The following is a 57,671-nucleotide window of genomic DNA, read 5'->3' on the forward strand; positions in this document are numbered from 1 at the left end:
TCGGCTTCGGCTTCGGCTTCGGCTTCGGCTTCGGCTTCGGCTTCGGCTTCGGCTTCGGCTTCGGCTTCGGCTTCGGCTTCGGCTTCGGCTTCGGCTTCGGCTTCGGCTTCGGCTTCGGCTTCGGCTTCTTCAGTGTTTTGTGATGGCTCTTCTACGTCAAGGGCTGCATCAATATTTTCGTCGATATTGTCGCGAATTGGCGCTTCATCTACCTCTTGCGACTCTCCACCTTCTGCGTCTTGAGAAGCATCATCTTGGCTTTGATGCTGCTTTTCAGCATCGTCAACTAACGATGACTCGGAGTCGCTTTGCTCATCAACTGTAACGGAGGGATCTTCGTTACTAGCAGGTTCAATGTCTTCTGCTATTGCATCAAAATCCGCATCTTGCTCGTCTCCGTCTAAATCTGCTTCAAGTTCTGCAAGTAATTCATCCGCGAGGGCATCTTCGCTCTCATTACTCGTTTCAGCCTCTAATTCTTCAAGCAATTCGTCTGACAGTTCATCAGCCATTGCATCTGCAATATCCTCTTGCTCGCTTGTTTCACCCTCTAGTTCAGCTAAAAGTTCATCAGCCAAGTCATCGGATGCATCGCCTGAGACATCAGCTAAATCTGCGTCATCTTCTGTTTGCGGTTCACTGTCTTGCTCGTTCTCAAACTCTGGCGCTAATTCTGCGAGTAGCTCGTCTGCCAAATCATCATTTTCATCAAGCGGCGTACCGTCATCTTCAAAGTCATCAGGGAGGTTGTCTAATTCCTGAATCGCATGTTGTTGCTCAGCATCCTGACTGTCGCCTTCTTCATCTTCATCGTCGGGCAGCAAATCTCCCATTTGTTCAAGCTGCTCGATTTCATTAATCAGTTCGTCGGTAATGTTATCGAGTTCTTCATTTTGCGACGTAATTTCTGAATCTAGCTGCTGAAGCATGTCTTCACTCATCGCTTCATCTTCAGAAATATCTATATTTTCAGGCTCTGGAGGCGTGGGCTCTTCTAGCAACTCATCAATGCTGATCTCCGGCTTATCATCCGAATCTAGTTCACTGATATCGACGGGGTCCTCACTGACTTCCTCAGGTGCATCGGTATCTGCGGGCGCTGATTCGTCCTCGCTCACAGTTTCACCCATCTCGTCTACCGCTTCGTCAAGGATACTATCGAGATCATCTTGTTCGAGCGTTTCATCCAATGCACCATCTGTTGTAGCGTCTTCCAATATTGCGTCGGTATCTAAATCTTCTGAATCGGGTAATTCTAAACTGTCGAGTTCATCATCAAGGTCGGCAGCCAGTGCGTCGTCATCCTCGAACAACGAGTCCAAATCACCTTGCTCAAGAACTGCATCAGCCTCCTCAAATGCATCATCGAAGGCTTCGTCCCCACCATCTTTATCGGTTTCTGGCACCAACATTTCATCGCTCAAATCATCGAAGGCCTCTAACTCTTCATCAAGGGCATCATCGAGGGATTCTTCCAACTCTTCAGACAGTACGTCGTCCAGAAGGTCATCTTCTCCAAATAAGTCTTCTTCTGCTTTTTTGGGGGGTTCATTGCTTTGTGCGGCTAACGCATCAGTGAGCTCATCCATTTCGTTGGATTGGGGGGCGGGCGGTGCCTTCGCCTCGGTCAGTGCAGGCTCAGTGGCGTCAGTTTTCTTTCGCTTAAGCAGCCACAACGTTAAGCCTACAAGTAGCGATAGGGTAAAGATAGTCGACGATATAATGATAAATAGTGGATCGGTCAGAAAATCAAAATTCGACTTTTCCATTTCTGCTTTACGACGGGCTTCTTGCTCCTGCGATAACGCCAACAGTTGATTTTGAATATCCAGCACTTGATCAATTTGTACTTTTAATTCATCGTCAACACGAGTGCGCAATGTGTCAATATCCTCATTGACGTCGTCCAAACGGTCGTAAAGCTTTTTATTTTCGTCGAGTAAAGACTGTACGCTGTCAATAGACTGGGCGAATTGATCTCGGATTGATTGGAACTGTTTCTGCTGCTCAGTATCGATGGCCGTCAGCTTTTCTTCCAATTCTTGTTTGGTTTGGGTTAAATCTTCTTTGTTAACTAGCGGCTTGGGTGGATCGATCTTGGCTTTTCCTACCGATGCTTGTTTAGCAGGAAGGAATGTGAGGTCATCACGTTCAGCTCGTTCTTTTGCCGTTTGGGTGTCGACGCGGGCGATATAACGCTCTGAGGGCAGCCTTAGAATTGCCCCATTTCTGAGATAATTGAAGTTATTGTATTCGAAGGCATCAGGATTAAGCTCGTAAATCGCCTGCATGACCTGATAAATAGAAAGGCGATTATTTTGTCTGTATTTGGTCGCGATTCGCCACAAAGTGTCGTCAGAAGTAATAGGGCCATATGTCACGCCCGAGTATTGAGCCGTGGCATCTTTAGGTCCTTTTATCTGGACTTGTTGCGCGTTTGCCAGACTGGTTAAGGCAACACAAGCAATCGTGATCAGCCCAAAAAACACTTGCCGCAAATTCATATTGTTTCTTCGTCGCCCCAAAAGAATATATTGCTCTGCCTGTTCAAGCCACTGACACTAAGCAGCAGCGAAACAGAGCTTATCGTTATACGTTACTTTGGTCCCGTCTGTTTATCATATCGTTCATTCGTTACGGGTGCCAAAAACTTGTCAAACTTAACCCAAGTTAAAAAACAAGCAAAACGCATTCCAAAAATGTGATTATAAACCAAATAGTTAGGATTACTATAAACCACAAGATCTTTGTGGTCTAGGAGAGCAGCAGATATTCCTGTCGATAAGGATAATTCTTAAGCAAGTCAACCAGATAGACGCCGCTTTCCTTCCTCATCGTTCTTTATCGACCAGTTTAGAAAAAGTATGAAAAGAATAAGCGGGTAATGGTCACCTTACCCGCTTGATAGTATTAATAATAATCGCGAATCAGTGTCTCTGCGATTTGAATACTGTTGGTTGCCGCCCCTTTACGCACATTATCAGAAACAACCCACATATTGATGCCGTTAGGATGTGTAATATCTTTTCTAACACGCCCAACGTACACGTCATCTTTGCCGCTGGCGTCTCCAACTTGCGTTGGAAACGCTTCACGTTCGTCTTTAAACGTAATACCTGGTGCATCGCGCAATAGCGCTTTCACGTCTTCTATATCAATAGGCTGGCGAGTCTCGATATGTACTGCTTCACCATGACCGAAAAATACTGGCACACGAACTGCCGTTGCATTTACTAATATAGCGTCGTCTCCCATGATCTTTTGGGTTTCCCATGCCATTTTCATTTCTTCTTTGGTGTAATCGTTATCTAAAAATACGTCTATTTGAGGGATCACATTAAACGCAATCTGACGGCTAAAGTTTTCAGTTTTCACTTCGCGGCCACTTAATAAGTCCGCTGTTTGCTTCGCCAGTTCTTCCATGGCTTCTTTACCTGCTCCAGACACCGACTGGTATGTAGCCACATTAATACGCTCAATCCCGACTGCGTCATGAATTGGCTTAAGCGCCACCAGCATTTGGATGGTTGAGCAGTTCGGGTTTGCAATAATATTGCGGTTTCTGAAATCAGCTAGAGCGTGAGCATTTACTTCTGGCACAACTAGCGGAATATCGGGCTCATAGCGAAAATGAGAGGTATTATCGATAACCACACAGCCTGCTTCTGCGGCAATAGGTGCAAACTTTTCAGACACACTTCCTCCGGCGGAGAAGAACCCAAGCTGCGCTTGACTCCAGTCAAATTCGTCTGCATCAAGCACGGTAATTTCCTGGCCCTTAAACGTCACCTTACCACCTGCAGAACGTGCGCTTGCCAGTGGATATAATTTATTCACTGGGAAATTCCGCTCTTCTAGAATTTCAATCATGTGCTGACCAACCAAACCGGTCGCACCCAGTACGGCAACATCAAACGCTTGGGACATTAACCTATTACTCCTTATTTTCGTATATTGAATTAGTGTAGATCTCTACCGCGAGAAACCAAGCTTGTAGAGTGCCTCTGATTCAGAAAAATTTCCAGCGTTAAGTGACACCGCTGAAAATTCTCTTCGCATAGCATAGTGTTTTCGAATATATCGAAAGCGCTCAGCATCCATGGCATGCGCGGTGAACGCTTGATGATCCTGCTCAACGTTATAAATCTGATGTACGAGTTGAGCAACGCTGTTGTCAGATAGATGATTGTCCAACACGTCTGCCAACGTAAGGCAAGATGGGTTTGCCTCAGGAAGCAGTGCTTCTAAGGTCACGGTTTCAGGTAGAGAAAACTGCTGACACAATTGCTGATAAAGCATAGATGTGCCCCGCGCTTTGCCCTCTAACGTATGCCCAGCAATATGTGCGGTCGCGATTAAACAGTGGGGAATGAGAGAGGTGAGAATAGTGGGCTCATTCTCCCAAACATCTAACACCAAGTTAAGTGGGTGTCCTTGCTCCAAACGTGATAAAGCAGCTTGATTATCTAACACTTCGCCTCGACACGCATTAATCAGCAACTGATCGTCTCGAAGGCTTTCTAGCACCGCTTCATTGACCATATGGTGCGTAGGGTGTGGCCCTTGGGTGACTAGCGGTGTGTGGAGGCTAATAATGTCACAGGCCATTGCCTGCTTAAACGAGACAAACTCTCGCTTATCCCCTTTTGCCGCAAGTGGCGGATCGCACAGCACATAGTTCACACCGAGCGCGTCGAGTTTAGAGGCTAGTGCGGTGCCCACATGCCCTGCCCCAACGATTCCAACGGTGCGCTCTCGCACTGGCGTGGCAAACTTTTTCCGTGTCGCGTAAATCGCACTGATCACATATTCAGCAACCGCAATGGCGTTACATCCAGCCGCGGTAGAAAAAGGAATGCGTTGTTGTTCAAGAAAAGAAACATCAACGTGATTCGCGCCCGCCGTTGCCGTCCCGACAAACTGCAAGCAATTCGCTTTGCTAAGGAGTGCAGGTGTAACCGGTGTCGTCGACCTAACAAGCAGTACATCTACGTCGATAAGATGCTCGGGAGTAATACTTTGATGCGAGAATGCCTTTGCCTCACCCAATTTTGGAAAGAATGCATCAGCGTAAAGCATTGAGTCTTCATACAAAATTTTCATGACTTATCTCACTGAAAATGACACCTAAGTATGCCATACATGAATCAGAGAAACACCGACGATACACTCTGCCTAATCATGAAAATCCGATAAAAACCGTAAATAATGTTCAGCGACATCATCAGCCGCTTCTATTTGTGGGTAATGCCCTACGTTTATTCCCGTATAATCACTGTCAGGCAACAATTCGGCAAAGCGTATCAACATGTGCTTACCTGAAATCGGATCCTGTAATCCGTTAATAAAGCCCTGCTTAACCTCGGTCTGTTGCATGGCATGTACCCACTCATCACGGTATTCAGCGCGCTCATCAATATAACTTAACAGTGAAGGAAGTACATCTTTACCCTTATTCACACACAGCAATTGATACAACGTTGTAATATCCTGTTCATCAGGAGGCGTCGCGTTGCCAAATATTTTGGTAAAACTTCGCGCTAAACTCGCTTTTGTTAGAAAGGGAACTAACCAAACGCCGAACACGCTTTTAAGCACTTTTTGCGTCAGCAGTGGGCGGTGTGACTCACTGAACAAGCCGCCATTAAGATAGCAAACCGATTGTAGCGGCCAATCAAGGTTGCCATGATAATGCTGCGTAAGTAAAACTTGCGCCACTGAGTCACCATAATCATGGGCAAGAATATGATGAGGTTGAACACCGAGACTGCTTACCACCGCAGCTATTCTGCGGGCTTGCTCTGACAATCGATATTGATGCTCAAACGGCTTTTCCGACAGCCCAAAGCCAAGCATATCAACGGCAAGAAGCTGAAAACGTGTCGATAGATACGGCCATATTTTGTGCCAATCCCAAGACGCACTAGGAAAGCCATGAATAAGCAATATGAGCGGCGCAGGGTTATCATGTGCACTTGGCTTTCCGTGATACCAATAAGCCAAGCGATGCCCGTCAACACGAATATAGGAGGCAGAACGACGATACCCGTCAATATCATGGGGTAACACGCGTAAAGATCGCCCCTGAATGTGTTGGGAGGCTTGCAATGTTTGGGCTTGGCACATCATATTACTGGTCGTATCCTGGGTTAATTCGGTTTAGCTTACGGAGAATACCTGGCCACGCAAGCCCGCCTCCCGCAGAGCGTGTCACCTGTTCAGCTTGTGCGCGAATTCCCTCTAAGATAGGCGTAGGAATACTGATTAGCGGTTGCCCTGTTGCTTGTGCTTTCAATTGAATTTCACACGCCCTTTGCATGATAAACATAAATAGGAACGCATCGGGAATATTATCAGCGCAGGTTAATAATCCGTGATTACGTAAAATCATAAACTGCGTGTCACCCAGATCTTTCACCAGTCTCGTTTTTTCATCAGGATTCAAGGCAACGCCTTCGTAAGCATGGTACGACAACGAAGCCAAAGGAAACAATGACTGCTGGCTGTAAGGCATCAAGCCTTCCTCTAACGCAGACACAGCCACACCTTCGTTAGTATGCAAATGAATAACACACTTGGCATCTTCGCGCGCTTCATGCACTGCGCTATGAATCGTAAATCCCGCCGGATTGATATCATAGTCCGATTCGACAACTTTATTGCCGTGTAAATCTACTTTGACCAAACTGGACGCTGTCACTTCATCAAACATCATGCCGTACGGGTTAATCAGAAAGTGATGTTCTGGCCCCGGCACCCTAGCTGAAATGTGCGTAAAAATAAGGTCATCCCAACCATAATGCGCCACCATTCTGTAGCACGCGGCTAAATCGACTCGTGTTTGCCATTCTTGTTCAGACATTGCGCTGTCATGATGTTTTGCCATTTCGTTTCCCTATTTGAATTGATTAACTTGTCATCACTTTACGGTGTCACGCCAGATTAAACTGTCGTATATTTGACATTTAATACAAATAACTCAGAGATAAACGGATGCAGAATGCTTCTCCTAACATCCCACATATTCTGACACTTTTAAAACATAACGCGTGGTTTTCTTCTATCCCAGCCCATCTCGCAAACGCATTGATATCAGCGGGAAAACAACGCGCACTCCCCAAAGGTCAACGACTTCATGGCAAAGGCGAGGAAGCAGAAGGACTCTACTGCTTGTTAAAAGGCAGAATAAGAGTAAGCAATGTCAATCGGGATGGGCGTGAAATGGTACTCACTTGGCTAGAACCTGGTAGCTGGTTTGGAGAAATATCGATGTTTGATAGCTTACCTCGCACCCATAATTCATTTGCTGACGAAACCTGCGATATTTTAGTGATTACCCAAACACGCTTTCATGACCTGCTGGAACAGCACCCTGCGCTGTATCCTTATTTTGCGCAATTGTTGTGCGCGCGCATTCGCGCTACATTTTCTCTCATTGATGAAAGCGGAGGCTTACCACTTAAAGGACGCTTAGCAAAGCGCCTTTTAATGTTGAGCAATGGATTCACGCGCCAGCAAACACCGCAAGCCATCAAACCCATTCACATTTCTCAAGACGATCTCGCGCATATGCTTAATACAAGTAGACAAACCATCAATCAATTATTGGGCGAGTTAGAGCATGACAATGTGCTTTCTCGAGGGTATGGAAAAATAACGATTCTAGCACCAGAAACCCTTGTGAATTTTGCAGCGATGTAATTGGAAACAAGCGTTTGTAAAATAATTACGCCCTCGTTTTGAGAGGGCGTAATTGCTTGGAAGCATGGTATGGAATAATTAACTACAACAAAAACGCGTTTATTCCCGCACGCGTGTTGGAATTACTTGTACTTTTTAAATACCAATGTTGCATTCGTACCACCAAATCCAAAACTGTTTGACATCACGGTGTGAAGTTCAGCTTCACGCATTTCGGTGACAATGTCGAGGCCTTTTGCATCATCATCTAATGTCTCAACATTGATAGACGGTGCGATAAAGTCATTTTCCATCATGAGCAACGTATAAATCGCTTCATTAACTCCCGCAGCGCCTAATGCATGCCCCGTCATTGCTTTGGTCGCACTAATAGGCGGGCTTTCATCACCAAACACTTCACGAATCGCACCTAGCTCTTTTACATCACCTACAGGCGTAGAAGTACCGTGAGAATTCAGGTAATCAATTTTTTCATCGATACCTTGCATTGCTTGCTGCATACATCTGACCGCACCTTCGCCCGACGGCGCCACCATGTCGTAGCCATCAGACGTTGCGCCATAGCCTATAACTTCGCCGTAAATTTTCGCACCACGCGCCAATGCATGCTCAAGTTCTTCAACTACCACGATGCCACCGCCGCCAGAGCACACGAACCCATCACGGTCAGCATCGTAAGTGCGTGATGCCACCTCTGGCGTGTCATTGAATTTGCTCGACAACGCTCCCATGGCATCAAACTGAACGGCCAAACTCCAATGAAGCTCTTCGCCACCTCCAGCAAAAACAACATCTTGCTTACCCAATTGAATTAACTCAAGTGCATTTCCAATACAATGGGCACTGGTGGCACACGCCGATGCGATAGAGTAATTCACACCTTTAATTTTAAACGGCGTAGCTAAACACGCCGATACCGTGCTACTCATTGAGCGTGGCACCATGTAAGGCCCCACGCGCTTAACACCTTTTTCACGCAAAATATCGGCAGAGGCCACCTGATTTTCAGACGACGCACCGCCAGAGCCTGCAATGACGCCTGTTCGAGGGTTAGATACTTGCTCTTCAGACAACCCCGCATCTTCGATGGCTTGTTGCATGGCAACATACGCATAGCCAGCAGCGTCGCCCATAAAACGCATGGCTTTTCTGTCGATAAGTTCTTTGAGGTTAATGTCTATTCCGCCCCAAACCTGACTTCTTAATCCCATTTCGGCAAACTGCTCAGAGCGCGAAATACCTGAACGTCCCGCTTTTAATGACGCCAGCACTTCTTCTTTGTTGTTACCTATACTGGAAACGATACCCATTCCAGTGATCACAGCTCGTCTCATATCGACCTCTTTATATCTTTATTTGCCGCATATACTAATGATTTTCTGCGTAAAACTGGTCTGCTCTTTTGAGAATATACTGCCAGTGAATTACACTACGCTGGTTTTTCTCAATAGGTACTGACGTTTGACCATTTCTAGCGCGAATATTCAATTCAATGAACAAGGCACGCCCGTTGCCGTTGATTTTGACGATGTTTACTTTTCTAATGTCGACGGCTTGGCAGAGACCAATTATGTTTTTCTTAAAAACAATGGCTTACCGGAACGCTGGTTAAATTGTGAATCTCCTCAGTTCGTGATTGCTGAAACTGGATTTGGTACTGGGCTGAATTTTCTCGCCACAGTGGCGGCTTATCGTCACCTAAAAAAAGCGCACCCCAACCATACTCTACCGCAGCTTTATTACATTTCGACGGAAAAATACCCATTAACTAAAAAAAGTTTAGAAGAAGCCCTCGCAAGGTGGTCAGACTTTTCTGATATATCCTTACAACTATTACAACAATACCCTTCGTTTTTGCCTGGCTGTCATCGTATGTCATTTGATGACGATGCCATTGTTCTCGACCTATGGTTGGGAGACGTTCACGATACCCTACCCCAACTTTCAGTAAACCAGCATGGCTTAGTGAATGCGTGGTTTCTGGATGGATTTGCACCCAGTAAGAATCCCCAAATGTGGTCAGACACATTGTTTGAAAATATGGCCAGGCTCACCGCGCCGTTTGGCACATTTGCCACCTTCACCGCTGCGGGCTTTGTAAAACGCGGGCTAGCGGCAGTCGGATTCAACGTAGAAAAGCGTAAAGGGTTTGGCCGTAAGCGAGATATGCTTGCTGGCACCATGCCCGAAGGCCAATCACGAAAAAACATTGAAAAAGCCTTTTATCGTCACGCAGCGAACGGCAATCTTCAGCAGGCGAACATTGCCATTGTCGGCGCAGGTTTAGCGGGGGCTAATGTGGCCTATGCGTTAGCGAGGAAAGGGCTAGCGTCGACCGTATTTGGCAAACAAAACGAAGTCGCAGACGCTGCATCAGGCAACACACAAGGTGGATTTTACCCACAACTTGGCACAACATTTAGCATCGCTAGCGCGCTCCAAGCGCACGGTTTTGTGTACGCTAAACGCTTATACCAGCAGCTGTTACAACAACACGCGCATTTCCCACACCAGTGGTGTGGTGTATTACTGCCCGCTTACACAGAAGACGTTAGGGAAAAATATTCCAAACTCATTGGCAACCACACTTGGCCTATCGATTTAGTGCGTCGCGTTGCCCCCCCAGAGGCTCAGGATATTGCAGGAATAGATATGCCCTACTGTGGATTATTTATAGAACAGGGAGGGTGGTTAAGCCCCAAAGGGCTTGTATCAGTGCTGATGTCAGAAGCTAAGCGCAAAGTAGGAACAGCGTTTAGCGGTAATGCTACGTTGGTCAATTTAGCGCGTGACGGCCAGCAGTGGAAGCTTCAATGGCAACATGGCGAAGAAACTCGCGCAGATATCGTAATTTTGGCCACTGGCGCAGAGTCACTGAATCTGCCTGTATTTAGTGAGCTTCCATTGGGTATTACGCGCGGACAGGTAGAGTTTATTCCTACCTCAGAGACACTCAGTGGTTTGAACACTGTATTATGCCATAAAGGCTATATGACGCCTAAATATGATGAGCGCCATGCGCTGGGAAGTACCTATTTTAAAGGGGACCCCCATTGCCAGTATCGATATGAAGAACAACAACATAACATAGCGACTCATCAAACTGCGATGGCAAAGTGTGACTGGGTTGACGCACTAAAAGGAGACGCCACTGGTCGAGCGGCAACTCGGTGCAATGTGCCTGATCATATCCCACTCATGGGTAGCTTATTTGATGCTGAAGAACAGAGAAATCAATATCAAACGATACACAAGACAGGATTTAAATCACACAACCATTCACGCTTTGGCATGGCGAAGAGTTTAGAAAACCTATACACATTGACTGCACTAGGTTCGCGAGGGTTAACAACGGCGCCGCTATTGGCTGAGGCGTTGGTGAGTCAAATAACCGCGAGCCCGATACCTTTGCCTGTTAATGTGTTAAACGCCTTATCACCGAATCGATTTCTTATTCGCGCACTCAGTAAAAATGAAGCGCAGTAGCCATAGCATCAACCCACTAGGCACATTGGTAAGTTCAGCTCAAGCAGGCGGCACCTTGCTTGAGCGAATGTTTAATTAGCCTTGAATCAACTTCACACCATTGGCCGCATCATCAATACTTGGTAGTAACGCATCCACCACATAAAATGGCACCAACATCTGCGCACTCGCCACAACGGCTTTATTCTTCAGACCTAACACGCGCGCATTAATCAGATAGCCACCTTGGTGCCTCGTCATGGTGCCAGTTAATATGTAATTTATCGGCTCATTGTTGCTCAGCTCTAAAAAGTCACGCGACAGAAAAAAGTCACCCACAGGCGTAACACGAATGTAATCTGTGGCTTTATAATCAATAACAGGAATACGAAATTTATGAAGCTCATGAATAAATGATTCTGCGAGCTGGAAACCCAGAACATTGGTTTTTTGTAAATCACTGTCAATGAGCGCAAAATGCGTTACACCAATCGGCGTATTCTGGCTAACAAACGCCATATTGCCAATCAAATCTTGCGTCATGTTCTGAACATAGTCACCAATGTGTTTGTTCAACATTTCGCCATTGTATACCCCTTTGCCGCCACTGTAATTCGCGCCAGATTGCTTCGTTCCATTGCTATCAAGTTGCGCGCGAACAGGCACGTATTGTTCGTGCCAAGAGGTATCAGATGCCGACACTTGGGTACTCGTGCCACTCACATCCATAATATTTAACGATGGAGCCGAGGCCGATTGACTATGCTTAGGCGCCTCTTTACCCCATAAGTCAGACCACCCCTGCGACGATGAACAGGCAGTTAGCCACGATAGTAGAATGATGAAGGTTGCATGCTTTTTCATATCAATTTTCCTACGAACCTGTTCTGTATATCATACCGTTACGCGTTGTCACCTTTTCCCGCTGCCAGAAAACCGTTGCAGGAAAAAACTTCGTCGCCGCTGCAACTACATCTTTACTTCTTACATGAATGACTCTGGCATTCACCACGGCACCTTCTTGTTGCTCCGTAATTGTACCCGATACAAAGAAATCAACATCTTCGCCGCCTTTAAGATGGTCCAATTGACGAGAAAATACCCGATCAGAATCTGCATTCATGATGATGTCATTCGCCATTTTGTAATCTTGCGCCACCATCCCCCTTCTTGCCGCTTCGGTTATCAGGCCTTGTTCAAGCTGATGCCCAAGTAACATCAGTGGATGTTGATGGTTAAGATCGACTTTCATGGTCGACACTGGCACAAACCCAGCTACGGCAAAGCGATACTGCGACGATACAGGCATGCCTGAAAACAACTCATCGGCTAATTGCGCCGTATAGAATTCGATGTTACCTAATACATTGTCTTGCTGAACAGGCGCAGGCTCGCTTGATGATAGCCAAGTCGAGGAACTTGAACAGCCAGATAATATAATCAGACAAGCTAATGCCCATCCGCCCCACGCAGCCGAATTTACATTTTGATGACGTATACCCATAACACTTTCCCGTCTGAACCGACACGAAACCGACAAACTTTTGTCGCGTAGCGTGACATTGCTTTGTAATTTGCAATACTTTTGCTAAAACTCTGCAAAATCCGCGCCAGAAAGCATGACAGGATGGGGGCATGGTACATAATAATGAGAGAAAGTGAAGCGAGCCGCAGACTAAGATTGAAAGAGCAGACTAGCGGCAATTGAATGCCGCAATTCAGCCTAGTCTGTATAGTGACAACGCTATGATTGCGCCAAACGCTCCCACATAGATAAGGCCAATGCTTGATCGGCTTGTTCCAGTTCTTTTGCATCAAACGCGTTGTGTAAGCTGGCTCGCATACGTGCATCTAAGGCTGACATAGCATATTCCTTTGCTAAAAGCGCTTGGCTCACCACCAACGAAAAATGCCCATGAAGGTAACCGGAAAGGAATAGCTCCTCATCGGTTCCGTGCTCAACATAGCCCTCAAGTTTTCGTTCAATAATATCGACTTGCTGTTCAAATTCCGTCACTGTTTGCATATTACACTTCATCTTCGTCTATATTGGCAATCTGATAAAACACTTCATCTTGATAGCCCGTTACAATTCGAGTTAAACCACTTAGCATTTGGTTCGTTTTTGCATTGCCACTATCGACAACCAAAGGTCGACCATTCAGCGCTTGAAGTTTAGATTTTGTGGCGACAATAATTATGTTGTCTTTGCCAATAGCGTCAATCACTCTGGGGCTTAACTGCTGATTTCCTCGCCCAAGCACATGCCCCTGCCCGCCAATCAGGGTGATCACTAATTTGCATGGATGTTGTGTGACATAGTCATACAATTGGGGTTCTGTCACGTCTTGACACACCCGCTCTTGTTCATGCACCACATCAACACCGAGTAACGTGTTGTCTAGGCCAAGCTGCTCCATGATCGCTTCAACCGTTGAGCCCGACCCCATGATGTAACTCATGTGTTCGTGTTCTTCCATGTCATGGATAACATGATCAGCAATATCTGAAAGCACTAATTCTTCACTTTCTTTGCCGCCATTTTTCACGGCTTGAATGTAACGCACCTCAACTGGAACGAGCATGTCACCGTACAAACGCGCGCGCACCTGCCCTTGTCGAAATGCCTCTTCGTCGATGTCTTTCACCTGCGCTTCATCGACACTGACAATCTCTCCGCGGATCAACATCGCTAATACGCGTCCTGCAGATTTGGGCGTAATGGCGTAAACGCCTGAGTGAATCTTGCACCCTGCGGGGATACCAACCACCGGCAAGGATGCACCAATGGCGTCGCATAGGTTTCTGGCTGTGCCGTCTCCACCAGCGAACAATAAACAATCGATGTCGTATGCTTGTAATGCCTTAGCCGCAAGCTCAGTATCAGACGCTTCCGTTTGGCTTACAGTTGGAGAATACACACAGTGCACGTTAAAGCCCATACGGGTCGCCAAATCAAACCCCATTTCTCCGTGTGCGGTGTATATTTCTATTTGGTCTTTGAGCGGCAATAGTTCGTGTAAAGCAATCGCTGTTTTTTCATTCGCCTTTTTCTCCGCCCCCATTGCCAGGGCTTTTTCACGAATGGCTTTTCCATCGCTGCCTTTAAGTGCCAACGCGCCGCCAATGCCTGCAAAAGGATTAATGATTAGGCCCAGCTTAAATACACTCATCATATGCGTCCAATTGTTGCTTGAGATTAGGAAGATGTTTACCGAGTGGAGGCGTACCATAAAACAGGTGTAACGCCTGAATTAGCTGTTCAGCTCGCGGGGGAAACCCTGTTTCAATATAGTGTATAAGCTGCTCACGCACGTGTTTGGTAAAGGTCTCACGATCGGGCTCTGCGCCATGCAAATTGTCGGTACTTACTCTGAATGTTTTGTTAGCAGCCAGCGACAATCCCCATTCAACAGCTTGAGGCTTGATTTCTACTTTTTCAAACTCTGCCTGTTGCTGTGCGTTACGGCCGTCTGGGCAATACCAGTAACCATAATCTTCCAGCAAGCGCCGGGCTTTACCCGCGATGCACCAGTGAGCAATTTCGTGCAGTGCACTGGCATAGTAACCATGGGCAAAAATAATTCGGTGATAAGATATTCGCTCATCTGCTGGTAAGTAAATAGGTTCATCGTCTCCACGCACCAATCGCGTGTTCTCTGATTCAGAAAACGCGGCGTTAAATATGGATATCAAATCCTGAATTCGATGGCTATCTTGTTTATCTGCTACCATACACTGCACTACAGTTACTAAGATTGATCAAAATGGGTGATTGGATGTCTATCGACATTTACGTTAACCAATCATTACCGAGATTGCCTTTTCAGCCCGTTGATGCGGCCTAAGTTGGGCGCGTATTCTAGCGTTTGCATTTCCATATGTAAAAGCGGGCATGTAAGATTGTATAGAAATTTTGTATGCTGTCATCGCATACTGGCAAAACAACGCTGTGGCTTTCACTTTCATTAATACTGACAAGACGATCATTATGACACGGACTCTTGATAAGATTGTGCATCACCTCCACGAAGCTAACGCGTTGCAAAACGTGATTAACCAATCACCACTGCAAAGCAAGTTAGTGGACGTACAGAAATGGCAATGCCATCGTTTAATAGACACTCACCAACCATTTTGGGAAGACAAGCGATATAGCCCTGCAATGCAATTTTTTGTCAATGAATTGTATGGCCCGCAAGATTTTAGTCAGCGAGACGAAGAGCTTGCGAGAGTCGTTCCCAAAATGTCGACTTTATTGCCAGAAAAAGCGTTAGCGTCTCTTGAAACGGCGCTGCATTTAAATACGATGTCACTGGCACTTGACTGGAAGTTAACCCAACATCTTGGTGAACAAACCATTAATCGTGACACCTACGCCCACGCATACCGAGCTTGCAACAATGAAAAAGACCGGTTGCTACAACTGCAATTTATCGCAGAGTTAGGCTTAGCCTTGCAAGAAGTCATTAAAGTACCGGGCATTTCAACATTGTTAACCTTATCTAAACGGCCAGCAAAGGCAGCGGGTGTGTTAACGCTGCACCGATTCTTACACGAGGGATACCGCTCTTTCAAAAAACTTGGCAACGTTAAAGACTTCATCGGACCTGTTTTAGCGAAAGAGCACGCTATCATGGAACACTTGTTTCATGAAACCACCAACCCACTCCCCGAGGTAGCCTTTTGACTTTGCAGCACCAAACACCGTCTCAATCATTGCGTGAACCACAGGCTTCGATCCCCGATACCAATGAGCTGCAGTGGATATTGCCGCACCCTTTCCTTATGCCATGGACAGTCACCGAACCTGAGATTGATCATTATCAACACGTTAACAATGCGGAATACGTGAAGCAACTAGAGCGCGTGGCTTGGTCCCATTCCAATTCATTAGGTTTAACACTTGAAATGTACCGCGAATGCGATAGGGCGATGGCCATCCGTCGGCACGAGATTGATTATCTTGCCTCTGCGTATTTAGGTGATGAATTGTTATGTGCCACATGGATTGTTACTTGTGACAAAAAACTAAAACTGACCCGACAGTTTCAAATCATACGCAAGACAGATGGCTTGACGATACTCAAGGCGTCAACGCAATTTGTGTGTATTGCTATGAGCACAGGTAAGCCTAAAAAAATGCCAACACTGTTTGCAGACATCTACGGCAAGGCTGTAACGCCAGATTTGGCTCTAACTGAGACTACCTGATGCTAAGAGGCGTGTTCATTCTGCTTTTTGCAGCATCTGTTGGGTTAAACGTGGTGCTTTTAACAGGCGGGCGCCCATTTTCAGAACAACACCCCCTCAACCGTGAATTTGAAAGCCGCGAAGTCGACAACAGCGATGTCACGACACTCGCAAACACAAAAGCCCCAAACGCATTGCTGCCATCATCGACCTTGAATGTTGAACACCAAACACATTCCCTCGCATCGTCGGTTAAGGCTGAAATAGACTCGTGGCTGGCACAGGGAGATGTAGCGGCTGCGTTATTTACTGTACAACAAGCATTACGCATTGAACCTGAGAATGTCGCATTGCGCGTGCTGGAAGTAGAGCTAGAATCTCGAAGTGCGAGTGCTAGAGAAACTCTCCTTGCTTATTACGAATTGTTTGCGTTACCGCTGAATGCTGCGCAAAAAAAAGACATAGAGCGTACTATCGACACCCTGTCTCGCAAGCACATTAAAGCATTGCAGTCGGTGTCTGCATGGGAGGTGTTGTCTACTTTTTTGGAGCCACTGTGGCAAGAGGCGCCTGACAATGATCTGTATACACTCGCACTCGCCGAAGCGTATGCACATCAACACCTTTTTGCCCCAATGGAAAATATTTTGGCATCTCTTGCACCCAATAGCGCTGATGCTCGCCGAATCCGCGCCATGGCGTTACGCGAACAAGGCTTTTCCCACTCGCAGCAAAACACAACCCACACCGATCACCCAAGTGAGATTGAAAGCGAATATACACGTTTACCGCTTCAGCGAATCGGTCGTCATTTTCGAGCGTCGCTACGAGTAAATAACGAACCCGTCGAGCTTTTGTTAGATACTGGCGCATCGACATCGGTTATCAAAGCCTCGGTGTTTTATCAGTCGAATATCGGCCAGTACGCAAAACGCATTGGGTTGTATGACGTGAACACCGCTGGCGGCATGACAAGGGGCGAGCTTTACCATATTAAAACATTAAAGGTGGGTGACTATACATTGCCCGATACTGCCGTGATGGTCATGCCGCTGGAACATTTTGATCAAGCCGACGGCCTATTGGGTATGAATGTTTTGGGGTTATTTGATTTCAAAATTGACCAACAACAAGATGCGCTTTACCTGTCGCGGCTGAATCATTAAACACTTACAGTACTTACGCTATAATTTGCCTAGCTAGCACCCACAGTCTTGCTTTTTGAACGCATCAGACAAATGCCGAAATTGCTCCCATAAATAACTCGCCACAGGGCCATGCTGACGAGAATAGTGACGAAATACCCGAATTTCTGCTTCTATTTTAGATTCAACATCAGACAACACCACTTGTTGTAACAATCCGGTATCTATTTCTTTCATGCATTGTTGCTTACTGATTACCGCCCAGCCTGCACCATCGAGTAGCAAAGATTTAAGCGTGTAGATATCGCCAATTTTTATTTGCTGCATGCCTCGTACAAAAGTCAGTTTATCGCTATCAAAGGGCAAATCGCTTTCTTGTACATTCAAGCTCGGGTAGTGATTGAGTTGGCTGGCAAGGGTAATGTCTTTTGCATCAAACAGCGATGGAGACGCCAAAATAACAATTTCCATTTTGCCAATCGGCATGCTGTCAAAATTGCCTGCGGCGTGAAAAAGGTGAAACCAAGGACCTATCCCCAATTGGGCTTCTTGTTTAATAATATTTTGCAACGCGCTAAATCTTGAGCCTCCTGACACATTGAATCTCGTGCCGGGAAAGCTCCGAAAAGTCGACTTTAAACAGGCATTAATATGTTCATTAGAACAAAGTTGTTCATAAGAAATTGCAAAGGACGCTTCATTGCCACGAGCAAGCTCTTTCCCCAGTTGCGTCAACTGTTCGGCTTCTTGCAACAGCACTTGCGCTTCTTGAAAAAAAAGCTGGCCACGCTGTGTTAATCGAATACGATAATGAGCGCGATCTAAAATATCAAATCCGACTTGCTCTTCCAGCTTTTTTATCGCAATGGATACCGCGGGTTGCGTTTTATGTAATGCCGACGCGGCAGCATTAAGGGTTCCGTTGTCGATAATGGCTTTTAGCGTTCGCAGTTGATCTAATGTCATAAAATTTATTTATTAAGACTAGAATAAAAAATAAATATAATTTTATATGTCTTGAGATTATTCTTGCAAGCGTATTCTAAAATTCCGACGCGCACTATCTAAAAACGCGTTAATTATCTATGGTTTATATATCTTAGCGTTACTGAAATGGAGACTATGCATGCGCATATTCACGTCGACCGGTTTATTTCTTTTGGGTATTTCATTGGTTAGCTTACTGAGCGGTTGTTCTTCTGAAGTGGAAGTTGAGCAAGAAGAGGTGATTCGCCCAGTAAAACTCTATCGAGTTCAAGATGCGCACGACGATATGTTGCGTTCATTTCCTGCGGTAGTAGAAGCAAATCAAGGCTCATTTCTCGCGTTTAGAGTAAGTGGAGAATTGGTTGAATTTCCTGTTCTTGCCGGACAAGAAGTAAAAAAAGGTGCGTTACTTGCCAAACTGGATCCGGAAGATTTCGTGCTTCAAGTTGAAGACCGCAAAGCGCGCTATGAGCTTGCCAGAACTCAGTTAGAACGCATTGAAAGTTTGCGCCAAAAAGGCATTGCCAGCGAGAGCGAGTACGATCAAGCTAAGGCCAATGCGCAGGTAGCAGAAGCGGCCCTTAAAAAGGCACAAACCGACCTCCAATACACCGAACTTCGTGCTCCCTTTGATGGCACAGTGGCACGGGTTTTCGTTAAAAACTTTGAGTCTATTCAAGCCAAGCAAAATATTCTGCGTCTTGAAAACCGCGACTTGATGGACGTCACCATTCAGATTCCAGAAAAACTCGTGGCCCGCGTGAAAAAAGACAGTGGCTACAATCCCACCGTTGTATTTGATGGCTATCCCGATTTAGCCTACGAATTGTCTATCAAAGAATGGGACACCACCGCTGACAAGCGCACACTCACCTACCGTGTCGTATTCACGTTGCCTGTACCAGAAGAATTTAATCTGCTTGCGGGGATGACAGGGTCTGTTTTTATTGATCTTAGCAAAGTCACTACCATTGATACTTCGTTCATACGCGTGCCAGTCGAGGCCGTATTTTCAACACCAACCTCTGGTGAAAGCCGCGTATGGAAATACGACGCCGAGAGTCAGAGCGTTTCATCACAACCGGTTGTTGTGGGCGAACTTTTAGAAGGCATGATTGAAATTAAAGACGGCTTAAAAAGTGATGACGTCGTGGTCGCTGCGGGCGTTCACACCTTAGCAAACGGCATGAAAGTGCGCCCTTATATGCGTGAGAGAGGGCTGTAAGCATGACGGTAGCAGGATATGCGATTAAACATCGCGTGGTAAGCTGGATGGTAGCACTGCTTTTGCTGATTGGCGGAGGCGTGTCGTTTTTAAACCTTGGTCAACTTGAAGACCCCGAATTTACGCTAAAAACAGCTCTGGTGATGACAGCCTATCCGGGCGCATCTCCTCAACAAGTTGAAGAGGAAGTCACCTACCCCATTGAAAATGAAATCCAGCAACTTCCTTATGTTGATTTTGTGTCATCAATATCGTCAGCCGGCATGTCACAAATTACGGTAGAAATGAAAAGCACCTACCGGAAAGAGCAACTTCAACAAATTTGGGATGAGCTAAGGCGTAAAATTAATGATCTCCAGCCAAGTTTACCTACAGGCGTGCATCCGCCCACTATCATGGACGACTTTGGCGATGTATTTGGTGTGTTATTCGCTATCACAGGTGAAGATTATAGTTACGAGGAACTCAAAGACTATGTTGACTTTTTACGCCGCGAATTGGTGCTGGTAGATGGAGTAGGCAAAGTCTCTGTGGCCGGTGAGCAGCAACAGCAAGTGATCGTCGAGCTCTCATCTCAAAAGCTGGCGACTTTGGGCATCCCAGCAAGTCGAATCTACCAATTGTTACAAAGCCAAAATACCGTATCAAACGCGGGACGTATAAAGGTGGGTTCAGAGAGCATTCGGCTTCACCCAACGGGTGAGTTTCAAGACGTTAAAGAACTCGAACAGTTAATTATTTCATCGACCGGCGAAGCAGAGTTAATTTATTTAGGCGACGTGGCGAAAGTATTTCGAGGGTATAAAGAAGTCCCCTCTAACATTACGCGTTTTAATGGCAAGCCTGCGCTTTTACTAGGGATATCCTTTTCCAGTGGTGTTAACGTCGTTGAAGTCGGCGAACGCCTGACTTCTCACATGGCATCATTGGAATACCAACGTCCTGTCGGTATCGATATCAACACCGTGTATCATCAACCCAAAGAAGTTGACTCGTCTGTTCAAGGGTTTTTAATGTCACTGCTTCAGGCTGTCGGCATTGTAATCATTGTGCTATTGATTTTTATGGGCTTTAGAAGCGGCCTGTTGATTGGCTTGGTTTTACTGTTAACCGTATTAGGCACCTTCATTTTTATGGATTTGCTCAATATCGACTTACAGCGTATCTCGCTCGGTGCGTTAATCATTGCGCTGGGAATGTTGGTAGACAACGCCATAGTGGTTACCGAAGGCATACTCATCGGCTTAAAACGCGGACGCTCTACATTGCAAGCCGCTATAGATATTGTTGAGCAAACCAAATGGCCGCTATTGGGTGCTACCGTAATCGGTATTACTGCATTTGCCCCTATCGGACTAAGCTCTGATGCGTCAGGCGAATTTGCTGGTAGTCTGTTTTATGTGTTGTTAATTTCTCTGTTTTTAAGCTGGATTACTGCCATCACGCTTACACCATTTTTTGCCTCTTTACTGTTCAATGAGAAAGACCAAAAAGCGGAGAGTGACGACAATCCTTATCAAGGGATAATCTTTGATGTGTACAACAAACTGTTGTCGATGTCGTTGAAATACAGAAAAACCACCATTGTATTAATGTTTATCGCGCTTGTGGGTGCAATGGCCGACTTTTCAAGTATTAAACAATCGTTCTTCCCCGCATCAAACACGCCTATGTTTTATATTGATTACTGGCGCTTTCAAGGATCAGATATTCGTCAAACCAAAGAAGATGTCGAACGCATTGAAGCATACCTTCTTGACAAGAACGAAGTTGTCGGGGTAACGAGTACAATTGGTCAAGGCGCGCCGCGACTAATGCTGACCTACAGCCCGCAGCGCCGATACGCGTCGTATGCCCAGCTTATTGTGCGTGTTGAAAACCGTGAACAACTCGCGCCTTTGATTGCGCAAGTAAGAACCTTTGCCAACGAAGAGATGTTGCAAGCCGATGTAAAAATCAAGCCGGTTGAAATTGGCCCATCTAACGACGCCAAGATCGAAGCACGTTTTAGCGGCCCAGATCCTGAAGTCTTGCGTCAACTGGCAGAAAAAGCCAAAGATGCCATGCGTCAGGATCCTAAAGCACACAATATTCGCGACAATTGGCGCGAACGTAGTAAGCTGATTCGCCCAGAGTTCAACGAGCACGTGGCTCGCCGCTTAGGAATTACTAAAGAAGATCTTGACCAACGTTTGTTAACGAGCTTGTCTGGGTTACAAGTTGGCTTGTACAGAGATGGTACACAGATGCTGCCCATCCTTGTGCGTTCGCCAGAACAAGAGCGCTTACATGTAGAAAATCTTCAAGACTTACAGATCTTTAGCCCTGTCATGGGCACCTATGTTCCAATCTCGCAGATTGTCGATAGTTTCGATGTGGAATGGGAAGACGGGCTAATTATGCGACGAGACCGTAAGCGCACCATCACCGTAATGGCAGACCATGACATTCTCGGAGATGAAACAGCCGCGAAGTTGTTCCAGCGCATTCGTCCTTCAGTGGAAGCCATTGAACTTCCTCATGGGTATGAGTTTAGTTGGGGCGGCGAATATGAATCATCTACCGATGCTCAAACAGCTATTTTTGGCTCTCTTCCGCTTGGGTATTTGGCCATGTTTATGATCACAATCTTGTTGTTCAACTCCTTAAAACAACCTTTGGTGATATGGGCAACCGTGCCGTTAGCCGTAATTGGCGTATATGCAGGTTTAACGTTAATGAACAGCCCATTTAGTTTTATGGCACTGCTGGGGATGCTAAGCCTATCAGGCATGTTGATAAAAAATGGGATCGTACTGGTGGATCAGATCAATATTGAAATGCGCTCAGACAAAGACCATTATCAAGCAGTCTTTGATTCAGCGGTAAGCCGTGTGAGACCAGTATCAATGGCTGCTATTACCACCATATTAGGCATGATACCGTTACTATTTGATGTGTTTTTCAATCCAATGGCCGTAACGATAATGTTTGGATTAGGGTTTGCGACAGTACTCACCTTAATTGTCGTGCCGGTGCTATACACCATGCTCTATGATATTCCGACACCCGACGGTGCTAAAAGCGAGCCGAAATAGGCTCGCTATAAATCAATTATAATGTCACGCGATTGAGGTGAATAAGCCTCAATCGCATCAAAAACGGCAAAATCCTGAACAATCAAGTCAACGCCTTGGGTATTTCGGTTACCACTTTTGCTGCTCATCGCGCACAATAACATCCAATTGGTTGGGCTTTCTGCCGACCAAATAAAACACTCACGAAAGCCACTTTTTAACAACGCATACCCTTGCTCATCCCGATAAAAACCAGATTGCCTGGTAATGTCTAACCCTTTAAAAAATTGATTCACTCGCTGCTGAGTTTGCCTCATTGGAATCGTCGCGGCGACTGCCTCTCCTACCTTGGATACACTCAACGCACCGAAACGGTTGGGGGCAATAGAAAATCGACGTTGGTATGTATCAAACTTATCGGGTTCACCGTAGCGCTGTACCAGCTTAGTAAAGACACTGTGTTTAATCGGCTCAATAGACAGATAAGCACTGGCAAATGCATAATTCACTTCTGATGACGTAACAAAGCCTTTGTCAGTATCAAAATGAAGGGTCACCCGCTGCACAAGCTGACTGTCTTGATAGGGCTGAAAAAACAATGTTTCAACTTTGCGACTGCGGCTTCCACCTGAGATATATTGCACTTCGCCACCTTGCGCATGTAACGCCATAACTCCCGTCATGACATTGTCACCCACAGCAATCTCTCTAACCTGAAAATGAGAAGTAAAGCCTAGTTGGTTTTCCGTTGAAAAGCGCTTTAGTCCGGGCAGACTTTTCACAGCACTCATGTCGCTCGCCGCCTTTTCGCGCTCAACGTCTTGGGCGTGAACGAATAAGCAAGAGCTCGCAACCCACAGCCCTATCACCCCAGCTAACATTGAAACTTGTCCTTCTCGCTTCACATATGTCTCCTTGGTTTATGGTAGGGAAATATTACCACGCTGATTTTATCAAATGGTGTCTTATTCAGCGCGCCCGTACCCCGCCCACTTTTGAACGTATAACACATTAAAAGATAACAAAACTTTATACCACGTCCAGCGTATTTGTGATCATTCGTTAGAAAAGATAACGATGTAAATCAAAGAACTTATCAACACGAAACTAGCAACCTTTCGCGTTTTTTTATGCTCAGAAGGCAGCCATACAACTGTCATTGTATGGCTGTTTGCGTCAGGAGACTAAAGACGATTTAGCAGCTTAGCATGCACTTGCTCGCTGCTCCATTGATTGACGAGAAATGCAAAGTAGCACTAACGCAGATAAACACGCCGCAGCAAAACTCACCATAAAGCTCAGGTAAGCACCTTTGCCATCTTGCCACATAAGCCCCGCGCTGTAGTTTCCAATCGCGCCCCCCACACCGAATGCCAAACTGACATATAGTGCTTGCCCACGGCTATGGAACTGTTTGGAGAAGAAGTGGTGAATGAAGTGCACAGAAGCGGCGTGAGTCAATCCGAAACTAAACGCATGTAGTACTTGAGATAGCACCACAATTACGACCGAATCGGGATAATGCGCCAATGCCAACCAGCGAATGGCCGTAAGCAGCAGGCTTGCTACGAGTACCCACTTTACTCCCATTATCGAAATGAGTCGCCCAGCGAGTAAGAAAATTACCACCTCAGCGGCAACGCCCAGCGCGACTAACCAGCCCGTTTGCTGACCGGAATAGCCTAAGTCCAGCATATATAATGCAAAAAAGCCGTAGTACGTGCCAAAGCTTACCTGCAGTAACAGCGCTGATACGATAAAAGCGAAAAACACCGGTGACTTGGCTTCACGCCAAATGCTGCCCAACTCTTGTGCGTTTGGGCGTTCTACTTTAGGCTCTTTTAACGTTAATGTGGAAAGAAATAGCGCAGACAATACGACAGCACTCACGACAACCGGTGCCTCAGAAGAAAACACGTCAATTGATTGCCCAGCCACAATGGTCAAGCAAATAAAGCCGATACTTCCCCATAATCGAATCTGGCTGTATTTGGTGGCGTTACTATTGACGGTATTCATGGTTAATACCTCAAGCTGAGGTAACACGGCAGTCCAGAACATCATCATGAGTGCAAAAGGAACAGTAATTCCCCAGAAGCCGTCAAAGAAAAACACCAAACAAAAGGTACACGCCGTTAATAAACAGCCAAAACGCAGTACATTTAAGCCTTTTCCCGACTTATCAGCCATTGACGCCCACAAGTTCGGGCCCAAAATTCTGGCAATGGTTATAATGGCGAAAAGTTCGCCGATTTCAGCGGAGCTAAACCCTCGCCCATCAAGAAATACACCCAAATAAGGAACAAGTACGCCTAACTGACCAAAATACAAAAAGTAGGTGATAGCGAGCAACACAAAATTTGTGCGCTGCCCGGTTACAGCAGAAGTCACTATTAGTGCTACTTTTGAGCAGGAATGACTGGCGTGATAGATTGCACCCCAGCATTCTGCGCTCGGTGTCTAAGAAGATGATCCATCAACACTATCGCCATCATGGCTTCAGCAATCGGCACAGCACGAATGCCTACACAGGGATCGTGTCTGCCTTTGGTGATGACCTCTGCGGCCTCACCCTTAACATCAATGGTGTTGCCTGGCACTGTAATACTTGAGGTCGGCTTAAGCGCCATGCTTACAAGAATGTCTTGCCCTGTGGAAATACCACCCAATACGCCACCCGCATGATTAGAGGCAAAGCCGTCTGGTGTAAGTTCATCACGATGTGCACTGCCTTTTTGTTCAACCACGTCAAATCCGTCACCGACTTCAACGCCTTTTACGGCATTAATGCCCATCATGGCATGCGCCAAGTCAGCATCAAGACGATCAAACACAGGCTCACCTAAACCAACAGGAACGTGTTTCGCCACCACTGACACTTTTGCGCCAATAGAATCGCCCTCTTTCTTTAGGTTGCGCATGTATTCGTCCAGTGCTTCAAGCTTTGATGCGTCGGGGCAAAAGAAAGGATTTGTATTGGTTACAGCGTGGTCAACGGTGTCAATTTTCACAGGGCCTAATTGGGATAAATAGCCGTGAATTTCAATACCATGCACTTGCTTTAAATATTTTTTAGCAATACCACCTGCGGCAACACGAATAGCGGTTTCTCGCGCTGATGAACGGCCGCCTCCACGATAATCACGAAGCCCATACTTTTGTTGATAGGTGTAATCAGCGTGACCTGGACGGAAGGTATCTTTAATCTTCGAATAATCTTTACTGCGCTGATCAGTATTGTTAATCAATAAACCAATACTGGTGCCCGTCGTTTTGCCTTCAAACACGCCTGATAAAATTTTCACTTCATCTTCTTCACGACGTGCAGTGGTATAGCGCGACGTACCGGGCTTTCTTCTGTCTAAATCAACCTGTAGATCCGCCTCAGAAATCTCTAATCCCGGAGGGCAGCCATCCACAACACCGCCAATCGCGACACCGTGGCTTTCCCCAAAAGTTGTAACTGTAAATAATTTTCCGAATGTATTGCCAGCCATGACGTTTATTTTCCTCTTACTACTTGAAAACGTTAACGATGATTAACGTTGTATTACTCGCCAAAGTAGGCTGTTAATGTTTCGCGCTGAACAGCGAATACGCCGTGTCCACCATGCTTGAACTCAACCCATTCAAGCTCAAGCCCAGGATATTTATGCTCCATATGCACCTGACTGTTCCCCACTTCGACAAACAGCCAGCCCTTAGGATTTAATACCTCTGGCGCTTCTTTAAGAATTGTATCGACTAAATCTAAGCCATCATCACCGGCGGCGAGCCCTAATTCAGGCTCATGATGAAATTCATCGGGTAAATCAGCCATATCCTCGGCGTCAACGTAGGGAGGATTCGATACTATAAGGTCGTACTTATGCCCCTTTACACTATTGAATAGATCCGACTGAATGGGAAAAACTCGCTCATGCATTGCGTGCTCGTCGATATTGATTTCAGCCACTGATAACGCATCATCAGAAATATCAACCGCATCCACCTGCGCCGACTCAAAGGCGTGGGCCAACGCAATGGCAATACAACCGCTGCCAGTACACAAATCTAAGATATGTTGAGGTTCGTCTGTTATCCATCCGCCAAAGCGCAGCTCTATTAGCTCTGCGAAGGGCGAACGTGGCACCAATACACGCTCATCGACGTAGAATGGATATCCGCAAAACCATGCCTGATTGGTTAAATAAGCAATCGGTAACCGTTCTTCAACACGGCGCTTTACCATGGTTGCGATTAATGTTTTTTCATCGGTCGTTAATGCTGCACCAAACATTTGCTCGTTGCTTTGCTGAGGTAAATGCAGTAACTGCAACACCAAGCTCACGGCTTCATCCCACGCATTGTCAGTACCATGACCATAATACAACCCAGCTTCATTAAATCGACTGACAGACCAACGCACCCAATCCAGTAGCGTGGATAATTCTTGTATCGGTTGTTCAATTTCAAGCGAGTGTGTCATGGACTTTTATTGCTCCTAAGGCAAGTTTGATGATGGAAATATAGCGTAACTTCTTGGTAGAGACTATCCAGGTTTGATAAACTCCGCCACAGAGAAACCGCGCAGGCAACCAACTAAGACAGCTGTCTCGAACTTTTAAGTAGACGTATTATTTTACTATGAAAAAATTGAATCATTCTTTTCTGCAAAAAATGGCATCTTCAGGAGAAGATGAAACCGATGCGAATCGTTCTGCAGACGATGATTCAATGTTCCGAGAAGCGTTTAGTGACATTGTGCCAATCGAGCAAGACAAAATACCGCCTCCGCGCAAGATGAGCAAGCAAAAATCCACCGTTTTGCAAAAAAACTCGGCCTTCAACAAAGAACAAAATCAACTGCGCCAAGCAGCCGCATCATTTCATTTTTCAGATGGGTTCGAAGCCCATTTCGATATGAATGGGCCACTGAAATACGTGAAGCCCGGTGCAGACAGCCATGAAGTGAAGCGTTTACGTCGTGGAGAGTATCCGCCAGACCTGATACTCGATTTACACGGCTATAAACGTGACGATGCCAAACTAGAGATTGCAGCGTTAATTGAAACCGCGCGAAAAGAGCATATTCATTGCGTGTGTATTGTTCATGGTATTGGTAGCTTTGTGTTGAAAAAAACCGTGCCAAACTGGCTTGTGCAGCACCCATCCGTTTTGGGTTTTCACCAAGCTCCTCTTGAGTGGGGTGGTCAAGGCGCGCTACTTGTTCTCATTGAGCAACAACAGAACTTGGGCAAGTTTTAGAACTACTCCTGTAGCAGTTCTTCTATTTATCTCTACATATCAATGACGTGCTACTTTCCTAGACAGCAGTTCATTCCCTCGCTATAACTTAAACCAGTTAAGCCTTTTACGTAAATCTACAGCACTTGGAGAAATGGTGGAGCCTAAGGACAAACCATGCATTCTTTGCGTTGACGACGAGGAAGAAATTCGATTATCGCTGAAACGGTGTTTGCGTAAACTAGATGCAAATATCCACTTGGCTCCCGATGCCAAGCAGGCATTAGACTTTCTCTCTCAGCACGATGTTGATGTTATTATTTCAGACATGCGCATGCCTGGAGCTTCCGGAGCTGAGTTGTTTCAGCATGTGGTCACTCATTATCCCGATACATATCGCATTATGCTAACTGGATTTGCCGACATTGAATCAACGATTCAAGCCATCAACTTAGGGCGCGTACACCGTTTTATCTCTAAACCATGGGACAACCAACAACTTGAAGAAGACGTAAAAGGCGGTATTGAATATGCCCGCGTTAAACGTGAAAACATTCGGCTCACGGCGTTAGTCACAAAACAAAATGCTGCGCTAACAAGCATGAATCAAGATTTGGAAAAGCAAGTGAAAGTGAGAACGAAACAAATTCGTGCCGCACTTGCAAAAATTCATAAAGAGCAGGATGTGATGCACCAAATGCTGTTCAACTTTATCAACGTTGATCCTTATATTGATTCGCTTTTTGCCAAGAGTGTGAAACGCCTTGCGAACCGTATTGGTGAGAAAATGCAATTGAGCGAAAAATATATCGATGCGCTGAAAACGGCAGCGTTAATGTCTGAAGTCGGATTATTAGGCGTCGACAACCGTATTTTGATGCAACCTTTTCATAAGTTGAATGCCGCACAGCGAGAAGCGTACCTGCAACAAGTAACCTATGTAGATTTAATTCTCTCACCCGCCACCCACCTCAATGACGTGAAAGACATGATTATGAGTCAATATGAACATGTTGATGGAAGCGGGTTTCCGAATAAGCTTGTGGCTGACTCCATTCCTTTAGGTTCTCGGATTATCGCTATCGCACGTGACTTTTGGCGCTATGTCGGTGGTAAATTAACAGGAAGCAAAATGGAGTTCGAAGAGGCGAAAAAGATGCTAATGCGTTACAAAGGAACCCGCTACGATCCTCTTGTACTCAATGCATTGATGCAAATAAAATCTTTTGACAGCGCAAATGCCATGGAACAAAAACTATCAACTAAAGATCTTAAACCCGGCATGATTCTTAAGGCAAACCTATATACAGACAATCACTTTCTATTGTTGTCGGCAGGACACGAGCTGACCACATCAACGATTCAAAAGCTGAAACAGTTTGAAGTTAAACAGCGCAAATCGTTGTTTCTCGCCATCGACGAAACTGACAATACAGCTGCCCAAGGAGAACTGTAGGCGGTTTCACTGAATCTCTTTTTGGACTCGCTAAATGCTAATGGGAATTTATCCACATTGAAAAATACTGCGGTTAGCCTCCAAGTTTTCGCCTGCCAGTTCACTCTCTGCCTTGTCACCAAACACAACAAGTACCTATGTTTAACTATCAACGTCGCTATCGATTGGAAGAATAACTGAAAATTCAGTGCCTTCTCCTAACTTAGATGAAACACTAATAATGCCATGGTGAGACTCTACCATAGCATAGGAAATGCTTAGCCCAAGCCCAGTTCCTACCCCCACAGGTTTAGTGGTATAAAAGGGAGTGAACAGTTTATTAAGGGTCTCCTCCGACATTCCTATTCCTGTATCTTTGATAGCCACTTCAATCCAGCTATTCGTATTTTGACCTGCGTGTAATCCTGTTGGAGGCTCGTTCAATACTGAACTATGAATATGTAAAGTTCCACCATCGGGCATGGCCTGAGCGGCGTTAACAAGCAAGTTTACAAATATCTGTTGTAGCTGGCCTGCATTGCCTTTAATTAAAGGCAATGTTTCTGGTAAGCGATTGTCGATTTCGTGATGATACTTAAATGCATTTTTTGTGACCTGCAATGACTTATCAATCACGTCACGCAAATTCACCCACGCATGTTTCGCATCGCCAGCATGTGAAAAACTTTTCAAACTATCTACAATCGCCTTTATGCGCGACAAACCCTCAATATTTGCCTGTGTCAGCGCGTCAATATCCTGCTTCATCTCATCGAATTGAATAGAAGCAATTGCATCACGGATATTTTCAATTGTGAGGTGATTCTCACTATCAATAATCGCTTCAATGATTTTGCTAATATCATCAAAATATTCACTAAGCACACCAAGGTTTGCGCGCAAATATCCTATTGGATTATTGATTTCATGGGCAATACCCGCCGCTAATTGTCCTAGCGACGCCATTTTTTCCGATTGAATCAAACGAGCTCTGGCCTCAGTTAACTCACTCACCGTCTTTTTGAGCGCATCATTTTGCTGGCGTAACTCAAATTCTCCTATTCTCCGCTTCAAACCGCTGAACATTTGCCTTCTGGTGATTTCAAGTGCATCCGTCATGCCTTGTAACATCGACGCTTCTCGATTGAAATGAAGAAAGAGCCAATAACGCGTATCAAAAAATTCAAATAAACAATAATAAAACAGCCCATGATTGACTCGCTTCGTGTGCCAACATTTGTCAGAAGGGGGCGCATTCAGAATGAATGAAAGGGTGTCTGCTGATAATGAGCGAATAGCAGGCGTAGATTGTTCAACCTCACTATTTAACTCATGTTCAAACCACAGCACTTCGTCTGCCTGACTATATTTTGTGAGCAGTACCGACATGTCATCCATGAATTGTGCAATAGTGGATTCAGACAGGTTGATTTCTGCCGCCTGCCCTAAAAATGCCATTTCTTGTTGCTTCTTCTGCGAAGCTTCTAGTGAATAATGTAGCTTTCGATTTTCGGTGCTTTGACTAACTATCTCTTTGTGTAAATCGGTCTCTGAAAGCTGAGAGACAGTATGGCTTTGCGCGTTTCTCTTATTACCAGCCATTTCTAGAGCAGTTTCAGAGCGCTTCTTTCCCAGAGTATTTGAACGGCTTCTTGAGGGTGCTTCGTGCTTAGTCATCAAGGCAACTTCACGATTTCTATTTGGCAGTCATCATCCCCTTCATGGACACACTGCAAATGATTAATTTCAATCGCCTCACGAAAATAATCACTGGCTCCCAATAAAATACCTTCACACAGAAAACATAGGTGTCTTGGTGAGGTATACCGAAAGACAAGCTTTTGAGACGTCTGCTGCAAAAATACAAAATGTGGAAGTTGAAGGTGAGAATCAATTCGTTGAGCGTTTGGGTAAACCGTATTTTCTACGCTGAGAATAAATGAAAATAGATCCGTGTCACTATTGTTCCCACTAGCAGGCAACGAATGGAGTGTAGAAAACAGCTTGCGGCCAAAACCAACTAAGACATCTTCTGGCGTATCATCCCGCAGAGCAACGACACTAGAAATAATATCGTAAAATACGCGGTCTTTAATAACGCCAGTATGTATGTCTTCGGTTACAGGTAGATTTGCTACTTCAGCACTTTGTTGCCAAACCACGCGCCCCCATTTAGAAACAATATATTTTTCTAATTCAACGAGTATCATCCCCTTCATTGTGCTCTCCTATATGACACAATGAAGTGTAGCCTATCACACCAACTATTCGCACTGAGGCAAAATAGATTTTACGATATGTCGCTTATTGGTATATCAACAGGTGATTGGCACAGCGTGTCTGCTGGCTACAGGTTGTTATTGGTGTTGTGTATAAACAGATAGACGTAATAAGCGCAAATACCAATCACAACCAACAATCCAAGCAATGAACCCCAAGCCACAGGATCTTTAAATAATAATTCCAGCATTATGATTGCTCCTACAATTAACCCGATATGTGTGTATGAGGTTAGTGTAGAAGCTCGTATGAAAAGGATAATGATCCAGATCAACAAGGCGGTAAACTATAGAATAATCGGACATGGAAAGTTGTTTTAGTTGCTTCTCACATCGGCATCCATCCGCAACCCTTGAGGTGGTCGAATAGATAACACGATATTTGGAGGCGTTGACAATTAAGTAGCCAAACGCGTACAAGACTACCTTGCCAATTCGACTACGCTATTTCATTTACCTCGCATATAGCCAGACATTGTGAAACGCTTAGCCAAACAAGCCGAAGAACCACCCACCTTTTAGGTCGTCTTCACATTGTTTGAGCTGCTTTGCATATCGATAGGAGCGCTGATTGACTTTTTTAGCAACTGATTTTAGCCACTTCTTACGGTTATAGGTTTTACGCTTAAACCCGCCCCACCCTTCGTGGTAATTAAGATATTGAGAATAAGCGTCCCATTTTGATATACCGTTAATTTTATAGGTTTTTGAAATGAACCATCCCATAAAATCAATCGCATCATCAAAATCATCACGATCAGCCCATGAGTTTCCGGTTTCTCTGACGTAGTCAGCCCAAGTAGGCGTTTTTGCTTGTGAATAACCGTATGCCGAGCTAACACGGCCCCAAGGAATAAGCCCAAAAAAAATATAATCTCGCGGCGGAAGTGCATCGGCTCTAAACGAACTTTCTTGATACATCATCGCCATTGGCACGTGTATCGGCACGCCCCACTTGTCGCGCATATCTGCTGCCGCGTCATACCAGTCCGATTTTTCTTCAAAGATATCACATAAGTTCGCAGCATTTTTAGGCGGTGTTACTGTACAAGCATTCAAAAAAAAGAGAACAAAAATAAGAGTTGTAAAATTTTTACCACTTTTTATATTTTTTTTGAACTTTTCCATAATCTACTGCTCTTAATTTATGTGTTCTAGTTAAAGTGTATTTTCCCTGGTAGTAACTTAAGGCCTGACGTTTTTGTCAGGCCTTTTTTTATGCGCAACCTTGCTGAATAATTGTTTTCAGTGAATCGGTTGAGTAATGCGCTAGGTCTGCAAAGTACTCCTGAAGGAATGTTTCAAAACTTAATTTATCGTTGCTTTCTATATCTTTTTGAGCATTAATCGACTGAGTAGCCATGTGAACAAAGTCAGATTCGTGTGTTAATTCGTAAGCCTCTGTTAAAAAGCGCGCACGATACTCTTCCGCCATTTCTCGGCCAAGAATACCATTATCTTTATTCTGAACCTTCAACAAATTGAGCAATCGTCCACTTGGCGTGTTACTGGGATCCACAAATTTGAGCCACTGACGCTCAAGCGCTTCAGAAAACGTAGTTGTCTCATTCACTTCGTCAAGGATTTTTGCGATCGACCGAAAAGATTCAAACACTTCTTCTGCCCACTGCTTCATCTCAATTGACGTTTTATCTTTAGATAAAGTCAATGAGGGCGCTCGTCCTTCTATTACAACTTTCTTTAAGTTGTCTTCAGTTTCTTGATAAGACTCCCGTGTAAACGCGGAGCTCGGCGCTATCAAGCAATAGACCATAAAAATGTCGAGAAAATAAAAGTGATCGGGTGAGATACCTACGTCACTGAATGGGTCTACATCCAGTGCTCTAACTTCAATATAGTTGACCCCGCGAGCCTCTAGCGCATCGGTAGGCTTTTCTAGCGACTGGGTGGGCTGCTTAGGACGTACTGGCGAATACAGCTCGTTTTCTATTTGAAGTACATTCGCATTAAGTTGCTGATACTCGCCATTTTCAGGTGCAAACTTTTGATAGGCTTGAGACGGTGAGCTCTTTGCAGCCCTTAATGAGGCAATATACGAATTCACGTCATTGTAGCAAATCATTAACCCAGACTGGGCTGAGTTGGTGTATCCCAAGTCGCTCATTCTAAGCGATGTTGCATAGGGCAGATAAATAGTGCCATTGCCCAATGATTCAAAAGGTAACGATGTTTTTTTGCCTTTCACGAATGAACCACAAAGCGCGGGCGAAGCACCAAATAGATAAGGGATCATCCAACACAATCTGCGGTAATTTCGAATCATTCCAAAATAAGCAGCAGAAATGGAGTCTTTATCCACTGTACCAGTATGGGTTTTCTCAAGCCATGCCGTCCAGAAACTATCTGGTAACGAAAAATTGAAATGTACGCCAGATATCGCTTGCATCATACTACCGTAACGGTTCTTTAACCCCTTTCGGTACAATGTTTTCATTTTTCCAACGTTTGAATTGCCATATTTAGCAAGTGGGATACTGTCTTCGTTCTCAATGAAGCAGGGCATACTCATAGGCCACAAGCGTTCCTGACCAATGTTTTTTGCAACAAACCGATGAATATCTCTAAGCTGTGAAAGTGTTGTTTCGGGCTTTCTCTCTGGGGGAGTAATAAACTCAAGCAATGACTCAGAAAAGTCTGTCGTGATTAGGTCATGAGTCAGCGCAGCCCCAAGTGTTTGCGGGTGCGGTGTTAAGGCCAAAGAGCCATTCTCATTAATACGTAATGTTTCCCGCTCTACTCCGTGACGAATGTCTGTCAGCGTAGATTTCACTGAGGCGTCTTTTAAAACATCTAAACGCCCTTCAAAGGTTAAAGTTCTTGTCAAAATGAATCCTAATGCTTGAGCAAAGCCTTTTATTGGGGAACTTAAAAATACTTTTCAAGCCCCCAACATAACTATAATGTGATTTTTATCAAAAGACCGAAGTAGATTGCACTTTAATTCAGTTTTTAATAAAAACTACGTTACCTTGCAGCATCATATACTAATCAAAAGATGATGTAGACAGCAAAGTCTTATTCACTTACGACGTTCATCTTAACGATAGGCCTATCTAACGCGTTAAGCGCACTTTCTAGTCTATTCGCATCGCCGACAACAATTATTTGCATCGTATTTACATCTAGCAGCTCGCTCGCAAGGAGGTTCAACTCACGCTTAGAAATAGATTCGATAATTTGTAGTTGCGACTGACGATAACTTGTATCAAGACCGTAAACCAATAAATGGCGCAAAAACTGTGCCTTACTGGCAGGCGTTTCGTATTGAAGCGCTTCAGATTGCGTGTAAGCAGCTCGTAATGTGTCTAGTTCATCTTCCGACATTCCCAACCGCTGATAGGTTTCAATCTCTGCTAGCATTTCTTGGATACCCTCTACAGTATTTTGCGCATTCAAATTAGAAGAAGCTACAAATTGTCCCAACGTCACCCCACCAATAAATGCCGTAGAAGCTCCATATGTATATCCCTTGTCCTCACGCAAATTCATATTAATGCGACTGTTGAACATACCTCCTAACGGGAAATTCATTAGTTTAGCTTTGAATTGTTTATCTGTAGCGTCATACGGTAGGCTTCTTTTTAGTATCTTTACTACAGATTGGGCTGCACCGGGTTTATCAACCAAATAGATGCTTGGTTGGGTATTTTCCGGGAAAGGCTGATAAGGCGCGATATCATAAGATTTGCCTGACCAACTCGATAAAAAATCGACTTTTTCCAACAAGGCTTTCTTAGGCACATTTCCGACTACAACCATGCTGCCTTTAGAAGGCGAATAATAAGACGTGTAAAATGATTTTACATCTTCCAACGTTATATTTTGAATCGTGTTTATCGTGCCCATATCAGGCAGTCCAATTCTATTATCAGCACCATAAAGCACAGTCTTGCTAGCGATAGACATCAACGCATTAGGCTGTTTATATTGCTGTTGTAGAGATTGTAAAATTTGGTATTTAACGCGGTTAAAATCAACCTCTTCAAATTTAGGAGAAAATAGTTTTTCTTTTAATATTAATAGTGTTTCATCTAAGTGTTTAGTAAGTGAAACTAATGTTATTTCGGTAAATCTTCCGTTTGCAGTAAATGAGATTGAACTTCCTAGTAGTGCTAGCTGATTAGCAATTTCTTCTGTAGAAAAACGCTCTGTCGTTTCATTCATCAATGACGCAGTAATAGAAGCCAAGCCCGCTTTATCTATCGGATCTAATAGAGGGCCTCCCTCCATGCTCAAGGTAAGTGTCACCGTAGGTGTTTCAGATGTAAAGTGGCCTATTACTTCTATACCATTGCTCATCTGATGTCGCCATACTTCAGGGACCTGAACGGCGGGATTGATAGTCGCAGCAGGCATAACAGAGCGATCAAAGTTATCAACAATATTTTGGGGTGCCACGAACTCAGATACAGTTTCGACCTGACTCAAATCCCTCTCAGGCGATGCGTAATTCGTTGGAGAAGCCGCAAGTTGAGTTTGACCAGTGGGTACTATGCTTAAAACAACACGAGGTTGGTTTTTGATGTATCGGTTGTAGACTCTGGTAACGTCTTTCTTAGTGACATTACTGTAGCGATTGATGTCAAAGTCGACTAAATCTGGTTCACCACCAAGAAACTCGTTTGAAGCCAATGTAGACACCTTGCCAGCAACACTCTGCAAGCCAAATACCGTCGCGGCCTCTATTTGTGCCTTTGTTCTCTGTAGGTCCTCGTCTAATACACCACGTGATTCAAATTCATTAAGCGTCTTATCAATCATCGCATACAGTTCAGATAATGATCGCACCTTACTAGGATTTGCCAACGCAATTAACTGGAACTCACAAGCCAACTCCCTGCAAGGGTGTGAGACTACCGCTTGAACAGCGCGATTAGGCTTCACTAAGTTTTTATAGAACAGAGACGTCTTTCCTTCTCCAAGTATATGTGACAACACATCCAGTGCGGCCTCATCTTCATGTCGAACATGAACGGTCGGAAAGGTGACTTGAAGAAGCGGTAAATGCACTTCGTCCTCCAGAGTCACAAAGCGGGTCTCTGGCAACGTAACGGGATTTTTTTCTTGATCGTAGACATGCTCTCCAGAAGGAATCGATCCAAAATACTTATTTACCCACTTCAATACAGTAAGTTCATCAAAATCGCCGCCTATAGTTAGGATCGCATTGTTGGGGCCATACCAGCGTGTAAAGAAAGCCTTGAGATCATTGACATTGACGCGATCTAAATCTTCTACATAGCCAATTACAGGCCATGAGTATGGATGTTCATTGGGATATAACGCTTCAGAGTTTACTTCATCTCGTAAGCCATAGGGTTGATTGTCAATGCGCTGAGCACGCTCGTTTTTGACAGTCTCACGCTGTACTTCGAATTTTTCCTGAGTGACTGAATCCAGCAAAAAGCCCATACGATCTGCTTCTAACCAAAGCACTTTCTCCAACTGATTTGCAGGGATTGTTTGGTAATAGTTTGTACGATCAGAATTAGTGGTTCCATTCAAATTTCCTCCAGCCTCAGTAATAATCTGGAAGTGCATGTCATCACCTACATGCTTTGAACCCTGAAACATCATGTGTTCAAAAAAATGAGCAAAACCCGACTTACCTACATCTTCGCGTGCTGATCCAACATGATAGGTCACATCTACGTGCACTAATGGATCAGAATCGTCCTCATGTAATATGACTGTCAATCCATTGCTTAACTGATACTTTTTGTACGGGATAAAAACCCCTTCCTCGTTTTTAGACTTCTCACTGATTAACACAATACCTTCAGGTAAACTGCCAGAGGCAGTGCTTTTCAGCGAGACGTGATTATTCGAGCAACCCGCTAAGTTAAAGGCAATTAACGTAGCAGCTATAAACTGACAATATATTCGGCGCACTTTCAGGTTCTTCCTTTTTTCTGTTATAAAACTAGTCTACCTTGTTGATTAGAATAAAGTAACTGTACTAAAGGCTGAATAACAGCTCACATTCTGGGCTTACATGGGCAAAACAGATGCAGTATAGATGGGAAAACTATGCAAGATTATCAATCAATTCCATTAATAGATTTAAAATTTGGCATTTCTCAACTCGGGGGAAATGAAGCATTGTATCAATCGCTTTTATCTCGTTTTGTCACAGAATATGAATCGGTACCAGATAAAATCAAAGCAACCCTTGATAAAAATGACCGTGAATCCTGTCGTGTCCAGGTTCATACACTAAAAGGGGTTGCGGGAAATATGGGACTTTCCCGATTGCACAAAGCCTGCACCGAAGCACAATCAGCAATTAAAAATGACGACGACATGGCTGAGCCTGTCGAGTGTGTATTAAACTGTTTCAATTTGTCTGTTAAAGCCATTTCTGAATATCAATCTACACATTCTGAATCGTCAGAATCGCAAGTGCACCTAACTACGTTAAAGCAGAAACTTCAAAATAATGAGTTCGTCGCCACTGAATATGTTAAAGTTGCGCTCTCTGAATGTCAGTTATCTGACTCAAAAAAGCAAGAGCTGATTCAGGTCATAAGTGACCTCGAATATGACAAAGCCCTGAATTTATTGAACGACTTATAAAGAACCCAATCATTGACAACGCTTAGCCATGACGACCTCGTATACAAGCACGAGGATTTTATCGTCATTAATAAACCCAACAACATTTCCGTGAATCAAGAGCAAGGTTCAGACAGCGCCTCTCTTTTAATGTTAGCGCAGACTGTATTTGGTATTGAAAAGCTCTATCTTGTTCATCGATTAGATAAAGTCACGTCAGGGTTGCTGATTTTCGCGCGCTCTTCATCTGCTGCTGCAACATTCTCTGAACTATTTGCGTCACGTAGCATCGAAAAATATTATGTTGCCCTAAGCCACAGCAAGCCGAAAAAAAAGCAAGGGTTAATTGTGGGTGACATGGAGCGGTCTCGGGATGGCCAATGGAAACTCATGCCATCAAAAAGTAACCCCGCAATTACCCAGTTTTTTAGTACGAGCTTTTCACCAGGGATTCGCTTTTTTATATTAAAGCCAAGAACAGGCAAGACCCATCAATTACGTGTAGCCCTCAAAAGTATCAGTAGCCCTATTACGGGAGACTCACTGTATAAAGGAACCACCAGCGATAGAACCTACTTACACGCTTTCGCGATAAGGTTCAATTACCGTGGAGAAAATATCGAACTAAGTTGCCCACCGAAAATGGGTGAATATTTTGTCAATTCAAGATGTTCAGAACTGTTAATTGAGCATGCTTCTCCTTGGTTACTGGCATGGCCCACACTTCCAAATACTCAAAAGTAGTCGCTTTGCAACGATGAAGCATGTAGCAATTATTGGCAACGGTGCTATTGGTAATGTGTTGGCTTATCAGCTCCAACAAGCGGGGTACTCCTTTGACGTTGTCCTAAGAAAACACACGTCATTGACGTTAACGGTAGCCAACAATCACCAGCAGCAATCGCTAAAAATACATAGTATCGCGCCCTCAAAACTTAGGGTGGCTGATGTGGTTATCTTTCCACTCAAAGCCTATCAATTGATAGATGCCGTTAACATGTATTTGCCGTTTATATCGACCAACACCCCAATCATTTTGCTCAACAATGGCTTGGGGCCGCAACAACAGCTTGCTAACCATATCACCAACCCACTTATTGCAGCGACAACAAGTTATGGAGCTTATAAAGCATCGCCAACACACTGTATGCTTACAGGGCAAGGTGAAACACACGCAGGCCTTATTAACACACCAGGTTGTGCTACTGACGCCGTTATTTCTTTGATAAATGACACACTCCCCCCTTGTACTTGGCATCATGACATTACGCCGTTTTTATGGAGAAAAGTAGCGATAAATGCAGTGATCAACCCACTAACGGCTGTTAACAACATCAAAAATGGTGCATTAATGGCACCTGTGTATCAATCAACAATTACTGATATATGTGAAGAAGTCGGCTTGGTTATGCGTGAAAATCAACTACCAATCACTACGCATGAGTTGATTACAAATGTATATAAGGTGATTCAAAATACTGCCGACAATTACTCATCAATGAATAGAGATATTGCTGAAAAGCGTAAAACTGAGATCGAGTTCATCAACGGATTCATTGTTAAAGAAGGGAAGAAACGTGGAATTGACACACCTATCAATAAGGCACTCTGGCATCAGGTGTTGGCGCTTGAACACGCAAACCAACACCAATAAGGTCTAGCTATCTACATGCAGAATTACACAGCTTCTTCGTTTTCTTCGCCAGTACGGATGCGAATCACACGGTCTACATCGTAAACGAATATTTTACCGTCACCGATTTTCCCCGTCTGCGCAGTATTCATGATTGCTTCAATTGCGCGATCTTCCACGTCATCAGCCACGACAATCTCTAATTTCACTTTGGGCAGAAAATCGACCTGATACTCAGCACCTCGATATAATTCGGTATGACCTTTCTGACGTCCGAAGCCTTTCACTTCAGTTACGGTCATACCTGCAATCCCAACCTCTGCAAGCGCCTCTCGAACATCATCCATTTTGAAGGGTTTAATGATTGCTTCAATTTTTTTCATTACAGTATCTCCAACACAGTAATAGTCACTTTATTGCTAAATCTTATTCTTGATCGTAAATAGTAGGAATCGGCACACGTTTATGCTGTGTTTTGAGATAGATAGACAAAAGTTTATCTTCTATGTCTTGCTCAACAGGCTTATTTTCCAAAAAGTCATCTATTTGATCGTAGGTAATACCAAGTGCTTCTTCATCCGCTTTTTGCGGAGATAAAGACTCTAAATCCGCCGTAGGCGCTTTGGTCACAATGCTATTTGGTGCGCCAAGATAAGTTGCTATCTGACGGACTTGTCTTTTATTCAATCCGAATAACGGTGCCAAATCACACGCTCCATCACCATACTTGGTATAAAATCCCGTAATATTCTCTGCCGAGTGGTCGGTTCCCAACACCAACCCATCCATTAAGCCAGCAATATCATACTGAATAACCATACGCGTTCTGGCTTTTACATTCCCTTTTACAAAATCTTGTTTGTTTGCATCATCGACTAGTAATCCAGCAGAAGCCATTTCATTTATGGTTTCAGCATGAATTGCATCTGCGCCAGGCTTTACATTCACCGATACTGCATGAGAAGGTTGAATGAAGTCGATTGATAACTGGGCATCTGACTCATCTGCCTGCACATCGTATGGCAGCCTGACTGCTACGAATTGATAGACGTCATTAGATTCTTCAGATAACTGCTCGACTGCTAACTGCGCTAATCTGCCTAGCGTGCATGAATCAATCCCTCCACTGATTCCCAATACGAGTGTTTTCAGACCTGATACTTTTAGTTGGTGCTTGATAAAACCTACACGTCGCTCCACCTCAGCTTTTGGGTCAATAGAGGGTAAAACCTTCATTTCTTCAATCACGGTTTGCTTTAGCATATGTCTACTCAATTATTGATTTTCACTCTATGATAATTAATTTAGAGTAAAAATACTTCACTTTTAGTGCTTTAATATCACTTAGTCACTAAGTATTAAAATCACAACCAGTACTTGTTTTCGCATACTTTCCATTGCATTGTAATTAGTTATAGTGAGTAGTGTTTAGTCACCTATGATGGATGTTTGAACCTGCAAAGCATTTCCTCAATAATTAATGAATGATGTGAAAAAGTGTGAAGAAGATTAACCCCTCTCCTGTTTCTCTCGCTCTAGGATTTACCCTTCTAGAGTTAATGATTGGCGTTGCAATACTCGCCATTGTCATGCTTTTTGCCATTCCCAGTGCTCAGCGCATCATTATTCAAAACCGCATTGTCGCCGACTTGAACGAAACCAGTGCCGTTATTCAATATGCCAGAGCCTACGCAATAGATAATCAAATAGACACTGTGGTTTGCCCGTCTGCAGATTTTTCTGAGTGTGGAAATGACTGGAACAATCCGATTATTGTTTTCAATGACGACGATGGTAACAATACAAGAGGGGTAAACGAGGAGTTATTGGCTTCCACCAGTAACCGTTCAATCACAAATATATTATCAGGCCCCGCTGCTAACATTGTTTTTCAGGGAAATGGTGCGGTAAGTAGCCCCGCAACACTGCAAATATGTCATCAAAACAGAGAAGACGAGTATGCAAGGGCACTTACTATTAGTTTGCAAGGAAGGGTCAGAGTCAGCAGAGATGACGACAACGATGGCGTGCACGAAGATGGAGCCGGCACATCTCTTGATTGTGGCTAGTTCAGCTGTAGCCTTTTTCAATAGAAATGAGCTTCATCTGAAACTTTTCCAAATGCTCACTTTTTTCATAATCAAAATGGTATTGGTTATGAAACCCAAACCTCAATTTAACCTGCGCATCTTCGAGAAAAATGGTATATCCATCTAAGTCGGTAAATGCCTTCACTCCCTCAAGAATATGCTCTTCGCCTTGTTTTTCTCCGTGTTTACATATTTTGTCAAAAACAGATAGAACAAATTTATTATCTAATTCGTTTTTCATCACTACTCCATACTTAATTAAACGAAAGCGTACTACTCTAAAAGTTATAACGTAATCCAATGAACGCAGAATTGGCAGAAAACCCATTTTCCCCAGATACGTGTTCGGCCTCAGTTCTGATCATTATTTGAGGAGTAATAAAAAAGTCAAAGCCTAGGCCAACAATACCTCCCATTACGGTATCATCGTATTCACATTGCAGAAATGAGACATCGTTAATATCAATCAAAGGGTTAGCGTTAAGTGGCTGACACGAGGATGTGGCAAAAGACTGTCCCTGGACATCTGCAACCAAAGCACCAATTCGATAAAATAGCTCTCCAGATTCACCTCTCGCTTTTCCCAAAAGCGCAATCCCTGCAGATGTATATTCAGCACTTTCACGCAATTGCGTATAAGAATACGTTATCGGAGAACTCAATGTATTAAATTCCTCAGGAGAGGCATGCTGGAATGATGCTTCAACATACCATTGCCAGTGAAATTGATAGCCGACCCCAAATTTGAGTGCGCCTCCTTCTGCCGCCCCCTCTCGTAAACTAATCTCTGAGTAGCCCGCGTTTATTGTCGTGTAAAACCCGTCTGAATAAGCAGAAAAGCTAATAAGTAAATGAATTATGGCTATTTTTAGCGTGCGCAATGTCATGGCTCTGTGGCTCAAGTTTGATTTAACTATAGCGTTGAGCAGATAGTTAATCTAGACATCTGCGTAAAAACTGTACTTTAGCCGAGATAGAAAACAGCAACCTCTTAGATGTACGTAGGTACCTCTTTGTCTGTTCCAGATATATCGTGCCAAGTTTTAATTCACCCACCACCACTCTGTATATTTTTTAATCACACATAACAATTTCACATACAGAACCAACACCATAAAAAGTGTACATTAGGTTAATTTTAAAACAGAGCGAAAACAAAATATGAGCAAGTTAGGCTCAGTTGAGTACATATCGTACAACATGAGGCCAATTCTTAAATTAAGTTAACCCTTTGTTTTTAAAAAATTTAAATGAGCTAGGACGCCATATCGCGTGAATAGAAATGCAGAATTGACGTAAAATTTTGATCTATTCCAAAAATTATGTAGTATATAACCATACAACTGGTCAGATGAGCGGATGAGTAATATGAGTATCAGAACTAGCCTTAAGAAAGTACTTCCACCTATTTCGGTGACAGAGCAAGAAGCGCTCGACGCCGGAGATGTGTGGATTGAATCTTCAATCTATCAGGGTAAACCTGATATGCAGGCGCTTAGAGATATTCCACTAGCGACATTATCAGCAGACGAGCAAGCCTTTCTTGACGGCCCTGTGAAAGAATTAATGGGCATGATCGACGATTTCGATCTGCAAAACGGTAAGCATATCCCAGACGAAATACTTGAATTCTTGAAAGTGAACAAGTTTTTCTCACTAATTATTCCGAAAAAATTCGGTGGTTTAGAGTTCACGCCTTACGCTAACTCAACTATCGTTGCCACCATTGCCACAAAAAGCGGCGCTATTGCAGTCACCGTGATGGTTCCAAACTCTCTAGGTCCAGGCGAGCTGCTAATGCACTATGGCACGGAAGAACAACAAAATTATTGGTTACCTAAATTGTCAGTCGGCCAAGACATTCCTTGTTTCGCACTTACCAGCCCAGAAGCTGGTTCAGATGCGGGCGCAATCCCTGACGCAGGTATTGTGACAAAAGGTATGTTCGATGGTGAAGAAGTACTTGGAATTCGTGTAAGCTGGGACAAGCGTTACATTACACTTGCGCCTATCGCAACAGTACTTGGCCTTGCATTCAAAGTTTTCGATCCGGAAGGTTTGCTAGGTGGCGAAAAAGAACTAGGTATAACCTGTGCGTTGATTCCTAAGTCTCACCCTGGCGTTGAACTTGGTAACCGTCATGACCCAATGGGCGTGCGTTTCTATAACGGTACAACGCGTGGTACTGATGTATTTATTCCTATGGATTTCATTATCGGTGGGCAGAAGAACATCGGTCGTGGGTGGCAGATGCTAGTGAGCTGCTTAGGAGCCGGTCGTGGTATTTCACTTCCAGCAATGGGCGTTGCATCAGCACAGAGCGCATTTAAATCTACAGCGGAATACTCATTTGTACGCGAACAGTTTGGTGTTCCAATTGGCCGTTTTGAAGGTATTCAAGACAAGCTTGCAGACATTGCTGGCAAAACGTTTGTTCTAGAAGCAATGCGTGTACTTACCACAGAAGGATTAGGTTTAGGCCTTAAACCGTCTGTCATCACAGCAATGGCAAAATATCATATGACAGAGCTGGGTCGCGACGTACTCAACTCTGCAATGGATGTACAAGCGGGTAAAGCCATTCAGCGTGGTCCACAAAATACACTTGCCAATGGATATTCAGCCCTTCCTATCGCCATTACGGTAGAAGGCGCAAATATTCTAACTCGTAGCTTAATGATCTTCGGTCAAGGTGCGATGCGCTGTCATCCACACCTTAAAGAAATGGTCGACCTGATCCATAGCAATGACTCAGGTGCAGATGGCGAGTTCAACAAGGTACTTGGCAAAACGGTTAAGTTCAGTGTCGCTAACGCGTTCCGCTCGATGTCTAAGAGCTATTTACCATTCATGAGAAGTGCAGGCGCAGCGATTCCAGAAGTGAAAAAGTACGAAAAACGTATGAATACACTTTCTGCGAAACTTGCACCTTTAGCTGACCTATCGCTATTAGTGCTAGGCGGAAACTTAAAGAAAGCAGAGCTTCTATCTGCTCGCTTGGGTGACATTATGAGTTACCTATATGCGTCAATGGCCGTGGTACGTTTTTACGAGCAACGCGTAGAGAATCGTTCAGAAGCGCGTCCTTATTTTGAGTACGCAATCGAGTGGTGTTTACAGCAAGGTGAAAAAGCGTTGGTAGATTTCATCAACAACTTCCCTAATGGTGCAACTCGTGGCTTGATGAGATTACTGACTAATACGTATACCTCATCAGTACCTGGCATTTCTGATGACTTGGTACGTGAATTATCAGAAGCGACCATGCAACAAACCAGCATCAAACGACAGCTAACGCATTTGGTGCATGTGGTTGAAGGCGATGGAAACTTCATTAATGAACGCGCATTTGATGCTAAACACGCATGTATGCCAGTACTTAAAAAGGTTCAGAAGCTAATGCGCTCTAATCCTGTAGTACCTGCATTATCGTTTGAAAACGTAGTGACTACGCTTCACGGTCAGAATCTACTGACTGACGAAGAAAAGGCACTTGTGCTCGATTACAACGATAAACGCAAACTGGCTGTTCGAGTAGACGAGTTCACATTTGATCTCGAATTAGTAGATGCTCAAGGTGCGCCTATCAAGCAAGAAAGCGCAGCGGCGTAAGTATTACGAATTTTAATTACTAATAAGCGGAGCATCTATGCTCCGCTTTTTTTATCCCATCAATACGTGGTCATGGCTAATTTTTGCTTTGTTCACTACCTGTCAATTTACCGTTCAGTTGCATTTAATGTTTCCTCTATACCATAGCGCGTAGTCTAAACATGCTTATAACTTAATCAATTGAGGTAAATGTTATGAAATATGCACTAACCCTGTTCTCACTGTTGATGGTGAGTTTTACAAGTTCTGCCAATGTAAGCATTATCACGCATGCTGAAAATACACTCACGCTGTCAAATGACGTGATTGAACGGATATTTCTGGGTAAACAGAAGACCTTGCCTTCGGGCCATACTATTGTCCCTATCACAATGGAAGAAGCCCTGGAGGATCAGCAGACATTTAACAGCACTGTGCTTAATAAGTCATCCAGCCAGCTAAAAGCATATTGGTCGAAGCTCATTTTTACGGGAAAAGGTACGCCACCCAAAGCAGTATCGACGAAAGATGAAATGCTCGAACTTATCTCTACAAACCCTAATATGATTGGATATGTAGTAGGAGCCGTAGAAAACCATAATGTTAATGTGGTGGCTACTTACTAATAATCGTAGGCAGGGATGCTTTTTATACCAAATGTGGTGCTTCAATACTTGGCAAATACTTTCAAAAAGCGATAACATCAATGATCCAAGATTTATTACGCTAATATTCATTGCTAGCAACAAAACGACAGAAGCCTTATGCCAAATAATTTCGATGGTGACTTTCCGCCAATAAAGCTAGATCAGGAAGACAGAGACGCATATCAAAAAGCGCGAACTCAATCAAAAATAAAAAGTACTTCAACTGACGATACCCCCTCTGCTCCAGCACCAAAAAGCAATGGTTTTTTGGTGTCCATCGCATTGCTAGTGGCACTGGGGTCTTCTGGTGCATGTTATTGGTTGTACACCCAAAATGCCGCATTGAATAAGCAAGTAATCGGTTCAGAACAGCGCATTGAGGATCTAGAACAGCGCCTTTCAGCTACTGGGGAGGAAATGGATCAATCAGCTGTGGCTATGCAAGTAAAAGTGTCTGAACTATCAGAAAAATCGGAAGAATTATGGCGTCAGATGGACAAGTTATGGGCATCAGCATGGCGACGTAACCAAAGTGATATCAAAGAGTTAGCAACAAATGTGCAAGCGCTTGAGAATAATCTAAATGGACGCACTAACGATTTAGCGAGCGACATAGCAACCAATAACACTAACTTTACGGTGTTACAGGAACAGTTAAATAAACAACGCCAAACCTTTGAGGACATTGATCGTCAAATCGCTTCATTAGCTAAGCAAGATAGCGGTGTGGAACGTCAGTTTGGCGATATAAAGGCCAAACTTATTGCTGTGGATCAGGTAACGAGTGCAATCAGTCGTCGTTTAGGAGAACTTGAAAAGTGGCAGAATCAGCAAAAGTCAAAAAGCCCAGTAAGTGCTAATGTGCCTGTAGCCACTACATCTTTACCTTCGACAAAGCCGAATAATTAACACATGCAAAGCATTGTCAGAACCTTGTCGGCTATTGATATCTTATCAGAGGAAATGGCCGACGAGATTTCTAGCGAAAATACTTGTACCTCAGATCCCACAAATATCAGTCATACTTATATCAAAACACTTTCGCAAGTCACTGATAAATTAACATTACTGCAATCTCTGACTGCCGAAATGAAAGACAAAGAGTTACATTCTGTAACCCATTCCAGCGTAGTCGGGCAATATCTGACATCACACAAGCTCCTGCAAATTCATATAAAACTTCTTTCTTGCATTAAAAGCTTTTATTCCGCTTGGAAAAAAGCGGAGCAGTTATCATATGAAGAATATGACGTGGCGTCAGATGAAAAGCTCACGTTATTTCAAACCACTGCGCATAAAGCACGTAACACGTATAAAGCCGTTGCTGAGCCACTTGGTGAAGTCGAATGTGATCGTTTTGTTAGAGTGTATGGGTTGTGTGAAGCGTTGTGGGGCTATACCGCCATTCGTGATAAATCGCAGTAACTAACAACTCCAACAGTATTCACTGTTAGACAGTCCGCCGCTATTGTCTTGGTCCCACGCTTTCCTACCATCGCTGAAGTAGAACAAGTCACCTTCATCTCCCTGCACAGTGCCACTAACTGGCTCGGCGACGAGGACATAAGACTGCCCGTTAACGGCAACGCTTTGGATTTTTAAATCATAGCGTTTGTTTGCTATTGGTTCTGACGCGGGGGAGTAAGATTGAAATATAGCAGGCGCCCCTGTAGACCCTCCGCCTGTAGCGGCACCAGCATACGAATTGGTTGTCGCCATGTGCCTCTCCATTGCTGCCGCTAATGCCATTAAATCAGCTTGAGCAGTACTTCTATAACCTTGTTTCAGAACGCCTTGATAAGCTGGGTAGGCAATACTCGTCAGAATTCCTACTATGGCGATTGTTATCATAAGTTCAATAAGGGAAAACCCGTTACTTCGAGCAACAGATAACATGGTTATTGCCTCTCAACTTCGGTTGTCCAACTTTCCTTTCTCACACGCTCAAAAACACCGTAAATATTCTGCGCTAAACACTCAAAGTTTGTTCCGCAGTTTTCAGGGTTGCCATCTTCATCAACTTCAATTACGGCAGAGGTACATTCCGTTCCAAGACAGACAACTGGTTTGATAATATCTTCGATGAGTATTTTAGTTTCTGGGGCTATCCCTGTTTGTTGTAAATCTGCAAAGCGATCTTGGTGCTCAGTTTGGTTATCACCGTCTAAATCAGTCACAGCATTTCCGTTGATTAACTCAACAAGATATGCCCTACTTTTTCCCGCTGGAGGCGCACAAGCGCTCTGGCTCGCAGTTGATGGCACATAAGTCGTAAAGAATAGTTTGTAATTAATGATAAGCGGTGATGCTAGCACTTTTTCTCCACCACTGCCCAAACGAATGTGCCACCCCGATTTTGTGGCAAATGCCTCGGCTTCAAGCTCTCGTGTCGAGCTATCGCTATCAGTTAAAAGGTGATTGGTAGCATCATAGACATCTGCGAATCCTAGCGATGAAGTGGGCAATGAATATTCGCCATTTGTATTGATATTAAATACACCATTATCTTTAATCATGAAAAAATGATCTTGAATGACAGCATTAAGGGGATGTGCCCTATAACCTGAGCCAAGCGCTACAGCATAATAGTGTTCATTAGCCAAGCTTATCTCTGACACATCTGGTCCATAAAAGAACCTACGGTTATTCTCTTCACCTGCACCGGAAAAATCAGCAAGCAAGCCTCCTTTGACTAAGGTACTTGTTCCGTTTCCATTATAAATATCCAGTCTAAACAGTTGTGCGCCCATATCTGCGACATACATATGATCGGCATACCCATCTCCTTCACGGTCAATCACCGAGATTCTTGCGGGAACACTATAATTCATATCAGTTAAAACAAGATCAGCATTCGCACTACTTGCTGACCATAGCAATTGACCGCTATCAGCATCCACCATAAACACGGCGTTACCCTCTGAGTCCTGCGTGCGGGTTAAATAGTTATCTTGGTCTTCATCGTATCCGCCACCAAAGATCAGAACAGTTTTACTGCTTCCGCCGATATTAACCTTTGTTAAAGTAGGACGAGACCAGCTTTGACCTAGCTTTTCAAATCCGGGAGAACCGCCTTCGATTTTAAACAGCAAGCTTGGATTTGTTTTACTGGTGATGTCAAAAGCATAGTAGTTGCGCCCCCCTCTACGCATGCCAACGTAAAGGATTTTTTGCGTACCTGTATCGCGGTAAACTAGGTCGCCATCTAGACCGTATATATGTGAAAATGTTGAGCCATCTTGATAGAAGTCGTAAAGATTTCTTAGGAGCTCTTTCGGGATAATAGCAAAATTCTCTTCTCCCGTTTCTGCATCAAACGAATGCAAAAAGCCTTGGTTAGTCGCCACGAGTATGGCGCTATCATTGGCTGAGTAATTGATAATCACAGGTTGAGAATGAATAGGATCTCCCATTTGCGTTCTCGCATCGTCAGTATATCCATCACCATCATCATCTTTTACATCAATGCCTCTTGCCCACTTCAATAGTTGGGTACGAACCGTTTCTTTATCAGCCACACTGTCTATCGCCAAATCTATGGTGGAAATTGCGCTGTTTGACTCATGCAAATTATTTGCAGATGTAACAATGCTTCCGGGATCGCTGAACATATAAATTCGTCGACTTACGTCTAGAAGACTAGCTGCGCCGCCCTCTCTCACATCGTTGCCGTCAGCTAGAACAGACCAGTAACTATGGGAGTTTTCAGAGAAGAAACCCGATCCACTATCAACCGCTGGGTTTCCATTTTTATCCAGAATAACATCGCCGTTTATTTTGTATTTCTTTAAATTACCTGGCCAGATAGTGCCTTCTGCGGGCTTAAATAACGCGAAATATAGCTCATTTTTGTGGGTTAATCGGTTTAATTGGTTGACTGCAACACCCGGTGAAACGAAAGTTGCATTTACATCTTTCACCGTTTTTAGAATTTGTTGAAATGCCGTGACCAAGTCAGTACTGTTGTCGGCTTGATAGAAACCACCGCCACCTTGAAGCGCTAATTGATTTAAGAAGTTGTTCGCCGTTGAGTTTGCAGCGAACCCAATGGTATGAGTAACGACACGTGCATCAATCACTGTATCGCCCGTATCACTCACATTCTTAACGAGATCTAAACCACATTTTTCTCCACCACTCCCTGAACAAGACGTGTTAAGCAGCGCCTCAATCTTAGATACACTGTGATTGTTATTCGCTTCACCGTCAGATAACAACACAATATGGTTATTTGTTTGGCACTGGAGGTCTGTAACAGGCGAGATATATTTGGCTCCGCTAGGTATATATTCGCCAATACAGTAACTGCCACTTAAATTGTCTTCTGAACATCCGGGAGGAAGTACCGAATCGGCGCCAACATACGACAGTCGATTACTCACACGGGTGTTTCGTCTAACAGTAGAGCTCACTGAAGAATCGCCACGCTTAGTACCATAGTCGACATTTCTACCACCATAGTAATTCACCGCTTCGTACAGTGTATCAACAATAGGGGTGTAACCACTTGCTGCTAATTCGTCAACTTTACTAATCAAATGTTCTCGTACAGTAGATGTAGTTCCAGGACTCGCATCACCCTGATATTTTATCGTTAGTTGCGCTGCCCCTGAGGGTTTACCTTTGTACGTATAGCCGCCTCGAAAACCAGAGAAGTCAGACAAAACAAATGCCATATCATTCCCTGATGTCCAGCCGGACCGGTTAACCAGCGATTGGACAATAGAGGATACATCAGGGCTTTGATATGTATTGTTTTTATACCAGCTAGGAATGCCCGACCAATTGACTCCCGCTGTTTTTGGCTTGTTTCGAAGTAAATATCGAGAATACGGATGGAAGTCATTGGGATCATCTTCATTAACACCACGAATAACCATTGAAGCACTGCCACCTGTATAATGTTGGTAGGCTGTTAAACTTAAGTGAGCACTAACAATTGTTACACCTTTAGGCACCGCGATATTTTTGAAACGGATGCCAATGTATCGGTTATTATTGTCATTCAACGTCAGCTCGCTACCCGTTGAATCGTAGCCATCCCAACGCTCTTCAGCATTGTCTTTTTGTGTATTTACCTGATATGAAAGTTCACCAGTCACACAACCTGTCGCAGTAGACTCATCATACGACACCACTAACTGCGGTGCCCAGCCAGAACCTTCATCATGAGAAAATGCTTTTCTGTCGCTGGCACTGCTTGTACTCGATCCCTCTAAAATAAGCCCCAACGCATTACCACCACACCAATCATTCTGATCCACAATTTCTTGGATAACACTGATTAAAGAAGGCGTAGAAATCGTTTCTTCGGACAGCGGAAAATCATTATTTGACGTCCAATCAACAAACGCTGTCGTCTTAGTTCTATCACTAATATCATTACTCGTTGCCTGAAAAGCCTGCGCATTAGCAGACAACTCCCCACTTATCTTAATGTTGCTCGACGCTGAATTAAGAATATGAGATGTAAACCGAATATACGCGTTGGTAATAACCGCGCCTTTAGGAATATTGACACCTTCAAACCGTAAACCCGTTGTGACATTGTCGGTTCCTGCAGTTAACACCAATCCATCATCGTTCAACGTAACAACACCAGAACGTTCTGACGCATCATTATTAGATGCTCCGACTGGAATTACGAGCTCGGGTTGAACAGCATCGTCTATCGGCCGAATAGGGTATAGCACAGGCCCACCGAGATCAGAGAAACGCATTAAGCCCGCATTAATATTAGTCGCTGACTGCAATGTTTCTTTAAGCGCTTTTTGAACTCTAAGCATGCGAGATTCGGTTCCGCCATCTTTACCCGCCATACTGCCCGATGTATCCATTATAAAAAGTACATTTGGATCGTAGGTAGCCGTTTCATTCCCCGTTCCCAAATATATTTCTAAATCATCAGCAAAGCCTACATTACAAAGCAAAAGCGTAGATAGTAATATTGAGAAAGAATACTGTAGAAATTTCATTACACTTTCCTCACTAATTTGATGCCGGGGCAAATACAGCCACATTGAGTGAATTGGCCACCGCAAACGCCGAGCCGCTGACCTGCCCGCACCCACGAACCATAAAGACGTGGCAATTCACATTGCTTCCACCGATGACGTTACTTGAACCTAAACACGACTTTTCTCTTACAAATGCGGTTTTAGACCAACTGTTAATATCCGGATTAGACTGAAATTTACCCGCACCATTGTGTTGAGCACCTTGATTCAATCCCCCTTCGGTTACGCGTCGTTGAGTCCAATTCACATTATCAAAGCAACTCAAATCTTGGTTTACTAAATCTATTTGGGCCCCTTGCCTTGCCTCTGACAACGGATCTAATAAATTTGGATTGGTTAGTAACACTTTGTCTTCTGCTTCGAATACCACACCTGCAATAGCAGCTTCCGCTGCATCAAATGCCAATGATTTATTCTCCATAGATACGGCCATCTTATTCTGCATTAAACTGCTCGATACTGATGCAACACCAAGAATTGTCATGCTCATCAAAACAAGTAGAGCGAACACCATTACCATTCCATACTGCTTCATAACTTTCTACTTCTCACAAAATTCTTCACGTTTCTGAGCGCAAATGTACCTTCGAATTTCTTGTACAAACGCTTTTCACTCGGCGTAAAGGCGGCTTCATTTAACAACGTAAAGCTAGGAACTGGATCCAACGTTATTTCAACTTCTCCTTTCACCAAAATTGCAATACGAATGGCAACCACCTGCGCCCCATTCGTTAAAACGTTTGGTAACAAGTCAGCAGTAACAAAGCGCGAAGGTCTGCCCGTATCATCAGCATTAATAGCCGCAGAACTCACACCATATTCAACCTGAAAGCTTTCTACGCCGTCTAGAAGTGTGAATGCTTTATCCCCATTGGTTCCAACAGCTGCGCGTAGGCCTCGAAGCACGCGGCCATCAAAACCACGACACTTCAGATTCGTTCCATCAACAAAATAATGATTTACAACAAAAAATTCCTCATTGGCGCCATACCCAAGTTTATAGCCCCTGCAATCTCTGTCTGACTGCATTGCAATTACCAGTTCATCATTGGTGCCATTCGCGCCTTGAACAACGCCTAAATCCATTGCATTCACAAAGTCTCCAGCTTGAATGATCGGACGATTTTGTAAAAACGCTGCTTCGTTGACGATATCAACGCTTCGCTCTAAATTTGGCGATAGGCTGTCATAGCGCCCTGCAATCAAGACATCTTCTCGCAGCCTCCCCATAATAAACCGACCATTTTCTTGCACTGATGCCATGGCGCGATTAAGCCTTTCAGTTAAATTATTACTTACCATAATTTGAACCACAGCAATTGAAATGACTAACCCCAACGTTAGGGTGATCATAATTTCGATTAGCGTAAAGCCACGCTGTGACGAATAACTATTCATTACAGAATCAACTCCAATCGAACACAGTCATGAGCCTCAGTAAGGCCAGTGTTACATTCGCTATCTAACACGGTATTTTGATTTTGCCATTGTTTTATCGGCCACAAGATTTTGATATCGTGCCGAGATCCGGGACTGCATAGATCTGCATCTCCCACAGCGTTATCTGTGCATGAAAGTGACACTAGCGCATTCGGGTTGTTCGCCACCGCTGCGCATGACATTTCATAGGCATCCAACGTCGCCATTTCTACAGGTGTACAATCACCATTTCGACAATTAGGAATCGACGCTGGGCGGTTGACACAGTAACAAGCATGAGGTGAGCCGCCATCAGGACATGACAAGTTTTTGAAATTGTAAATAGTGTCATCGTAGTAGGCATTATCGACAATCATGCCATCGCCGACTTGAGACATATAAGCATTTGCTCTTAACCTCTCACTGAACTGCTGCAAGACCAATACTGACTGAGAGCGATTTAGCGCGTCAGAGTTCGAGAAAGATCCAATAAACTGAAGTGACGCAACCCCCAATAAACCGATTGAAAGAATGAAAAGTGTAATCAGCACTTCCACCATGCCAACGCCGCGAGCGCGTATGACTGTGGGTAAAATAAAAACAGGTTGCAACTGTGCTTCTCTCAAAACGACTCCAGCGGTAAAAATCAATTTCGCCTATGGTGAAAAGTGTAGACTAATGGAACCTAGATGCTCTGCTACACTTCTTGACACCCTAACCTTACACCAAGGACTTTGAATGATGGTTATGCGTGATTGAGAAAAGGTATAAAATTTTTGACGATGTTGTCAGTACTGAAAACGTCAAAGAAGTACAGATTTTATGACGTTTCCCCGTACCGACGTAAGATATGGAATAGAGAGACAGTTAGTTATCTCGCAGGATATACGTAATTGCGAATTATATTTCATACCCAAGACTCGTTTCGTTATTTGTCTCAAGGTACTAAATCACCTCTTATCAATTCGCTCATTTAGGCTAAATAAAAAAAAGCCCTTGAGATGCAACACCTCAGGGGCCTTTCTGTACGTTTTTATGTGCTATCGCTTATTTTGTTTTTTTATGAAAAGCCATCAAGCGTTTGCGTTTTCTTTGTTGAGATAACGTTAACTGATTTTTTTTACCTTCATATGGATTAGCACCTTCACGAAACTCGATTCTAATTGGTGTTCCCATCGTCTCTAACGACTTACGATAGTAGTTCATCATATAGCGTTTATAGGAATCGGGTAAGTCATCAACTTGGTTACCATGGATAACAATCACAGGCGGGTTGTATCCCCCAGCATGTGCATATTTCATCTTTACGCGACGTCCTCTCACTAGCGGCGGCTGATGATCTTCTTGTGCCATTTCCATAATTTTCGTAAGCAGAGAAGTATTTATACGCTTCGTTGCAGAGGCATACGCTTCTTGTACAGATTCAAATAAATGACCCACACCCGTTCCATGAAGGGCTGAAATAAAGTGAAGACGAGCGAAGTCAACAAAGCCCAATCGACGATCAAGCTCACGCTTGATGTCTTCTTTCACGTCTTTATCAAGGCCATCCCATTTATTTACGGCAATCACGAGTGAACGACCTGCATTCAGTACGAAACCTAATAAGCTCAAATCCTGATCCGCAATTCCCTCTCTTGCGTCAATAGTGAGAAGTACCACATTGGCTTCTTCAATTGCCTGAAGGGTCTTAACAATAGAGAATTTTTCCACCGCGTCAGATACTTTTTTGCGCTTACGTACCCCCGCAGTATCAATGAGTACATACTCTCGGCCATCGCGCTCCATCGGAATAAAAATACTGTCTCTTGTGGTCCCTGGCATGTCATACACAACGACACGCTCTTCTCCCAATATACGATTAGTTAGTGTTGACTTACCTACATTGGGTTTACCCACAATGGCTAATTTAATCGGCAGACTTTGCAAGCGAGCTAACTGTGCTTCTGCGTCTTCTTCATCGTCATTTCGTGTGTTTTCCGTTGCACGCATATCAGGGAAGTTGTCTTCTATTTTTGACAACGACAACTCTAATAGCTGCGAAACACCTCTTCCGTGTGCCGCGGCAATCTGGTGAATTTCGCCTAAACCAAGCGAGAAAAACTCTGCGCTTTCGCTGTCGCCGTCTATACCGTCAACTTTATTCGCAACGACATATACTGTCTTTTGCTGCTTGCGTAAATAATTGGCAATGCCTTGATCTGCAGGCGTCAAACCAGCCCGTGCATCTACCAAAAACAACACGACATCGGCTTCTTCAACAGCCAGCAGTGATTGCTCCGCCATAGCAGCATCAATGCCTTCCTCATCACCTGTTATGCCCCCAGTGTCTACAACAATAAATTGCAATCCATCATATTTTGCCTGACCGTACTTGCGGTCTCGTGTTAAGCCTGGGTAATCAGCTACCAGCGCATCTCGAGTATTCGTTAAACGATTGAAAAGCGTGGATTTACCCACATTAGGTCTGCCAACTAAGGCAACAACAGGTAACATATTGAAATTTCCGATATATTAAAAATAACGGTTTGATTTGTCAGACAAATCAAACCGTTTATATTTCATAGTGTAGCGTATTCGTCATAAATGACGATTCACATTGCCTAAGGCATTTTAATCGACACTACCTCACCAGAACGGGTCATAGTGTAGACAGTATTTTCATCTGCCACAGGTTCTGCGAATATGCTTTCATCTTCATCATCTCCGCCGACATCTAGACGAGCAACAATGTCGCCTGATTCCTGACTTAGCCAATGCAAAAATCCGAACTTATCGCCGAGTACAATATAATCGCCAACTGGCTCAGCACCGGTAAGCGTTCGCCCTTTAAGGCCTCTTTGACTCCACAGCTCTACGCCATTTCTGCGATCCAAACCGTAAATATTACTGTTCAAGTCCACAACAAAAAGTTGGTTGCCAGCGAGCGTCAAACGTCTGTATGACTTGTATTCACGATTCCAAATAACACGCCCACTACGTAACTCTACAGCGGCCAATGTGCCTTCATAAGAGATTACAAATACCACACCATTGACCACCAACGGACGGCTATCTATATCTGCAATACGATCTAACTCTGTAGCGCCTGACGGTTTAGCAACAGCTTGCTCCCATACAGTTTGGCCGCTATCAATAATATTAACCGCTAGCTTGCCTGACGCCGTGCCTACGATTGCCCCACCATTTGATATTGTAGGTGAAGATATACCTCTAAGGCTTAACGCTGGCACATCTGATTCGTACTGCCACAACTGCTCTCCTGAACTGGCATCTAGTGCAACTAACATTCCGGAGCCAGTGTTTACCACGACCACCCCTTCATCGACAGCAGGTTCAGCAATCACCTCTCCAGCAACGCTTTGCTTCCATTTAAGTTCGCCTGTAGATGCATCTAGCGCAAATACTTCGCCATTTTCGGTGCCGAAGAAAAGCGTGTCATAGGCCACTGTCATGCCACCAGAGATCTTTGCACTGATGCCGCCATCCCACAGCCCACTCAACCAACTAAAATAACCATCGTTACTTTTTTGGGCAAAGCTTTTACGCCATAACGTTTCGCCAGTATGCTTATCAAATGCTTTTACAACACCGTGGCGACTCGCCGCAAACACTTTGTTATACGCAACAGCAGGACGCAACCGTGAAAAGTAATGGTCAACACCGTTACCTACATTTTCTGCCCATTGAACCTGAGGTTCAAACTGAGCCGTAATAGGCGCAAGTTCACGAATTTCGACATCTTCATCATCGTTAAACCAACCTGATACCGTCGAACAAGCAGTTAATCCCATGCATACACTAAGGATTGTCGCGCGCTTGGCACGAGTGAATAGATTAGCCATTTATTGAAGCCAAATTATCTAATTTCATCTTAAGCAAGTAATTACCCGCATTGTCTTCTAGTGCTGCACTGTAGGCAGCTCTGGCTTTGTCTGTCAGAGATTGAGCCAAATAAATATCACCTTTAAGCTCCTGGACTTGGG

At 44.2% G+C, this 57,671-nt stretch carries 51 protein-coding genes (1 of these 51 running past the window's edge); 17 read left to right on the top strand and 34 right to left on the bottom strand.

Annotation, left to right across the window (positions count from 1 at the left end):
• The 5 genes from OE749_RS00005 to OE749_RS00025 form a co-directional block, all read right to left on the bottom strand.
• On the bottom strand, positions 1 to 2,504 hold a 2,504-nt coding region (locus OE749_RS00005), incomplete at its 3' end, for a FimV/HubP family polar landmark protein (RefSeq protein WP_318527862.1).
• Between the two features lie 406 nt (positions 2,505 to 2,910).
• On the bottom strand, positions 2,911 to 3,927 hold the full coding sequence (locus OE749_RS00010) for an aspartate-semialdehyde dehydrogenase (protein ID WP_263710286.1): 1,017 nt from the start codon (positions 3,925 to 3,927) through the stop codon (positions 2,911 to 2,913).
• Positions 3,928 to 3,972: 45 nt separating this feature from the next.
• Positions 3,973 to 5,103: a 4-phosphoerythronate dehydrogenase gene (locus OE749_RS00015; RefSeq protein WP_263710287.1), complete on the bottom strand. Its 1,131-nt coding sequence runs from the start codon at positions 5,101 to 5,103 to the stop codon at positions 3,973 to 3,975.
• Positions 5,104 to 5,175: 72 nt separating this feature from the next.
• Positions 5,176 to 6,129: an alpha/beta fold hydrolase gene (locus tag OE749_RS00020; RefSeq protein ID WP_263710288.1), complete on the bottom strand. Its 954-nt coding sequence runs from the start codon at positions 6,127 to 6,129 to the stop codon at positions 5,176 to 5,178.
• Between the two features lies 1 nt (position 6,130).
• Positions 6,131 to 6,886, bottom strand: coding sequence for a class II aldolase/adducin family protein (locus tag OE749_RS00025; RefSeq protein ID WP_263710289.1), 756 nt, complete (start codon positions 6,884 to 6,886; stop codon positions 6,131 to 6,133).
• 107 nt (positions 6,887 to 6,993) lie between these two features.
• On the opposite strand from OE749_RS00025, the gene OE749_RS00030 reads away from it, so the two are divergent.
• Positions 6,994 to 7,701 carry a Crp/Fnr family transcriptional regulator gene (locus tag OE749_RS00030; protein ID WP_263710290.1) on the top strand — a complete coding sequence of 236 codons (708 nt, stop codon included), beginning with the start codon at positions 6,994 to 6,996 and terminating at the stop codon, positions 7,699 to 7,701.
• Positions 7,702 to 7,823: 122 nt separating this feature from the next.
• Here the strand turns inward: OE749_RS00030 and fabB are convergent, their stop codons facing one another.
• A complete protein-coding gene (gene fabB / locus OE749_RS00035) occupies positions 7,824 to 9,035 on the bottom strand; it encodes a beta-ketoacyl-ACP synthase I (RefSeq protein WP_263710291.1) in 1,212 nt (403 codons plus the stop codon).
• Positions 9,036 to 9,162: 127 nt separating this feature from the next.
• Between fabB and mnmC the strand changes: the two genes are divergently transcribed.
• A complete protein-coding gene (gene mnmC, locus OE749_RS00040; RefSeq protein ID WP_263710292.1) occupies positions 9,163 to 11,187 on the top strand; it encodes a bifunctional tRNA (5-methylaminomethyl-2-thiouridine)(34)-methyltransferase MnmD/FAD-dependent 5-carboxymethylaminomethyl-2-thiouridine(34) oxidoreductase MnmC in 2,025 nt (674 codons plus the stop codon).
• A gap of 75 nt (positions 11,188 to 11,262) precedes the next feature.
• Here mnmC and OE749_RS00045 read toward each other — a convergent pair whose 3' ends face one another.
• The 5 genes from OE749_RS00045 to OE749_RS00065 all read right to left on the bottom strand — a co-directional run bounded on the left by OE749_RS00045 (position 11,263) and on the right by OE749_RS00065 (position 14,901).
• Positions 11,263 to 12,030, bottom strand: coding sequence for a FlgO family outer membrane protein (locus tag OE749_RS00045; RefSeq protein ID WP_263710293.1), 768 nt, complete (start codon positions 12,028 to 12,030; stop codon positions 11,263 to 11,265).
• Positions 12,031 to 12,040: 10 nt separating this feature from the next.
• On the bottom strand, positions 12,041 to 12,670 hold the full coding sequence (locus OE749_RS00050; RefSeq protein WP_263710294.1) for a FlgO family outer membrane protein: 630 nt from the start codon (positions 12,668 to 12,670) through the stop codon (positions 12,041 to 12,043).
• Between the two features lie 240 nt (positions 12,671 to 12,910).
• Positions 12,911 to 13,192 carry a YfcL family protein gene (locus OE749_RS00055; protein ID WP_263710295.1) on the bottom strand — a complete coding sequence of 94 codons (282 nt, stop codon included), beginning with the start codon at positions 13,190 to 13,192 and terminating at the stop codon, positions 12,911 to 12,913.
• Position 13,193: 1 nt separating this feature from the next.
• The gene (locus OE749_RS00060) at positions 13,194 to 14,339 is read right to left on the bottom strand and encodes an ATP-NAD kinase family protein (protein ID WP_263710296.1); all 1,146 of its coding nucleotides are present in this window, start codon (positions 14,337 to 14,339) and stop codon (positions 13,194 to 13,196) included.
• Entirely contained in the window at positions 14,326 to 14,901 is a 576-nt protein-coding gene (locus OE749_RS00065) for an elongation factor P hydroxylase (protein WP_263710297.1), read from the bottom strand. The genes OE749_RS00060 and OE749_RS00065 overlap by 14 nt, the downstream gene beginning before the upstream one ends.
• Positions 14,902 to 15,157: 256 nt before the next feature.
• Here OE749_RS00065 and OE749_RS00070 point away from each other — a divergent pair, with 256 nt between their 5' ends.
• From OE749_RS00070 to OE749_RS00080, 3 genes are all read left to right on the top strand, one after another.
• Positions 15,158 to 15,856, top strand: a complete 699-nt coding sequence (locus OE749_RS00070) for an FFLEELY motif protein (protein ID WP_263710298.1) — start codon at positions 15,158 to 15,160, stop codon at positions 15,854 to 15,856.
• A gap of 98 nt (positions 15,857 to 15,954) precedes the next feature.
• On the top strand, positions 15,955 to 16,380 hold the full coding sequence (locus OE749_RS00075; RefSeq protein ID WP_263710958.1) for an acyl-CoA thioesterase: 426 nt from the start codon (positions 15,955 to 15,957) through the stop codon (positions 16,378 to 16,380).
• Entirely contained in the window at positions 16,380 to 17,525 is a 1,146-nt protein-coding gene (locus OE749_RS00080; RefSeq protein ID WP_263710300.1) for a retropepsin-like aspartic protease family protein, read from the top strand. The genes OE749_RS00075 and OE749_RS00080 overlap by 1 nt, the downstream gene beginning before the upstream one ends.
• A gap of 33 nt (positions 17,526 to 17,558) precedes the next feature.
• Here OE749_RS00080 and OE749_RS00085 read toward each other — a convergent pair whose 3' ends face one another.
• Positions 17,559 to 18,470 (bottom strand): LysR family transcriptional regulator, encoded by a 912-nt coding sequence (locus OE749_RS00085; RefSeq protein WP_263710301.1) that lies wholly within the window; start codon positions 18,468 to 18,470, stop codon positions 17,559 to 17,561.
• Between the two features lie 160 nt (positions 18,471 to 18,630).
• On the opposite strand from OE749_RS00085, the gene OE749_RS00090 reads away from it, so the two are divergent.
• Together OE749_RS00090 and OE749_RS00095 are read left to right on the top strand one after the other, a co-directional pair.
• The gene (locus OE749_RS00090) at positions 18,631 to 19,716 is read left to right on the top strand and encodes an efflux RND transporter periplasmic adaptor subunit (RefSeq protein ID WP_263710302.1); all 1,086 of its coding nucleotides are present in this window, start codon (positions 18,631 to 18,633) and stop codon (positions 19,714 to 19,716) included.
• A 2-nt stretch (positions 19,717 to 19,718) separates the two neighbouring features.
• Entirely contained in the window at positions 19,719 to 22,793 is a 3,075-nt protein-coding gene (locus tag OE749_RS00095; RefSeq protein ID WP_263710303.1) for an efflux RND transporter permease subunit, read from the top strand.
• A 5-nt stretch (positions 22,794 to 22,798) separates the two neighbouring features.
• On the opposite strand, the gene OE749_RS00100 is transcribed toward OE749_RS00095, so the two are convergent.
• From OE749_RS00100 to prmB, 4 genes are all read right to left on the bottom strand, one after another.
• Positions 22,799 to 23,677 carry a hypothetical protein gene (locus OE749_RS00100; protein WP_263710304.1) on the bottom strand — a complete coding sequence of 293 codons (879 nt, stop codon included), beginning with the start codon at positions 23,675 to 23,677 and terminating at the stop codon, positions 22,799 to 22,801.
• 298 nt (positions 23,678 to 23,975) lie between these two features.
• Positions 23,976 to 25,124, bottom strand: a complete 1,149-nt coding sequence (locus OE749_RS00105) for an MFS transporter (protein WP_404828111.1) — start codon at positions 25,122 to 25,124, stop codon at positions 23,976 to 23,978.
• A 47-nt stretch (positions 25,125 to 25,171) separates the two neighbouring features.
• A complete protein-coding gene (gene aroC / locus OE749_RS00110) occupies positions 25,172 to 26,269 on the bottom strand; it encodes a chorismate synthase (protein WP_263710306.1) in 1,098 nt (365 codons plus the stop codon).
• A 53-nt stretch (positions 26,270 to 26,322) separates the two neighbouring features.
• On the bottom strand, positions 26,323 to 27,240 hold the full coding sequence (prmB, locus tag OE749_RS00115) for a 50S ribosomal protein L3 N(5)-glutamine methyltransferase (protein ID WP_263710307.1): 918 nt from the start codon (positions 27,238 to 27,240) through the stop codon (positions 26,323 to 26,325).
• 191 nt (positions 27,241 to 27,431) lie between these two features.
• Between prmB and smrB the strand changes: the two genes are divergently transcribed.
• The gene (gene smrB, locus OE749_RS00120) at positions 27,432 to 28,019 is read left to right on the top strand and encodes an endonuclease SmrB (RefSeq protein WP_263710959.1); all 588 of its coding nucleotides are present in this window, start codon (positions 27,432 to 27,434) and stop codon (positions 28,017 to 28,019) included.
• A gap of 133 nt (positions 28,020 to 28,152) precedes the next feature.
• On the top strand, positions 28,153 to 29,454 hold the full coding sequence (locus OE749_RS00125) for an HD domain-containing phosphohydrolase (RefSeq protein WP_263710308.1): 1,302 nt from the start codon (positions 28,153 to 28,155) through the stop codon (positions 29,452 to 29,454).
• Positions 29,455 to 29,595: 141 nt separating this feature from the next.
• Here OE749_RS00125 and OE749_RS00130 read toward each other — a convergent pair whose 3' ends face one another.
• The 6 genes from OE749_RS00130 to OE749_RS00155 all read right to left on the bottom strand — a co-directional run bounded on the left by OE749_RS00130 (position 29,596) and on the right by OE749_RS00155 (position 37,625).
• Positions 29,596 to 31,110 (bottom strand): sensor histidine kinase, encoded by a 1,515-nt coding sequence (locus OE749_RS00130; protein ID WP_263710309.1) that lies wholly within the window; start codon positions 31,108 to 31,110, stop codon positions 29,596 to 29,598.
• Positions 31,110 to 31,652: a heme NO-binding domain-containing protein gene (locus OE749_RS00135; protein WP_263710310.1), complete on the bottom strand. Its 543-nt coding sequence runs from the start codon at positions 31,650 to 31,652 to the stop codon at positions 31,110 to 31,112. The genes OE749_RS00130 and OE749_RS00135 overlap by 1 nt, the downstream gene beginning before the upstream one ends.
• Positions 31,653 to 31,780: 128 nt before the next feature.
• The gene (locus OE749_RS00140) at positions 31,781 to 31,903 is read right to left on the bottom strand and encodes a DUF3149 domain-containing protein (RefSeq protein ID WP_263710311.1); all 123 of its coding nucleotides are present in this window, start codon (positions 31,901 to 31,903) and stop codon (positions 31,781 to 31,783) included.
• A gap of 295 nt (positions 31,904 to 32,198) precedes the next feature.
• A complete protein-coding gene (locus OE749_RS00145) occupies positions 32,199 to 32,840 on the bottom strand; it encodes a transglycosylase SLT domain-containing protein (protein WP_263710312.1) in 642 nt (213 codons plus the stop codon).
• Positions 32,841 to 32,928: 88 nt separating this feature from the next.
• A complete protein-coding gene (gene gshA, locus OE749_RS00150; RefSeq protein WP_404828112.1) occupies positions 32,929 to 34,560 on the bottom strand; it encodes a glutamate--cysteine ligase in 1,632 nt (543 codons plus the stop codon).
• Positions 34,561 to 34,748: 188 nt separating this feature from the next.
• The gene (locus OE749_RS00155; RefSeq protein ID WP_404828094.1) at positions 34,749 to 37,625 is read right to left on the bottom strand and encodes a M16 family metallopeptidase; all 2,877 of its coding nucleotides are present in this window, start codon (positions 37,623 to 37,625) and stop codon (positions 34,749 to 34,751) included.
• Positions 37,626 to 37,763: 138 nt separating this feature from the next.
• Here OE749_RS00155 and OE749_RS00160 point away from each other — a divergent pair, with 138 nt between their 5' ends.
• The 3 genes from OE749_RS00160 to OE749_RS00170 are packed head-to-tail and all read left to right on the top strand — an operon-like array spanning position 37,764 to position 39,942.
• Positions 37,764 to 38,309: an Hpt domain-containing protein gene (locus OE749_RS00160; protein ID WP_263710314.1), complete on the top strand. Its 546-nt coding sequence runs from the start codon at positions 37,764 to 37,766 to the stop codon at positions 38,307 to 38,309.
• A gap of 12 nt (positions 38,310 to 38,321) precedes the next feature.
• On the top strand, positions 38,322 to 39,032 hold the full coding sequence (locus tag OE749_RS00165; RefSeq protein ID WP_263710315.1) for a TIGR01621 family pseudouridine synthase: 711 nt from the start codon (positions 38,322 to 38,324) through the stop codon (positions 39,030 to 39,032).
• Entirely contained in the window at positions 38,980 to 39,942 is a 963-nt protein-coding gene (locus tag OE749_RS00170; RefSeq protein ID WP_263710961.1) for a ketopantoate reductase family protein, read from the top strand. The genes OE749_RS00165 and OE749_RS00170 overlap by 53 nt, the downstream gene beginning before the upstream one ends.
• A gap of 23 nt (positions 39,943 to 39,965) precedes the next feature.
• On the opposite strand, the gene glnB is transcribed toward OE749_RS00170, so the two are convergent.
• Both glnB and nadE read right to left on the bottom strand, forming a co-directional pair.
• Positions 39,966 to 40,304, bottom strand: coding sequence for a nitrogen regulatory protein P-II (gene glnB, locus OE749_RS00175; protein ID WP_263710316.1), 339 nt, complete (start codon positions 40,302 to 40,304; stop codon positions 39,966 to 39,968).
• 43 nt (positions 40,305 to 40,347) lie between these two features.
• Positions 40,348 to 41,184: an ammonia-dependent NAD(+) synthetase gene (nadE, locus tag OE749_RS00180; RefSeq protein ID WP_263710317.1), complete on the bottom strand. Its 837-nt coding sequence runs from the start codon at positions 41,182 to 41,184 to the stop codon at positions 40,348 to 40,350.
• Positions 41,185 to 41,420: 236 nt separating this feature from the next.
• Between nadE and OE749_RS00185 the strand changes: the two genes are divergently transcribed.
• Positions 41,421 to 41,990: a GspH/FimT family pseudopilin gene (locus OE749_RS00185; protein ID WP_263710318.1), complete on the top strand. Its 570-nt coding sequence runs from the start codon at positions 41,421 to 41,423 to the stop codon at positions 41,988 to 41,990.
• A gap of 1 nt (position 41,991) precedes the next feature.
• Here OE749_RS00185 and OE749_RS00190 read toward each other — a convergent pair whose 3' ends face one another.
• Both OE749_RS00190 and OE749_RS00195 read right to left on the bottom strand, forming a co-directional pair.
• A complete protein-coding gene (locus OE749_RS00190; RefSeq protein WP_263710319.1) occupies positions 41,992 to 42,252 on the bottom strand; it encodes a DUF3081 domain-containing protein in 261 nt (86 codons plus the stop codon).
• A 37-nt stretch (positions 42,253 to 42,289) separates the two neighbouring features.
• Entirely contained in the window at positions 42,290 to 42,898 is a 609-nt protein-coding gene (locus tag OE749_RS00195) for an outer membrane beta-barrel protein (RefSeq protein WP_263710320.1), read from the bottom strand.
• A gap of 481 nt (positions 42,899 to 43,379) precedes the next feature.
• Between OE749_RS00195 and OE749_RS00200 the strand changes: the two genes are divergently transcribed.
• The 4 genes from OE749_RS00200 to OE749_RS00215 all read left to right on the top strand — a co-directional run bounded on the left by OE749_RS00200 (position 43,380) and on the right by OE749_RS00215 (position 47,674).
• Positions 43,380 to 45,623 carry an acyl-CoA dehydrogenase gene (locus OE749_RS00200; protein WP_263710321.1) on the top strand — a complete coding sequence of 748 codons (2,244 nt, stop codon included), beginning with the start codon at positions 43,380 to 43,382 and terminating at the stop codon, positions 45,621 to 45,623.
• Between the two features lie 194 nt (positions 45,624 to 45,817).
• A complete protein-coding gene (locus OE749_RS00205; RefSeq protein WP_263710322.1) occupies positions 45,818 to 46,228 on the top strand; it encodes a type 2 periplasmic-binding domain-containing protein in 411 nt (136 codons plus the stop codon).
• Positions 46,229 to 46,366: 138 nt separating this feature from the next.
• On the top strand, positions 46,367 to 47,158 hold the full coding sequence (locus OE749_RS00210) for a hypothetical protein (protein ID WP_263710323.1): 792 nt from the start codon (positions 46,367 to 46,369) through the stop codon (positions 47,156 to 47,158).
• Between the two features lie 3 nt (positions 47,159 to 47,161).
• Positions 47,162 to 47,674: a hypothetical protein gene (locus tag OE749_RS00215; protein WP_263710324.1), complete on the top strand. Its 513-nt coding sequence runs from the start codon at positions 47,162 to 47,164 to the stop codon at positions 47,672 to 47,674.
• On the opposite strand, the gene OE749_RS00220 is transcribed toward OE749_RS00215, so the two are convergent.
• From OE749_RS00220 to OE749_RS00255, 8 genes are all read right to left on the bottom strand, one after another.
• On the bottom strand, positions 47,675 to 48,145 hold the full coding sequence (locus tag OE749_RS00220) for a type IV pilin protein (RefSeq protein ID WP_263710325.1): 471 nt from the start codon (positions 48,143 to 48,145) through the stop codon (positions 47,675 to 47,677).
• Positions 48,146 to 48,147: 2 nt separating this feature from the next.
• On the bottom strand, positions 48,148 to 52,224 hold the full coding sequence (locus OE749_RS00225; protein WP_263710326.1) for a PilC/PilY family type IV pilus protein: 4,077 nt from the start codon (positions 52,222 to 52,224) through the stop codon (positions 48,148 to 48,150).
• 13 nt (positions 52,225 to 52,237) lie between these two features.
• Complete coding sequence (locus OE749_RS00230) at positions 52,238 to 52,801, bottom strand: pilus assembly PilX family protein (RefSeq protein ID WP_263710327.1); 564 nt, start codon at positions 52,799 to 52,801, stop codon at positions 52,238 to 52,240.
• On the bottom strand, positions 52,798 to 53,664 hold the full coding sequence (locus tag OE749_RS00235) for a PilW family protein (protein ID WP_263710328.1): 867 nt from the start codon (positions 53,662 to 53,664) through the stop codon (positions 52,798 to 52,800). Before OE749_RS00235 ends, OE749_RS00230 begins: the two co-directional genes overlap by 4 nt.
• Complete coding sequence (locus OE749_RS00240) at positions 53,664 to 54,245, bottom strand: pilus assembly protein PilV (protein ID WP_263710962.1); 582 nt, start codon at positions 54,243 to 54,245, stop codon at positions 53,664 to 53,666. Before OE749_RS00240 ends, OE749_RS00235 begins: the two co-directional genes overlap by 1 nt.
• A gap of 487 nt (positions 54,246 to 54,732) precedes the next feature.
• Positions 54,733 to 56,181: a ribosome biogenesis GTPase Der gene (gene der, locus OE749_RS00245; protein WP_263710329.1), complete on the bottom strand. Its 1,449-nt coding sequence runs from the start codon at positions 56,179 to 56,181 to the stop codon at positions 54,733 to 54,735.
• A 107-nt stretch (positions 56,182 to 56,288) separates the two neighbouring features.
• A complete protein-coding gene (gene bamB, locus OE749_RS00250; protein WP_263710330.1) occupies positions 56,289 to 57,530 on the bottom strand; it encodes an outer membrane protein assembly factor BamB in 1,242 nt (413 codons plus the stop codon).
• Positions 57,523 to 57,671: the end of a YfgM family protein gene (locus tag OE749_RS00255; protein ID WP_263710331.1), read on the bottom strand. 472 nt of this gene lie beyond the right edge of the window; the window shows 149 of its 621 coding nt (coding positions 473-621); its start codon lies off the right edge, out of view; it ends in the stop codon at positions 57,523 to 57,525. The genes bamB and OE749_RS00255 overlap by 8 nt, the downstream gene beginning before the upstream one ends.

The organism is Fluctibacter corallii, from assembly GCF_025751585.1.
GTDB lineage: Bacteria > Pseudomonadota > Gammaproteobacteria > Enterobacterales > Alteromonadaceae > Fluctibacter_A > Fluctibacter_A corallii.

Coding starts and splice junctions, on each gene's coding strand:
- OE749_RS00010 (WP_263710286.1), bottom strand. CDS start 3,927: ATGTCCCAAGCGTTTGATGTTGCCGTACTGGGTGCGACCGGTTTGGTT.
- OE749_RS00015 (WP_263710287.1), bottom strand. CDS start 5,103: ATGAAAATTTTGTATGAAGACTCAATGCTTTACGCTGATGCATTCTTT.
- OE749_RS00020 (WP_263710288.1), bottom strand. CDS start 6,129: ATGATGTGCCAAGCCCAAACATTGCAAGCCTCCCAACACATTCAGGGG.
- OE749_RS00025 (WP_263710289.1), bottom strand. CDS start 6,886: ATGGCAAAACATCATGACAGCGCAATGTCTGAACAAGAATGGCAAACA.
- OE749_RS00030 (WP_263710290.1), top strand. CDS start 6,994: ATGCAGAATGCTTCTCCTAACATCCCACATATTCTGACACTTTTAAAA.
- fabB (WP_263710291.1), bottom strand. CDS start 9,035: ATGAGACGAGCTGTGATCACTGGAATGGGTATCGTTTCCAGTATAGGT.
- OE749_RS00045 (WP_263710293.1), bottom strand. CDS start 12,030: ATGAAAAAGCATGCAACCTTCATCATTCTACTATCGTGGCTAACTGCC.
- OE749_RS00050 (WP_263710294.1), bottom strand. CDS start 12,670: ATGGGTATACGTCATCAAAATGTAAATTCGGCTGCGTGGGGCGGATGG.
- OE749_RS00055 (WP_263710295.1), bottom strand. CDS start 13,192: ATGCAAACAGTGACGGAATTTGAACAGCAAGTCGATATTATTGAACGA.
- OE749_RS00060 (WP_263710296.1), bottom strand. CDS start 14,339: ATGAGTGTATTTAAGCTGGGCCTAATCATTAATCCTTTTGCAGGCATT.
- OE749_RS00065 (WP_263710297.1), bottom strand. CDS start 14,901: ATGGTAGCAGATAAACAAGATAGCCATCGAATTCAGGATTTGATATCC.
- OE749_RS00070 (WP_263710298.1), top strand. CDS start 15,158: ATGACACGGACTCTTGATAAGATTGTGCATCACCTCCACGAAGCTAAC.
- OE749_RS00075 (WP_263710958.1), top strand. CDS start 15,955: ATGCCATGGACAGTCACCGAACCTGAGATTGATCATTATCAACACGTT.
- OE749_RS00080 (WP_263710300.1), top strand. CDS start 16,380: ATGCTAAGAGGCGTGTTCATTCTGCTTTTTGCAGCATCTGTTGGGTTA.
- OE749_RS00085 (WP_263710301.1), bottom strand. CDS start 18,470: ATGACATTAGATCAACTGCGAACGCTAAAAGCCATTATCGACAACGGA.
- OE749_RS00090 (WP_263710302.1), top strand. CDS start 18,631: ATGCGCATATTCACGTCGACCGGTTTATTTCTTTTGGGTATTTCATTG.
- OE749_RS00095 (WP_263710303.1), top strand. CDS start 19,719: ATGACGGTAGCAGGATATGCGATTAAACATCGCGTGGTAAGCTGGATG.
- aroC (WP_263710306.1), bottom strand. CDS start 26,269: ATGGCTGGCAATACATTCGGAAAATTATTTACAGTTACAACTTTTGGG.
- prmB (WP_263710307.1), bottom strand. CDS start 27,240: ATGACACACTCGCTTGAAATTGAACAACCGATACAAGAATTATCCACG.
- smrB (WP_263710959.1), top strand. CDS start 27,432: ATGGCATCTTCAGGAGAAGATGAAACCGATGCGAATCGTTCTGCAGAC.
- OE749_RS00125 (WP_263710308.1), top strand. CDS start 28,153: ATGGTGGAGCCTAAGGACAAACCATGCATTCTTTGCGTTGACGACGAG.
- OE749_RS00130 (WP_263710309.1), bottom strand. CDS start 31,110: ATGACTAAGCACGAAGCACCCTCAAGAAGCCGTTCAAATACTCTGGGA.
- OE749_RS00135 (WP_263710310.1), bottom strand. CDS start 31,652: ATGAAGGGGATGATACTCGTTGAATTAGAAAAATATATTGTTTCTAAA.
- OE749_RS00140 (WP_263710311.1), bottom strand. CDS start 31,903: ATGCTGGAATTATTATTTAAAGATCCTGTGGCTTGGGGTTCATTGCTT.
- OE749_RS00145 (WP_263710312.1), bottom strand. CDS start 32,840: ATGGAAAAGTTCAAAAAAAATATAAAAAGTGGTAAAAATTTTACAACT.
- OE749_RS00160 (WP_263710314.1), top strand. CDS start 37,764: ATGCAAGATTATCAATCAATTCCATTAATAGATTTAAAATTTGGCATT.
- OE749_RS00170 (WP_263710961.1), top strand. CDS start 38,980: ATGCTTCTCCTTGGTTACTGGCATGGCCCACACTTCCAAATACTCAAA.
- glnB (WP_263710316.1), bottom strand. CDS start 40,304: ATGAAAAAAATTGAAGCAATCATTAAACCCTTCAAAATGGATGATGTT.
- nadE (WP_263710317.1), bottom strand. CDS start 41,184: ATGCTAAAGCAAACCGTGATTGAAGAAATGAAGGTTTTACCCTCTATT.
- OE749_RS00190 (WP_263710319.1), bottom strand. CDS start 42,252: ATGAAAAACGAATTAGATAATAAATTTGTTCTATCTGTTTTTGACAAA.
- OE749_RS00195 (WP_263710320.1), bottom strand. CDS start 42,898: ATGACATTGCGCACGCTAAAAATAGCCATAATTCATTTACTTATTAGC.
- OE749_RS00200 (WP_263710321.1), top strand. CDS start 43,380: ATGAGTATCAGAACTAGCCTTAAGAAAGTACTTCCACCTATTTCGGTG.
- OE749_RS00205 (WP_263710322.1), top strand. CDS start 45,818: ATGAAATATGCACTAACCCTGTTCTCACTGTTGATGGTGAGTTTTACA.
- OE749_RS00210 (WP_263710323.1), top strand. CDS start 46,367: ATGCCAAATAATTTCGATGGTGACTTTCCGCCAATAAAGCTAGATCAG.
- OE749_RS00215 (WP_263710324.1), top strand. CDS start 47,162: ATGCAAAGCATTGTCAGAACCTTGTCGGCTATTGATATCTTATCAGAG.
- OE749_RS00220 (WP_263710325.1), bottom strand. CDS start 48,145: ATGTTATCTGTTGCTCGAAGTAACGGGTTTTCCCTTATTGAACTTATG.
- OE749_RS00225 (WP_263710326.1), bottom strand. CDS start 52,224: ATGAAATTTCTACAGTATTCTTTCTCAATATTACTATCTACGCTTTTG.
- OE749_RS00230 (WP_263710327.1), bottom strand. CDS start 52,801: ATGAAGCAGTATGGAATGGTAATGGTGTTCGCTCTACTTGTTTTGATG.
- OE749_RS00235 (WP_263710328.1), bottom strand. CDS start 53,664: ATGAATAGTTATTCGTCACAGCGTGGCTTTACGCTAATCGAAATTATG.
- OE749_RS00240 (WP_263710962.1), bottom strand. CDS start 54,245: ATGGTGGAAGTGCTGATTACACTTTTCATTCTTTCAATCGGTTTATTG.
- der (WP_263710329.1), bottom strand. CDS start 56,181: ATGTTACCTGTTGTTGCCTTAGTTGGCAGACCTAATGTGGGTAAATCC.
- bamB (WP_263710330.1), bottom strand. CDS start 57,530: ATGGCTAATCTATTCACTCGTGCCAAGCGCGCGACAATCCTTAGTGTA.